The organism is Phenylobacterium sp. (assembly GCF_030693405.1).
Taxonomy (GTDB): domain Bacteria; phylum Pseudomonadota; class Alphaproteobacteria; order Caulobacterales; family Caulobacteraceae; genus Phenylobacterium.
On record NZ_JAUYAW010000012.1, the window covers coordinates 1 to 54981 of the forward strand.

A 54981-nucleotide genomic window follows, 5' to 3' on the forward strand; every position below is an offset into this window, starting at 1 on the left:
GGGTCAGGGCCTGCAGGGCCGCGATGGGGGCGGAGAACCGGGCGGCGGTGACCCGGGCGGCCTGGGCGTCCCCCAGGCTCATGCGGCGACGCCCTTCGATCAGGGCCAGGCCGACCTCGGCCAGGGGCGCGGCCAGCCCGCCGCGGGCGGCCTCGCGGGCTTCACGGAAGGCGATCTCGGCGGCGGCGTTCAGCCCCTCCTCGCCGAACAGTTCGGCCCCGAGCAGGGCGCAGAAGGCCTGTTCACAGCGGGCGCGGGCCCAGCCGTCGGGGCGACGCTCCCGGTCAAAGGCGGTGGCGGCGGCCTCGGCCTGGGCGGCGGCCTTGCGAAGGGTGGCGGCGTCGCCGGAACGGCGGGCGACCTCGCGCCAGACGATGGCGGCTTCCAGGCGGCGCTGGGGTTTGTCCTTGGCGCTGATACGACCGGCGGCGGCATCGGCGGCCTTGCCTTCGTTGCGCAGCAGGGAGAGGTCGAGCAGTTCCAGCAGGGCGGAGTCTCCCCCGGCCAGACCATCACGCGCCGGACGCCAGCCCCCCTGGGCACCAAAGATCCGCTTCAACTCCCGGCCGAACTCAAACATGCCGTGGCGCTCCGTCGTCATCAGAGTCCCGCGGCGGGACGCCCCGCGCGGGTTCAGGTGAGACAGAGCAAAGCCGGAGCCGCGGCGATTAACAAGTGATTAACTTTTGAACATGGTTAACGGAACCTTGTCGTCGTCAAGCAAAACAAGGCTCTCGCACTCGCGCCTTAATGCCTGAACCGATTAAGCCAGGACCGATATTCAGGCGAAAATTGCGCTCAGCTCATCGGGCTTGAGGATGCGCCAGGCGCCAGGCGCCAAGTCCGGCGGCAGGGAAAGCCCGCCGATCTGATCCCGGTGCAGGGCCTCCACATGATTGCCGGCGGCGGCGAACATGCGGCGCACCTGATGATAGCGCCCCTCGGTGATGGTCAGGCGGGCCTCGGTGTCCGACAAAGGCTCCAGCGTCGCGGGCGCGAGGGGCTCGGTCTCGGACTCCAGCATGAGGGTCCCCGCGGCGAACACCGCCGCCTCATCCCCGCGCAAGGGACGGGCGAGCCTCGCCACATAGCGTTTGGTCACATGGCTGCGGGGCGCGATCACCCTGTGCAGAAGCGGGCCGTCGTCGGTGATCAGCAGCAGGCCTGTGGTGTCCAGGTCCAGACGCCCGATGGTGGAGAGGCCAGGCATCCGCGCCCGCCAGCGCCGGGGCAGAAGCTCAAAGACGCTGCGGCCCGGCTCCCGGTGGGAGCAGACAACGCCCAGCGGCTTGTGCATCAGCAGGGTCAGGGGCGCGGGCGGGTCCACCGGCGCGCCCTCGATCGTCATGCGCTCGGGCAGGTCGGGAACCACCGGAATCTTCTGGCCGCCGTCGCTGAGGGCTGCGCCGTCGAACACCACCGCGCCCTTGCGCAGCAGACCCTGGACCTCGCGGCGCGATCCATAGCCCAGATTGGCCAGCAGGCGATCGAGCCTGGCCATCGGGACCTTGCTCACCGCCGGGCCTCATAGAGCTTGTAGCCGCCCTCCTCTACCAGCAGCTTGACCTTGGTCCCGAAGCTGTCGGCGAGCGGCCGCTCATAGGGCAGATGACGGTTGGCGACCATCAGCAGTTTGCCGCCGTGCCGTAGAGCCTTGGCGGCCTGGGCGATGAAGGCCGCGCCCAGGGCCCGGTCCTCGGCGCCGCCATCGTGGAAGGGCGGGTTCATCACCACGAAGTCCAGCTCGCTCAAATCCGGCGCACCCTGGCGGATATCGGCCCAGACCACGTGGGCCCGGGGATCGTTCACATTGCGGGTCGCGCACTCGACGGCCCGGCGGTCGATGTCGATCAGGGTCAGCCTGGTGACCGCCGCAGACGCCAGCACCCCGTGGGCCAGGTAACCCAGGCCACAGCCGAAATCGGCGCCGACGCCAGCCTGGAACGGCAGGCGGCCAAGCAGCAGGGCGGTGCCGGGGTCGATCCGGTCCCAGCTGAATATCCCAGGTTGGGTCCAGAGGCCGAGGTCCGGGGACAGACGCGGGGCGCCGGCGGCCAGGGCCTCGGCGAGGTCGGGCTCAGCCGGTCGAACAACCTCGCAGATGCGATGGTGACGTCGGGCGTCCTCAGCCACCTCCAGCCCGAAGGCCTTGAGCTCCTTGGCGAGGCGCGAACCGCCCTTGGCCTTGGGGGCGAGCGCCGTCATCGTCCCGCCGACCTTCAAGGCCCGAAGCCCCTGGGCCAGGACGTAGCGGCGCTCCACCGTGCCCGGCGGCGCCAGGATGGTCAGGCTTTCGAGGGACTGGTCAGGAACGGCCTCGAGCGACTCCGAACCCGGGATCAGCGGCGAGAGCTGAGCTGCGCCCGCAGGCGGCTCGACCAGCTCCCGCGGCGGCAGGCCATAGACAGCGTGGACCGCCATCGCTCAGGCCCGTTCCTTCGAGCGTTCGAAGCGGACCTTGGGATAGCGCTCTGCCACATAGCCGATCTCCCAGGTCGACTTGGCCAGGAAGACCGGCTGTTCGTCGATGTCGCTGGCCATGGCGCCGCGGTGCTTGCCGGCGAAGTCTTCCACATCGACCTTTTCGCCGCCCAGCCAGCGGGCCTCGGCATAGGGGGCCGGCTCGAAGGAGACCTCCAGCTGGTATTCGTTGGCCAGGCGGTCGGCCATGACCTCGAACTGCAGCTGGCCGACGGCGCCGACGATGAAGTCGGCCCCAATATTGGGGCGGAACAGCTGGGTGACGCCCTCTTCGGCGAGGCCTTCCAGGGCCTTCTTCAGGTGCTTGGCCTTGAGCGGATCCTTGACCCGCACCCGCTGGAGGATTTCCGGGGCAAAGTTGGGCAGGCCGGCGAAGCGCAGCGTTCCGGTCTCCGACAGGCTGTCGCCCACCCGCAGGACCCCGTGGTTGGGAATGCCGATGACGTCGCCGGCGAAGGCTTCCTCGGCCAGCTCCCGGTCCGAAGCGAAGAACATGATCGGCGAGTTGACCGACAGCTGGCGGCCGGTGTTCTGCACCTTCAGCTTCATGCCCCGGGTGAACCGCCCCGAGGTCAGGCGCAGGAAGGCCACCCGGTCACGGTGGTTGGGGTCCATGTTCGCCTGGATCTTGAAGACGAAGCCCGAGACCTCCCGGTCGCCCGGCGCCACATGGGTCGCCTCCCCGCCCTTGTGCGCCGCCACGGCCTTGGGTGGCGGAGCGTAGGCGCCCAGGCCCTCCAGCAGTTCGGCGACTCCGAACTTGCGCAGGGCCGAGCCGAAGAAGACCGGCGTCATGTGCCCTTCCAGGAAGGACTGCGGGTCGAAGGGCTTGGAGGCCTCCTGAACCAGCATTGAACCCTCCTCCACCTCGGCCTGCTCCTCGGGGTCGAGATAGGAGACCACCGCATTGGACTTGAACGCGATGGGATCGGGGTGGCCGTCGTCGTCAGCCGTCTTCTTCGCGAAGGGCAGGAAGCGGCCCCGGCGCAAATCCACCATGCCCTTGAACCGGCCGCCGGAGCCGGCCGGCCAGTAGAGCGGCGCCGGATCCAGCGCCAGCTTGGTGGAGATCTCGTCCAGCAGCTCGAAGGGGTCCTGCGCCTCCCGGTCCATCTTGTTGATGAAGGTGACGATGGGGATGTCGCGCAGGCGACAGACCTCGAACAGTTTCAGCGTCTGCGGCTCAATGCCCTTGGCGGCGTCCAGCACCATGACCGCGGCGTCGGCGGCCGTCAGGGTGCGATAGGTGTCCTCGGAGAAGTCCTCGTGACCGGGGGTGTCGAGCAGGTTGAACATCAACCCCTCGTGGTCGAAGGTCATGACGCTGGCCGAGACCGAGATGCCCCGCTCGCGCTCGATCTTCATCCAGTCCGACCGGGTGCGGCGGTTCTCGCCCCGGGCGCGGACCTGGCCCGCCGCGCGGATCGCCCCGCCGGCCAGCAGCAGGTTTTCCGTCAGCGTCGTCTTGCCGGCGTCCGGGTGGGAAATGATCGCGAAGGTTCGGCGGCGCGCGGCCTGGGCGGCGGGAGATTGAGTCATGGGCTCGCGTTAGCGCGCGCGGCCCTCAGACGCAAACGGCGCGCGCGTCAGAGGCGCCTCAGGCCGCCAGTCGACGCCACACCTGGCGATCGCAGGCCAGCATGTCGAGGTCGCCCTCGTCCTGGCGAACCTTCAGGTCCTCGAGAGCTGCCTGGCCAAGCTCGGCGAAGCGGATGGTCACGTCCTGCGGATCAGCCTCGAAGCTCGGGACCACGAACAGGGCGCCGGTGATGGTCGGCGCCTTGGCCTGGATCAAAGCCGCCAGCCGCCGGGCGCGGTTGGGGCGCTCCAGATGCAGCAACGGCGTCTCGGCATAGAGCTCCTGGCCCATGCGCATGATCGATGGGAAGGACAGCGCCCGAAACCGGTCGGCCGTCAGGCGCGGCGTCAGCTTCATCTCGGCGAGATCGAGGACCACGTCGTTCATGAGGAAAAGCATCACCGTACGCCTGCACTGTTCGGGGGAAGACGCACCCTGCCCCATCCTGGCTTTCGGTTCGGTGGACGAAAGGGGTTAACGGGGCGTACGGCTCAGCTCAGCTCAGCTCAGCTCAGCGCGCGACCTCAAAGGTGTCCGAAGCCAGGCCAAGCTCGGCCATGGCCCGCAGATCACGCAGAATGCCCCCTGGCCCCTCAGGCGCGTCGGGATCGTCGCCCAGGCGGGTCAGCCAGCCCCACATGCTCAGCCGATGGTGCAGCATATAGACCCACAGGGCGCGTTGCGGGTCGGGATGGTCGACGGCGCCGTAGCCCTCAAGGATCGGGCCGGGGCTGCGCGGGTCCTCGTGGGCGCAGCAGAACAACGTCTTGGCGAGGTCGAAGAGGCGGTCAGCCGAGCGGGCGTTGCCGAAGTCCACCAATCCGGTGAGCCGCAGCCGCCCATCTGCGGCCCGTTCGGCGAGGATGTTCCCCTGGTGGAAATCGTCGTGGCACAGGACTGGCCCGCCGCTCTCCAGCAGCACATCGGCGTTCTGGGCGAACAGGTCCTCCAGCCGGCGGGCGAGGTCGGCGTCGCCGCCGCGGTCGCCGAACCGGCCCAGGGCGCGCCCAAAGGTTCCGGCCATGTAGGCGGCGTTGGTCGGTTCAGGATCGATGAGACCCTGATCGTGAAGATAGCCATAGGCCGGCATCGACGTGGTGTGGAACGCCCGCACCAGGGCGCCCACCTGCCGATAAACATCGTCGAGATCGGGTTCTGCGAACCACTGGCGAAGCGGCGACCCTGGGACCCAGGTGGTGAGCGCATAACGCAGGGGCAGTATGGCGCGTGACTCGTCGAACACCAGCCAATGCGGGATGGTGATCGCCGTGTCCGCCTTCAGCATCTCCGCCACCCGCCGCTCCTTTCCGGGACGCCAGGCGGGCTCGTCGGCATAGAGCTTGAGGACCAACGGATCGCCGCCGCCCACAAGGTCGATACGATAGACCTCGGTGCTGCCGCCCTGCAAAGGCGTGATGCGATCTGGCGAGAGCTTGGGATCGAACCCGGCCAGAATGGCGGCGGCCTGGTCCAGGCTCACATCGAAGGCCAGTCGTTTGATCGGCGGCACGGCCTTCGCTCCATCGTCGGATTCGCGGCGTAACCCGTAGATGGCCACCGCGACAGCGGCATGTCGGGACCGGAGGCTAACCGCGCACAAATCCCACAGACCTGCTGGCGAGCGCCAGCCTGCGGAAGCGGGCTGTCGCGAGGGTCCCTACCCTTCTTCCACCGGCTCCGTAAGAAAGTGGCGGCCCTGCTTGTCCTCGACCTCCACGACCCAGATGTCGGGATCGATGCGGGCGGCGCGGGCGACATAGGCGTCCACCTCGGGCTCCTCGGTGGCCATGGTCGGGCGCATCCAGATCCGTTCGCCGTCGCCCCGGGTGGCCTCGGCATAGAGCCGCACGGTTTTGTCCGACAGGTTCACGGCCTTGACCAGGACCGCGCCGGCCCGCGCATCACCCTTGCGCGCCACCACGCCAAAGCCGCCGGAAAGCTCGGCCCGTCGGATCAGGGCCGCGGCCCAGACGTCCGTCGACAGGATCATGTCGGTCCCTCCGTTGCGCGGCCTGCTTAGGGCACGGCTCGCAGGTCGCCGCAAGTCGGTGACGGCGCGGATGGAAAACGCCCGCCGCTAACCGAACGACAACCGCTCGCGGGCGACAGTGGGGGAAAGGCCGCAGAGCCGCAAAACATGAAACGAGTTGGACGCATGACGATCAGGCGCGACACCGCGCGGCGTCGGGCGGTTCGGTGGATGGGATCGATGGTCGCCGCGGGGCTGCTCGCAGCGCCCATGGGCGCGCTTGCCGGACCGCTGGACCTCTATGTCGAGCGCACCGCCATGGCCGCGGCTGACCTGCGGTGCGGGTTCTTTGACCCGGGCCTGCGCGCCGCCCTGGAGGCGGGCCGCATTCAGACCCGTAACGCCGCCCTGCGCAGCGGCGCCAGCGCCGACGACCTCTCCCGGGCCGACGCCCGGGCGCGGGCCTCGGCCAAGACCGTCATCTGCGATTCCGAGGCGGTGATGGCGGCGGCCGCCCATGTGCGCAACGCCTTTGACGGCTTCGCCAAGCTGCGGCAGATCACCTATCCCGGCGAGACCGCCGACTGGCGGGCCGACCGCACCGCCAGCGCCGAGGTCCATCGCTGGCGCCTGGCCCAGCAGACTGAATTCGCCGGCGGTCAGATGGTGTTTGGCCTGGCCGGCCGCGACACCCGTCCGGTGCTGCTGGCGCTGGCCAGCTTCGCCGATGGACAGGCCCCCTTTGGCGCCCGGCTGGTGCTGCGCGACAGCGGCCGGGCGAGCCAGCCCTATCTCGATCTGCGGGGGGACCTCGACCTCTCGCGGCGCATGCCCCCGGCCGGCGCCCGGCGCAGCTATGCCGCCGAGGCCCGCAGCAAGGCCGGCCTTGATCTTCGGCCCGAGACTATGGGCGCAGGTTGGGCGTTCCGGTTCCCCGCCGAGGCCGCCGAACGCCTGGCGACCCTGCATCCGCGGGAGGCCGTGGCGGTGGAGTTCCTGTTCAGCGAGGGCGTTCCGGTGCGCCGGGTCTATGTGGAGGTGGGCGACTTCGCCGTGGGCCACGCCTTCCTGCGGATGGCCGCGCGCTAGGGCGCTCTCAGGAGACCGGCGTCTCGAACGGCTCGGCCTGCGGGACCGGCGCCTCGGCTGGCCTTTCAGAAGGCGGCAGCAGCACCGGCATCCGAACGGTCACGGTGGTGCCTTCGCCCACAGCGCTTTCCAGGATCATCTCGCCGCCGTGCAGCTCGGCGAAGCTGCGGACCAGGGACAGGCCAAGGCCTGTGCCGGCCGCCCGCCGCTCGGCGTCGCCGGCCTGTTCATAGGGCCGGCCGACCCGGGCGAGGTCCTCCGGACTCATGCCCATGCCGGTATCGGCGACCACCAGCTCCATCATCCCGCCGACCGCCTGCAGGCCCACGGTCACGGCGCCATTTCGCGGGGTGAATTTCAGGGCGTTGGAGACCAGGTTCAGAGCGATCTGCTTCAGCGCCCGGCGGTCGGCGTCAATCTCCAGCGGCTCCCGGGGCAGGACGCCGCGCAGCTGTACGCCGGCTCGGTCGGCCTGGCCGCGCATGAGCCGGAGGACGGCGTTGACCGCCTCGCGGCCGTCGAATTCCTCGCGGCTCAGCTCGAACCGCTCGGCCTCGATCTTCGACATGTCGAGGACGTCGTTGATCAGGTCCAGCAGGTGGCGGCCGGACTCGTGGATCAGCTCGGCATACTCGCCGTAGCGGTCTGGCAGGGGACCGAACAGCCGCGAGCGCATGATGTCGGAAAAGCCCATGATGGCGTTCAGCGGCGTGCGCAGTTCGTGGCTCATATTGGCCAGGAAGCGGGACTTGCCGGTGTTCTGGGCCTCGGCCTCGCCGCGGGCGGCCTCAAGCTCAGCCTCCTGGTCGCGGCGAGCCCGGCCATCGGCGAGGACGGCCACCAGGCGCATGGAGCGCCCACGGCGCAGGCGCGCCTCAAGCCAGCCGTCGGGATCGGCGAGCGGCGCAAAGGCGAACGCCGCATGGCCGTCACGAAGCGCCACCTGAAACCCCCGGGCCAGGTCGTGACGTCCCTGGGGCAGGCCCAGATCAAAGAAGGCGCGGCCCGCGATATCGGCGCCGGCGAGGGGACGGCCATAGGCGCCGGCCACCCGTCCGTCAGGCAACAGGTCGAGAATTTGCGTCGGCTGCTCGGCCAGGAGCCTTTGCAGCCGCGAAAGGGCGCTAGCCTGGGCCCGCTCGCGGCGATCCACGCGACGCAACAGGCTGACCACGCCGAGGGCCAGGCCGCCAACGGCGCTCACCAGAGCCACCGCCTGCAGGACGAGAGACACCGGCGGCCCCGTTGGCGGTGGTCCGCCAAGCAGGCTGACCAGCAGACCCAGGCCCATCAGACCGAGCGCGGCGGCGCCGGCCGCGGCCGCCCGACGGGGCTGACCTTCGACGAGGGTTGCGGCCAGGGGGGCCAGACACCAGGCCCCAAGGGGGCCAAGAGCGCCGCCGCTGAGCAACATGGCCAGGCCGGGTCCCAGGCTCCAGGCGACCAGCCGAAGCCGTTCGTTGGGGTTGCGCCGGGCCAGGCCCAGGCCAAGATCAAGAAGCGCCGGAACGCCGCCGAGCGCCAGGGCGATCGCGGCCCGCGCCCCCTCGCCGCCGCTGGCCAGGACGAAGGCCCCGCCACCGGCGACGAGCGCCAGCCAGCCCGCGCTCCACCAGAAGGCCGCCGCCGATGGGGTGGCCAAACCTGCAGGGCGGCGGTCGGGCGGAGCGTCCATGGTCGGGGCGGGTCGCAGTCTGGCTCTCACAGGGGCGGAATCGATAGAGATCAACGCATGACTCTAGACCCCGCTCCCACCTCAAGCGAGCCTGCTCGCCCCCTGGGCGACGGCCATGGGGTCGCAGTCCGCCCATATCGGGCGCAGAGCGCCGCGAAACCAATTCGTAAGCCCCCCGCCCGCAGTCTGGGGGACTGTCCCAGAGGTTACCCAGCGAGCCCATCCGATGACCGATGCGGCCCCCCGTCACCCGCCGCCGCAGTCCGAGCCCAGGCTTTCCGGGGATGCGGCCGCCCGGCGCGAGGCCCGGCGCGCCGTCCACAAGCGTCTGGAGGCCAGGGCCGAAGAGCAGCGGCGCTCCTTCCTGCGCATGGTCAGCCACGAACTGCGCACGCCCCTGAACTCCATTCTCGGCTTCTCGGAACTGATCGGCGCCGAGATCTACGGCCCCCTCGGCGCCCCCGAATACAAGGAATATGCCGGGCTGATCCGCGACAGCGGTCAGAAGCTGCTCGCCCTGGCCAATCAGGTGCTGGAGATCGCCCGGCTCGACAGCGGCACGGCTGATCTGGCGGCGCGCCGGGAGCCGCTCGACCATGTCCTGGACGATGTGCTCGACGGCCTGGCCGAGGAAACCCGCGCGCGTCGGGCCAGGGTGATCGTCGACGATCAGGGACGGCTTCCCGACATCATCGCCGACCCCAAGGGCGTGCGCACCGCTCTGACGGCCCTGGTGTCCAACGCCCTGGCCTATGGTCCTGAGGAGGGGCTCGTCACGATCGTCGTCGAGACGACGGCTGAAGGCGTCGCCTTGACCCTGACCGACCAGGGTCCAGGCGTGGCGGCCCAGGACATCCCCCGCCTGCTGCGCCCCTTCGAGCAGGGGGAGAACGCCCTGATCCGCCGGGGAGAAGGCGCCGGCCTCGGCCTGCCGCTGGCCTATATGCTGTGCCGTGGGATGGGCGGCGGCCTGGCGCTTGGGCCGGGCCCGGAAGGGGGGCTGAAGGTCGTCGTCCGCCTACCAGCAGCCCAGACCTTGCCTGACCACGGCATCTGACGCGTTGCGCCCCGACCTTTGGGGGCTTAAGTGCGGGACCAGATGGACGGCATCCAGAAAACCCTCGACGAACTCGCCGACGAATTCGACCTCCTGGGCGACTGGGAGGAGCGCTATCGCTATGTGATCGAGCTGGGCGGCGATCTTGCGCCCCTGAGCGAGGCCGAGCGATCGGAGGCCAACAAGGTGCGCGGCTGCGCCAGCCAGGTCTGGCTGGTCACAGAACCGAAGGGCGACGGGCGGGTGGAGTTTCGCGGGGACTCCGACGCCCACATCGTGCGCGGCCTGATCGCCATTCTGCTGCGTCTGTTCTCAGGGCGCCGGCCGGCCGACATCCTGGCCTTCGACGTGCGGGGCGCGTTCGCGAGACTGGGGCTGTCGGGCGCCCTCTCCACCCAGCGTTCCAACGGTCTGGCCGCCATGGCCGAACGCATCGCCCGGGACGCCGCGGCCCTGAACGCCGCCAACGGCTGACGCCGAACTGAAACTCAGGCGGCGCGGATGCCCGAGAAGCCGGACTCGCTCTGCAGGCCCACGACCGTGTCGTAGCCGAGGATCATGTCCACATCGCGCCCATTGGACGCCAGCGGCAGCCTCAGCCACAGGATCGAGACATGGCCGGCTCCGCGCCAGGCCAGGCTGTGGACACCGACCCCTGGCCGGCGCTCCTGGACCACCGCCGACAACTCTTCGCGCCAGTAGTCGGCGGCTGCGGCGTTGTACACCTCGCCCAGGGTGCGGCCGGTGATCTCCCGGCCATAGATGCTGTAGAGCCCCGTGCCGGCCAGACGGACGCGGAAGTCCATGGGGTCGCGACGGATATCGATCAGGCTGACCGTCGGCAGCAGGCGCTTCAGGGCCGCCGGATCGACATCCCGGCGCGCAGGCAGCCGCGCGCCACGGCGCAGGCCGGCCCAATAGCCGTAGATTTCTTCATGAGCACGAGCGGCAGCCGCCGAAGCCCCTATCTGAGCGGCCATATTCAGATTCCTTAACAACCCATTGGAATCGCGACGAATCACTTATCGCCCGTATGGCGAATCTTGGGCAAGTCGAAATCGCCGCCTGCGACGACGAGGGGGCATAAATCGCAAAAAAGCGCCCGCCTCCTGGAGAGGCGGGCGCTCTTTATCGTCAGCGAGGCTGCGGAGGGATCAGCGCTTCTTGCGCGCCGCCTGCCGGCCGCCTTGGCCCAGGCCCATCTGCTTGGCCAGGTCCGAACGCGCCTTGGCGTAGTTCGGGGCGACCATGGGGTAGTCCTTGGGCAGGCCCCACTTGGCCCGGTATTCTTCGGGGCTCATATTGTACTTGGTGCGCAGGTGCCGCTTCAGCGACTTGAACTTGCGACCGTCTTCCAGGCAGATCAGGAAGTCCGGCGTAATGGAACGACGAACAGGAACCGCCGGTTCCTTGGGCGGCGCCTCGACAGCTTCGGGCGCGGTGGTGACGCCAGCCAGCGCGCGATGCACAGCCTGGATCAGGTTTGGCAGGTCGGCCGCAGCGACCGAATTGTTGCCGACATAGGCCGACACGATATCGGCCGTCATCTCGATGACTTCTGCTTTTTCGTCCATTTGATTTACCCAGAACGGCGCAATGTGAGCGCCACAACATCTGATTCCCAGATCAGTTGTCAGCTACTTATCGCCCATAATGCCTCTGCACAAGACAATAGGGCTCAAAGCTGTCCTTACAGCAGGACAAGCCTGAAAAATTACGTGCCAGAGTTGAGTAGGTGCGACCGGGCGTCACAGCTCCGAGATTTGAGCCGCGCCTTACGCTTGCTAGGCGCCTAGTTTCGACCCAGCTCTTTTGCAAAGGCGAGCATCGCTGCGCGCTGCGGCAAGGAGTATTCATCAATGACGCTATCGTCGCCGTCGCGGATCGCCTGCAACAGTTCCGGCGTCATGGCCGAAGACAGCGACCAGTTCCAGTAGCGCAACACAGTCTGAGCCCGGTCGACCGCCAGGGTGTCGTAGATGATCATGGTCCGCTCAAAGGCCGGGTTGGGCGATCCGTCGGCCTCGGTCTCCGGGCGCCGCAGCCCGCGCCACAGGGCGCGCAGGGCCGCCCGCGGCAGGCCCGTCGCCTTGCAAAGAATGGCCAGGGGCTCGCCTCCCGCATCGGTGAACAGCTTGGCGCCGGTCATGGGCTTCAAGCCCGCCAGATAGGAGATCTCCTCGGCCACCTCGCGGGTCATGCCATGCTGGGCGGCGGAGACGGCGGCCTCCAGGCTGGTGAATGGGCTCTTTTCGATCGCGGCGCGATTGCGCTGACGGCGCTCGATGAACTGCAGCGCCTTGCGCGACATGGGGTCCTGCCAACCTTCGGCGGCCGCCATGGGGAAGATGTCGCCTGCCGCATCCTGCAGGATTTCACGGGACACTGCGAAGCGCTGCAGGATCGTGCGGCGGGCCTCCGGATCCGCCCACCAGAACAGCACATAGGCCTGGGCCGGCCGCAGCTCCGGCCGGCGCAGCAAAGCCGGCGCGATCTGGGGCGCGTCGCGGCTGATGGCGACCAGAGCCTCCAGGCCGGCATGGCCGATCCTGGCCTCCCGATTGGCCAGGACAGCCTCGATGACCTGAAGCTCGCCCGCCGCCACCAGGGCTTCGACCACCACCTCGCTGAGCCCCTTGCGGGCGGCGATCATCAACCGGTGCTCAGACCCGGCCGTGCGGGCGCAGTCCAGCAACTCGGCGTCCGACAGGCTCTCGCAGTCCTCCAGCAGGGGCCGGGCGACCTGCGGCTCATCGTGCAGCAGCAGACGGGCCAGCTGAGCGGGCGGCTCTGTCAGGCTGGCCAGGCGGCGGGAGACCTTCAGGCGCTCGTCGGGGGACGCGTCCCTGAGCATCTCGATCAGCAGATCAGCGGTCACAGCCCGCTCGAAGGCGTTGATCCGGCTGGACGGGAGGCACACCACATCGGCCAGCCGCCGCAGCAAGGCGCCTCTGGCGCGGAACTGCGGGGGCGGCGAGTCGTCCGGGTGGGGGGCGCTCTGGCTCATCTGGACACCCACTCCAACACAGGGGCGTTAACCATGGGTTCCCGTGCGCCCGCGCCTCCTTAGGAGAATTCGGGGGGCGTGCGCCCTGGCCAGATGTCGGGAAGCCCATCGGAGACCCTGTCCGGGAAGGCGGGCGGGCGCTTCTGCAGGAAGGATTCGACCCCCTCCTTGGAGTCGGCCGACGCGCCCCTGGCCTGAATCCCGCGGCTGTCGGCCCGGTGGGCGGCCATCGGATGGTCGGCGCCGGCCATTCGCCACATGAGCTGACGGGTCAGGGCCACCGAGACGGGGGCGGCGTTATCGACGATCTCGCGGGCCAGGGCGCGTGCGGCCGGCAGCAGGTCTTCGGGCGCATGCAGCGAGCGGACCAGGCCCCGATCCAGAGCCTCCTGGGCGTTGAACACCCGGCCGGAGTAGCACCACTCCAGAGCCGTCTGCATGCCCACCAGCCGGGGCAGGAACCAGGAGGAGCAGGCCTCCGGCGTGATGCCCCGGCGGGCGAAGACGAAACCGAACCGCGCCTCGGTCGAGGCCAGGCGGATGTCCATGGGCAGTTGCATGGTGACGCCCACCCCGACGGCGGCGCCGTTCACCGCCGCGATCACCGGCTTGAGGCTGTCATAGATGCGCAAGGAGACCAGGCCGCCCCCATCCCTGTAGACGCCCGACTCTGTCCGCTGGCCCAGAGGATCAACATCCCGGCGGTCGTAATCGAAGGTCGAGCCGCCGCCCGCCAGATCTGCTCCAGCGCAGAAGCCGCGGCCGGCGCCCGTCACGATGACGGCGCGCACATCGTCATCGGCGTCGGTCAGGTCGAAGGCCGCGATCAGTTCGCGGTTCATCAGAGGGTTGAAGGCGTTGAGCTTTTCCGGCCGATTCAGGGTCAGCAGGGCGATCCCGTCCTCAAGTTCGAGCTTCAAGGTCTCGAATTCGGCGAGGCTCTTGATGGCCATGACGTCTCCCTTTCGCTTTCCTGTCTTTGCCCCATCGGAGCCGCTTGACGGACGGGAGGTCAAGCACGCCATGATCCCTGAACAGTGATCATTTGAAGCTGGTCGACGGCCCCGACGAAGAGGGCTGCGACCTGGAGGAAACAGGCCCATGCATCCGTCGCATCATGCGAAGTCCCACCCTGAGCGCGCCGCCTACATCATGGCCAGCTCCGGCGAGACGGTCACCTATGGCGAGCTTGAGGCCCGCTCGAACCAGGGCGCCCATCTGTTCCGCCAGCTTGGCCTGAAGGCCGGCGACGTGATCGCCATCCTGATGGAGAACCATCCGCGGTTCTTCGAGGTGGCCTGGGCCGCGCAACGGGCTGGCCTCTATTACGCCTGTATCTCCTCCAAGCTGACGGCCGGCGAGATCGAATACATCATGGGCGATTGCGCCGCCCAGGTGCTGATCACCTCGGCCGGCGTCGGGCCGGTGGTCGACGAGCTTCCGGCTCTGTCGCCAGGGGTAAAGCTCTACATGGTGGGCGAGGCTCGCGCGCCCTATGAGAGCTTTGAGGCGGCCCGGGCGGCCATGCCCGAAACGCCGATCGCCGACGAGACCGCCGGCGCCGACATGCTTTATTCGTCGGGCACCACCGGCCGGCCCAAGGGGATCAAGCCGCCCCTGACCGGCGGGCCGATCGATGCGCCCAATGCGCTGTCCATGATGGCCGAGCACATGTTCGGCTTCCCGCCCAACGGGACCTATCTGTCGCCCGCGCCCCTCTATCACGCCGCGCCGCTGCGCTGGTGCATGGGCTATCAGCGGATCGGCGGCACCGTGGTGGTGATGGAGAAGTTCGATCCCGAACACGCCCTGCAGCTGATCGAAACCTACGAGATCGACTGCGGCCAGTTCGTGCCCACCCACTTCGTGCGGATGCTGAAACTGCCGCCGGAGGTGCGCACCCGCTACGACCTGTCGTCGATGAAGTCGGCCGTCCACGCCGCCGCCCCCTGCCCCATCCCGGTCAAGGAGCAGATGATGGAGTGGTGGGGGCCGATCATCCACGAGTACTATGCCGGCAGCGAGGGCAACGGCTTCTGCCATATCGGTCCGCACGACTGGCTGACCCACAAGGGCTCCGTGGGCAAGGGCACCACCGCCGAGGTCAAGATCTGCGGCGACGACGGGGAGCCCCTGCCGCCGCGCACCGAAGGGGTCGTCTATTTCGCCGGTGGGACGCCGCTCACCTATCACAATGCGCCGGACAAGGTGGCCGAGAACACCAACCGCCATGGCTGGACGACGCTGGGCGATGTGGGCTGGGTGGATGAGGAGGGCTTCCTCTACCTGACCGACCGCAAGAGCTTCATGATCATTTCTGGCGGGGTGAACATCTATCCCCAGGAGCTGGAGAACCTGCTGATCACCCACCCCAAGGTGGCTGACGCCGCGGTGGTGGGCGCCCCGGACGAGGAGATGGGCGAGAAGGTCGTCGCGGTCATCCAGCCCATGAACTGGGCCGACGCCGGGGACGACCTGCGGGCCGAGTTGATGGCCTTCTGCCGGGCAAATCTCAGCCATGTGAAGTCGCCGCGCATGCTCGATTTCATGGCCGAACTGCCCCGCCACCCGACGGGTAAGCTCTATAAGCGCCTGATCCGCGACGCCTATTGGGGCAAGGAAGGCTCCAAGATCGTCTGATCCCAAGGCGAGTGGCGCGCGCAGCGCCCTTGCCCACGCCGCCCCAGGTGATAGACCCGAACACCTGTTTCAAACCTTTAGGGAGCAAGCGATGAACCCGGTGGAATTCAAGGATCTGCCCGGCCTGGTCGGCCAGGAAGTCGGCGTGTCGGACTGGGTCGAGATCACCCAGGAGCGGGTGAACCAGTTCGCCGAGGCGACCGGCGACCACCAGTGGATCCACGTGGACGTGGAGCGCGCCAACAAGGAAATGGGCGGCCCCATCGCCCACGGCTATCTGACCCTGTCGCTGATCCCCTTCCTCGGCGCCGGCATGCTGCCGATCAAGGGCGTGACCCGGGGCATCAATTATGGCTCGGACAAGGTGCGCTTCATCAACATGGTCCGCGTCGGCAAGCGCGTGCGCATGCGCCAGAAGCTGATCGGCGCCGAGCCCAAGTCGGGCGGCATCCAGCTGAAGAATGAATGCACCATCGAGATCGAAGGCGAGTCCAAGCCCGCCTGCGTGGCCGAGACCATTTCGGTCGTCTACGGCGCCTAAATCAGCCGTTTATGCTGCGAAAGGCCCGCGTTTCGGCGCGGGCCTTTTTCGTGGCCGGAAGACAGGTCCGGCCCTCAATAATCCGGGGAAACCGCCTCGAGCGCCGAGGCCGCCTTGGCGCCGCCGACCCCCATGTCGCCCTGCGCCACGGTGATCTCAGCCAGCGGATTGTCCAGCAGGGCCAGGGTCTCGTGAATGTAGCGGGCGTGGGTGACGATGCCGATCTCCAGTCGCTCGCTGTTCAGCTCCACCTGCTGGGTGAGCAGGCCGGCGATGAACTGGACCTCCTGGGAATCGCCGCCGCCGGGCCTGCGGCGCACGCCCTCGGCCATGAACACCGGTCCGCCGGAATTGCCGGGGAAGACGGTGAAGTCGAGCAGGAAGGTCGGAAAGGCCGCCGCCGGCGCCAGCGGGAAGGAGGCCACCCGCCCGGAGCGGAGGATCGGGAAGCCGGCCGGGTTGGCTGACAGGCCGCGGGGGAAGCCGAGCGCCATCATCTGGTCGCCCGCGCCCACTGCATAGGTGGAAAAGGTCTCGTCCCCGGCCAGCCAGTCCTTGGGGATCGCCGCCTTGGCGAATTCCGGCGGGGCGGTGACGGTGATGGCGGCCACGTCGCGCTTGGGGTGCTGGGTCCAGCGGGGATTGCCGTCGGCGTCGCGGATGTCGACCTTCTGGGGGGCGTAGCTCCAGCTGCCATCCGCATTGGCGATCCGGTAGCCGATGCGGGCCTGAACCCCGGGCATCCGCTGCAGCACGTGGTTGGCGGTGACCAGGACCGTGCGCGGCTGGCCATCAAGGGTCGGTGCGTTGATCAGGAACCCGGTGCCGACCGTGCGCGTTCCATCCCCCAGCGGCTGCTCGATCTGAACCGTGGCGTGGATCAGCTCGACAGCAAGATCTGCGATCATGAACGCCCCTCGACTGGTGTGTATTGGACGGGGCCAAGTGAATCAGACCTGCCGCACTGCGGCAAGACGCGAGGATGTTACCGTCCGCGCCCTATTGCCGCGCGCCATATCCAGATCATGAAGAGCGCCACACGCAAACAGGCGCAAAAGCGCGCACGCCACGTCTTGAGGCGGGCGCGGGTTCGTCGCATCTAGCAGACATGACCCAGCGCCCGACGCCGCCCATCGCCCCCAAGCAGCCTAAACTTATCGAACAGCTCGGCCGCAGCCGCACCGACGACTACGCCTGGATGAAGGATGAAGCCTGGCAGAAGGTGCTGCGGGACCCCGCGGCCCTGCGCGCCGACATAACCGATCATCTGAAGGCCGAGAACGCCTATACCGAGGCCATGCTGGCCGGCACCAAGGATCTGCAGGCGGCCCTGTTCGCCGAGATGAAGGGGCGGATCAAGGAAGACGATTCCAGCGTGCCGGCCCCCGATGGCCCCTGGGATTACTATGTCCGCTACCAGGAAGGCGCCCAGCATCCGATCCGCGCCCGTCGCCCGCGGGGCGCTGAGATCGGCGAGGAAATCCTGCTGGACGAAGAGGCCCTGGCCAAGGGCAAGGCCTATTTCCAGGTGGGCGGCGCCGGCCACAGCCCCGACCACCGGCTCTATGCCTGGGCCGCCGATGAGCAGGGCTCGGAATACTACACGATCCGCATCCGCGATCTGGTGACCGGCGAGGACCTGCCCCACGCCATCGAGAGCGCCTATGGCGACTTCACCTTCTCGCCCGACTCCGAATGGCTGTTCTGGATCTGGCGGGATGAGAACGCCCGGCCGGCCAAGGTCTTCCGCCGGCCCGTCCGGGGCGGCGAGGACGTGCTGGTCTATGAGGAAAAAGACGAGGGCATGTTCCTGGGCGTCGGGACGACGTCCGACGACGCCTATGTGGCCATCCATGTGGGCGACCAGGAGACCACCGAGATCTGGATCATCCCGGCTGGCGAGCCGACCGCCGAGCCGGCCTGCGTCCAGCCCCGCGAGACCGGCGTCCGCTATGAGCTCGACCACTGGAGCGACCGCTGGGTGATCCGCACCAACGCCGATGGCGCGGTGGATTTCAAGCTGTGCGTCTCCACCGAGACCCTGCCCGCTCGGGCGACCTGGCGCGACTTCGTCCCCCACCTGGCCGGCCGCTACATCACCGGCTTCGCCGCCTATGCCGGCCACCTGGTGCGGATGGAGCGGGTCAATGCCCTCGACCAGATGGCGGTGATGACCCGGGACGGCGACGAGCACGTGGTCGCCTTCGACGAGGAAGCCTACGCCCTGCACCTGGAGGGCGGGCTGGAATACGACACGACCCTGACCCGCTTCGTCTACCAGTCGCCCACCACGCCCCGGCAATGGTTCGACTACGACATGGCCACCCGCCAGCGGACCCTGCGCAAGACCCAGGAAATCCCATCGGGTCATGACCCCGACGCCTATGTGGCCCGCAGGCTCTATGCCCGCGCCGCCGACGGGGAAGAGGTGCCGATCACGCTCTTGATGCGCCGCGACACGCCGCTGGATGGGACGGCGCCGCTGATGCTCTACGGCTACGGCTCCTATGGCCACGCCATGGAACCCAGCTTCTCGATCCGCAATTTCTCCCTGGTAGACCGGGGCTGGATCTGGGCCACGGCCCATATCCGCGGCGGCTCGGATAAGGGCTGGGGCTGGTTCATGGACGGCCGCAAGTCCAAGAAGACCAACACCTTCACCGACTTCATCGCCTGCGCCGAACACCTGATCGCGCAGAACTACGCCACCAGGGGAAGGGTCGCGGCCTATGGCGGCTCGGCCGGCGGCATGCTGATGGGGGCTGTGGCCAATATGCGCCCCGACCTCTGGGGGGCGATCATCGCGGCCGTGCCGTTTGTTGATGTGCTCAACACCATGAGCGATGCGAGCCTGCCGCTGACACCGCCGGAATGGCCCGAATGGGGCAATCCCCTGACCGACGCCGAGGCCTATGACGCCATCGCCGCCTACAGCCCCTATGACCAGGTCGGCGCAAAGGCCTATCCGCCGATTCTGGCCACCGGCGGCCTGTCGGACCCGCGGGTGACCTATTGGGAGCCGGCCAAGTGGGTGGCGCGGTTGCGCGAGCACACTACGGCGGAGGCGCCCATCCTGCTGAAGATCAATATGGAGGCCGGCCATGGCGGCGCATCTGGCCGGTTCGATTTCCTGAAGGAGATCGCGCTCGACTACGCCTTCGCCGTCTGGGCCATCGACAAGGACTGGACCCGATGATCGTCCGCCCGGCCGAGGCCGCCGACATGACCGCCCTGGCCGAGATCTATGGCCACCACGTCCTGCATGGCTTCGGCACCTTCGAAGAGGTCCCGCCCTCGGCCGACGAGCTGAACCAGCGCCGCGAGGCCATTGTCGCCCGGGGCCTGCCCTATCTGCTGGCCGAAGATCAGGGGAAGGTTCTCGGTTTCGCCTATGCCGGGCCTTTCCGCCTGCGCGCGGCCTATCGCTACACGGTGGAGGACAGCGTCTATGTGGCGCCGGACGCCCAGGGGCGCGGGGTCGGCCGCGCGGTGCTGTCGGCCGTCATCGAGTCCTGCGAGGCCATCGGCATCCGCCAGATGGTCGCGGTGATTGGGGATTCCGCCAACGCCGGCTCCATCGGCCTGCATACCGCGCTCGGATTCACCCACCAGGGATCAGGCCTGGGCCTCGGCTACAAGCACGGCCGCTGGGTGGACATCGTCTGGATGCAGAGGGCGCTCAACGGCGGAACGAGCCGCGACCCGAACGCGCCTGGCCTGGCGCTCAGCGGGGTCTAATCGGCCGCGCCGTCGAAGGCGATGTCCAGAAACCGCGCCAGCGTCGGGGTCAGGTCGTCCTGGCGCCAGACCAGGCCGGTTTCGAGCAAGGGCGCCTCGCCGGCCAGCTCCACATAGCGCACGCCGGTGCGCGCCAGGTTGCGCAGGGAGGCCGGCGCCAGGGCCACCCCCATCTCGGCCGAAACAAGGCTGATGATGGTTTGCATCTGAATGGCCTCCTGGGCGATCCTGGCCGCCCCGCCATGGGCGGTGAAGTAGTCGGTGACCAGGTCGTGGAAGGCCGGCGCGGCGCGACGCGGAAAGAGGATCAGCGGCGACTGGACGATCACCGCGGGGTCGAGCCTGCCCGCCTGGAGCGGCAAGCGGCCCTCGCTCAGCCACGCCTCCGGCACGGCGGCCACCAGGGGTTCGACCAGCAGCCGGTGGTAGGCGAGGCCCGGCGGCAGGGCGCCGCTGGGGGCGATCACCACACCCGCATGGCCCGCCCCGTCCAGCAAAGCCTCGATCTGCACCTCGCTGGTCGCCTCGCGAAGCTCGATCTCCACGGCGGGAAAGAGGGCGGCATAGCGCCGGACCAGGGCCGGCAGGACGCTGTAGTCGGCAGTGCTGACGAAGGAGAGCTCCAGGCGCCCCGCCTCCCCGTCCCTCAGCCGGCGGGCGATGTCCGGCAGCGCGGCCAGCTCGGCCAGGGCCGCGCGTACAGGGATCAGAAACTGCGCCCCAAAGGGGGTGAGGGCGACGCTGCGCTTGGTGCGGGCGAACAGGGCCGCCCCGAGCTCCCGCTCAAGCGCCTGGATCGACTGGCTGAGCGGCGGCTGGGTCATGTTCAGCCGCGCGGCGGCCCGGCCGAAATGCAGGGTCTCGGCCACGGCCTCGAAATGTCGGAGCTGACGGACATCCATCGCTCATATCTACAGCGACCTAAAACGGCTTCAAAAGTATATTTCCCTCACGGACCCACGACGGCTATGCGGGAGGTGACGCAAGAAGGACGCCGCCATGCCCGCCTATCGCTCCCGCACCTCGACCCACGGCCGCAACATGGCCGGCGCCCGCGGCCTGTGGCGCGCCACCGGCATGAAGGACGGCGACTTCGGTAAGCCGATCATCGCGGTGGTCAACTCCTTCACCCAGTTCGTCCCGGGCCACGTCCACCTGAAGGATCTGGGCCAGCTGGTCGCCCGAGAGATTGAGCGGGCCGGCGGGGTGGCCAAGGAGTTCAACACCATCGCGGTGGATGACGGCATCGCCATGGGCCACGACGGCATGCTCTACAGCCTGCCCTCCCGGGAGCTGATCGCCGACAGCGTCGAGTACATGGCCAACGCCCACTGCGTGGACGCCCTGGTCTGCATCTCCAACTGCGACAAGATCACGCCGGGCATGCTGATGGCGTCGCTCCGCCTGAACATCCCCACCGTCTTCGTCTCTGGCGGGCCGATGGAGGCCGGCAAGGTGGTGATTGACGGCAAGGAGGTGGCGCTCGACCTGGTGGACGCCATGGTGGCGGCCGCTGATGAGTCCGTCAGCGACGCCGACGTGGCCGCCATTGAGCGCGCCGCCTGCCCCACCTGCGGCTCCTGCTCGGGCATGTTCACCGCCAATTCCATGAACTGCCTGACCGAGGCGCTGGGGCTCTCACTGCCGGGCAATGGCTCCACCCTCGCCACCCACGCCGACCGGGAGCGCCTGTTCCTGGAGGCCGGCCACCTGATCGTCGACATCACCAAGCGCTATTACGAGCAGGAGGACGACAGCGTCCTGCCCCGCAATGTGGCCAGTTTCCGGGCCTTCGAGAACGCCATGAGCCTGGACATCGCCATGGGCGGTTCCACCAACACGGTCCTGCACCTGCTGGCCGCCGCGCACGAAGCGGAGATCGACTTCACCATGAAGGACATCGACCGGCTGTCACGCCAGGTGCCCTGCCTGTCCAAGGTCGCCCCGGCCAAGGCCGATGTGCACATGGAGGACGTCCACCGGGCCGGCGGGGTCATGGCCATCCTTGGCCAGTTGGAGCGCGGCGGCCTGCTGCACACCGACCTGCCCACCATCCATTCCAAGAGCATGGGCGAGGCCCTGGAGCGCTGGGACATCAGCCGCACTGAGAGCGAAGCCGTCCAGACCTTCTTCAAGGCCGCACCGGGCGGGGTGCCCACCCAGGTGGCCTTCAGCCAGAGCCGCCGCTGGAAGGAACTGGACCTGGACCGCAAGGACGGGGTCATCCGCAGCGTCGAGCACGCCTTCTCGCAGGACGGCGGCCTGGCCGTGCTGAGCGGCAACCTTGCCGAGGACGGCTGCATCGTGAAGACCGCCGGGGTCGACGACAGCATCCTGGTCTTTTCAGGTCCTGCCCGGGTGTTCGAGAGCCAGGACGACGCGGTCAGCGCCATCCTGACCGGCAAGATCGTGGCCGGCGACGTGGTGGTCATCCGCTATGAGGGCCCCCGCGGCGGGCCGGGCATGCAGGAGATGCTCTATCCCACCAGCTATCTGAAATCGAAGGGCCTGGGGAAGGCCTGCGCCCTGATCACCGACGGCCGCTTCTCCGGCGGCACCTCCGGTCTCTCCATCGGCCACGTCTCACCCGAAGCCGCCGAGGGCGGGCTGATCGGCCTGGTGGAGAATGGCGACCTGATCGAGATCGACATTCCCAAGCGCACCATCCGCCTGGCGGTGGACGACGCTGTGCTGGCAAGCCGCCGCGCGGCCATGGACGCCCGCGGCCCTGAGGCCTGGCATCCCGGCGCCCGCAAGCGCAAGGTCACCCCGGCGCTGCGCGCCTACGCGGCCTTCACCACCAGCGCCGCCCGGGGCGCGGTGCGGGACGTGGACCAGAAGCGCTAAGCCGCCCTGATCTGGCCATGTCCGGGGGCGAGGATGTCGGCATGAACGCCATCGCCCTCGCCGCCGCCCTGTCGGTCGCCGCCTTCGCCGGCGCAGCCCTCGCCGAGGACCGCCCCATCGCCACGGGCCGCGCGGGCGATCCGCCGACCGCCCAGGCCCAGGCCCAGGCGGCGCCTATCAGCCCAGGGCTTGAGCCCACCCTGCGGACCGAAGCCCCGGGTGACTGGGCCAGGCGCGTCATGGCCGGCGAACCCGCCCCTGAGGAGATCGCCGAGGCGCAGCAAGGGCGATGTCCCACCCGGGTCGACAACAAGCCCCATGGCCAGGTCTGGGGCAGCGTCGGCACCGGCGGCTATCGCGAGATCGGCGGCGTCGTCACCCAGCCCCTCGGCGACTGCGCCACCGTGACCATCGGCATGAGCCGGACGGAGGGCCGGTTCGCCGGACCCCGCTACCGCTAATCTGTGAGGCTTGGCGAAGGCGGCCCTGACGATGGCTCATACAATGGGCGGTCAGACCCCGCTTGATCGGCCGGGCGCAACGGAGGTGGTATGACCAGGGCTGGTTTGTCGGCCTCCACGTCTTCAACACGTACGTCAGGCTCGCCTCCTTCCGCGGCGCCGACCTGGATCCGCCGCCGCCGGTCGCCTCGAAGGCCGGGGTCACGCGCTATTTTCATATCCATGAAGACGACGCGTTGGACGGGCGGCGACTTGCCAATTGGATCGACCAAGCCACCGGCTGCCCGGCGAGCGCATGTAGCACGCCGCCGATTCCGTTGTCCGGCCAGAGGCGCTAGGCTGGCCCTGCGCAATCCCAGGAGCCCCCATGCCGTCCAGTACGCTTCCCCGTCGCAGCCTCGTCCTCGGCGCCGGCCTGGTCATGGCCGCGCCCCAGCTGGTCCTGGCCCAGAACGCCAAGCCCCGGGTGACGTTGAAGTCGAGCCTGGGGACCATCGTCATCGAGCTGGAGGACAAGAAGGCGCCCCTGACCAGCGCTAACTTCCTGCGCTATGTGGACGCCAAGGCCTATGACGGCGGCAGCTTCTTCCGCGCCGCCCGCAGCGAGTGGGCGCCCACTGAGGGCACCATCGTCGCCCAACCACCGGCCAAGTCACGTCCCTTCGCCCCGATTCGCCATGAGAGCACGACCATGACCGGCCTGAGCCACGTCCATGGGGCGGTCTCGCTCGGCCGGTTCGCTCCGGGGACGGCCACCAGCACCTTCTTCATCTGCCTGGGCGATCAGACCTTCCTGGACGCCCAGCCTGGCCAGCCCGGTGACAATCTGGGCTATGCGGTGTTCGGCAAGGTGGTCTCAGGCCTGTCCAACGCCCAGAAGATCCTGGCCCAGCCCACCGGCGGCGAAACCAAGTTCGCCGACCAGAAGGACGAATGGCTGAAGAAGCCGGTGATCATCGAAACCGCGCGTCGGGTCTGACGCCGAGACCTGCAGGCGCCGACATGTGCAACGAATATCAGAAGCGGATCGCCCGCGGTCCGCTCACCGAGCGCTTTTCCGAGATCAATATTCCCATCCGCTGGGCCGACGCCGAGCCGAACCGGGACCTGGACGAGCCGATCCGGCCCACCGACCGGGCCACCATCCTGCGCGCCGCTGACCCGGGCGATCCCACAGCGGGGCTGGAGGGGCTGGAGATGCGCTGGTGGCTGACGCCGGCCTTTCATCGTGGCCCGCTGAACGCTTGGCGCAGCATGTGCACCAATGCCCGCATCGAGACCGTGGACACCGCGCCGACCTTTCGTGAGGCCTATCGGCGCCGGCGCTGCCTCGTGCCCCTCACCAGCTTCATCGAGTATTCGGAACCCCCCGGCTGGAAGAAGGGCAGGCCCAAGACCCGTCATGAGATCAGCTGGGCCGACGAGGACGTCCGGGTCTTCGCCGGCCTGTGGGAGCGCTCGACGCCGGAGGACCACCCTGGGGGTCTGGAGAGCTTCGCCTTCGTCACGGCGCCCGCCCCCGCCGATATCGCGCCGTTCCATGACCGCGCCCCGCCGACGCTGAGCCTGGCCCAGGGACTGGCCTGGCTGGACCTGGAAGGCCCAGGCAAGGGGATGCTGGAGGACCTGCCGGGTCCTGGCGCCTATCAGGTCGTCGAGGCCCCGAGGGACCAGCTGATGACGCCGGAGATGCGCCGCCTGCTCTGAGGCGGTCAGCTCTCCGGGATAGACGGCTTGGCCGCCCGGCAGCGGTCGGAGCAGTATTTCACCTGTGGCCAGTCCCGCGCCCACTTCCTGCGCCAGGCGAAGGGCCGACCGCAGGCGGCGCAGACCTTGGTCGGCAGGTCAGCCTTCTGGCGCATCCGGGCCATGGCGGACCCTCAGTCCTGGACAGGGGCGGCGGGCGCAGCCTCAAGCCTCTGGATCACCATGTCGCGCAGGGGCAGACGCGCCCTCAAGCGGATGGCCAGCAGGGCCATGCCGCTCACCTTGCGCTGGACGAACAGGGTCTCGGCCGGGGGCGCATGCCAGGCCGCCCGGTCGGCGGCGATGGCTTCGGCCTGGCCTCGCACCTGCTCCACAAAGGCGCGGTCGGCGAAATCGAACAGGCCCGGCCGGCCCAGGTGACGCAGCAGGACCCCGATCATCTCGTCGATGGCGGGGCCATGGCGTTGCAGCAGGACGGGCGAGAGAAAGCCCGCCTCCACCAGCGCCAGGCGCAGGGCCGGCAGGTCCTCTGACAGTCCCGCCTGCGCCACACGGCGATAGGCGCCCGCCGTGTGGTCGCTCACCGCCATGGCCGCGCCGAAGTCGAGCAGCACGATCTTCTGGCTTCTCGCCTGCCAGCGGTAGTTCGCGAAGTTGGGGTCGGTCTGCATGTAGCCGAACGCGAACAGCTCGCGCAGGGCCAGGCTAATGAGGGCCGCCATGGCGCCGTCGCGGACCGCCTGGGGGGCGGCCTGGAGTGTCTCGATGGGATCGCCGGGGATGTAATCCATGACCAGCACCCGCTCGCGGCACAGATCCTCAACCGGCTCGGGCACGATGAAGGCCGGGTCGTCGGCCAGCAGGGCCCGGTAGCGGCGCATCTGGTCGGCCTCGCGGAGGTAGTCCGCCTCCTCGCGCAGCTGGCGTTTGGCGTGGGCCAGCAGGGGACCGATGTCGAGACCGCCGGGCAGCAGGCCCGACATGCGAAGCAGGCTGGCCACATTGTCCACATCGGCGTCGATGCTGGCCGCCACGCCGGGGTACTGCACCTTGATGGCCAGCTGGCGGCCGTCGCGCAGGGTGGCGCGATGCACCTGGCCGATCGAGGCCGCGGCGATGGGTGTGGTCTCGAACTGGGCGAATCGCCGCCGCCAGTCGGGACCCCAGGCGGCTTCCAACACCCGATGGAGCTGGGCCGGGGGCATGAAGTGGGCCGCGTCGCGCAGGCGGGCGAGAATCGCCGTGAGCTCCGGCGGCAGGACGTCGCCGCCGTCCATGGAAATCATCTGGCCGAGCTTCATGGCCGCCCCGCGCAGCCGCGACAGCTGCTCGGTGACCCGCAGGGCGTTGGCCGGGGTCAGCATCAGGTCCGACAGTTGCGGGCGCTGGCCATCGGCCAAGCGGCGGGCGCCCTCGGCGATCATGCCGCCAGCGACGCCGCCTGCGAGCTGGCCAAAGGAGGCCAGCCGGGCCATCCGCCCCGAGGGCACCTTGCGATATCGCGATTGCGTCATTCCCGGCGATCCTTGGGCCCGGCCCCGGACGAGCTCGGCGCCGCCATCGACGCGCCCCCTCGTCCCGCCGGCGCAGGCGACCTTCACCGGCGATGTGGTGACGCGGCTGCGCCTTGACCAGGGCGCGCAGATGTCGCGGCGGCGAAAGGTGTTGAGGGTATTGAGGCTGGGCCGGCGCGAGGCCGCGACGGGCTTGAAACCTTGGCTGGGGAACTAGGACTCGAACCTAGAATGACGGTACCAAAAACCGCTGTGTTACCATTACACCATTCCCCAGCAGGAACGGCAGCGGAGGATGTCCCCCCGCGGCGAGGGCGTGGGAATAGCAAAAGCCGATTCCAGATGCAACGGCCGTGCAGTCGCTTGCGGGCCTGAAATCGCTCCTCTATAAGGCCGCCTCCAAGTCGGAGTGTGGCTCAGTCTGGTAGAGCACCGCGTTCGGGACGCGGGGGTCGCAGGTTCGAATCCTGCCACTCCGACCATTCATTCCCCTGCTAACGCGGGGTGATTTTCCCAAGCCCAATTGGCCCCGAGAAGTCCGCCGGTTAGGCGGATAAGGGCCCACGCGCCTGGCTCTCCGAGAGCCACCAACCCGCCCTCCTATGCCCATTTCGCCTTCCGCGCGCCGGCACAATAGCGAGTGAAAGAAAGCAGCCTCCACTAGCGCCTGATCTTCCACGACTTCGAGCACCAACCGTGGGGCCTTGAGGCCAGCGACCTGGGAACCTTCGTGGTCCGCCATGAGGTCGGCGAGGCGCCGCTGGCCCAGGCGCCGGGGGACCTTCATGAGCATGCGCAGTTTCCGGCCTACCCGGTGACCTATGTTCAGGCGCGCTCCTATGCGGGATGGGAGCGGCTGAGCGTGGACTGGAACAGCCTGAGCAAACAGGAAGACCGTGAGCTCGAACGCATCCTTGATGAGCAGGCGCCTGCGGAGCCGGCCCATCAGATCGGCGGCTATCCGGCGCCCATCCAGGCCGACGGGATGGAGGCGGACTGCCAGAGGATCGTCTCAGGCCTGTTCGACACCGCCAAGGGCGCACCTCAGAGCCGGAGCGGGGACTGGCGTCTGCTGCTGCAGGTCGACAGCGATGATGAGGTCGGCTTCATGTGGGGCGATACCGGTCGGATCTATATCTGGGTCCGCGAACAGGACGCCCGGTCCGGGGACTTCTCCAAGGCCTGGTTGAGGCTGCAGTGTTACTGAGCCGACATGGCCTCAGGCGACCCCGTTGAGATTCCAGTCATAGGCGTAGCCGGCGATGGCCGGGCGGCGCCCCAGGACTGCGCGCAAGGGCGGAGCGGCGTAGCGGTTGAGATGGTTCAGGACAGCGGCGTCATCGGCGCCGAAGTCCTCCGCGTACCACTTGTAGATCGATGAGAGGATCAGACCCTTGGCCGTCACCTGCGCGGCGCGGGGATGGTTCACATAGGTCCGGGCGGCCTGGTCCAGATCCGCAGCCAGGGTCGCGCCGCGCCAGGCCCGCGGAGGCAGGTTCGGGCAGCTGATCGAGGCGCAGTTCAGGGCGTAGTGGATCATGGGGTCGCCCATGGGGCGCAGGATTTCGTGCTCCACCTCGTGCAGCGACAGCCTGCGGCTATCCACCCGCAGGGTCTTGGCCTTCCAGGGGCCGAAGGAGACCAGGGTCGGGCGGATCGCCAGGATCGACTTGACCGGATAGGCCTCCAGCACCACCCGCAGGGTCTCGGCGTTATAGAGATTGCTCCAGTAGGCGATCTGATCGGCCGGCGAGCGCGCCGCGGGACTTGCCCCCTGCAAGGCCTCCACATAGGCCGCCAGGGCGGCGCGGTCGGCGGGGCTGGCGCGCCAGGCCCGGTAGTCGACCCGCTTGATCCCATCACGTCCGGCCCGGACATGACGGGCGAGCAGGCGGTCGAAGACCTGAGGGTCAGCCGAAGACGCCTGAGCGGCTACCCCGGCCGGCAAGAGCGACGCCACGCCGGCGCTGACGCCCAGCCCAATCATCCGCCGCCGATCCATAGGCGCTCCCCTGTCGAGACACTGCTGGGAGATCATACGCGCCTGGGCTAGCGGCGGTTACGTTGCGCGGGGCGGGCATGGATGGCGGCTGCAAAATCCTGGCCGCTGAACACCATATCCAGGTCAAATTCTAGCGCAGCCATGGCGAGGTTTCGGCCCGATTTTGCGGCTGCTGGCAGGATTTTCGGGAGTCGCCCTCGCCTGCCGAGCGAGATTCTTTCGCACAAAATGCAGGGATTTGTTTGCCAGCGAGCATTCTATCGGTACAGGGTAGGGCGCAAGCTACAGGAAATGAGCAAACTATGACGACCGGAACAGTGAAGTGGTTCAACGCCACGAAGGGCTATGGCTTCATTCAGCCCGATGATGGCGGAGCCGACGTGTTTCTTCACATCAGCGCCGTTGAACAAGCGGGCATGAGCTCGGTGAACGAAGGCGACAAGCTCTCCTTCGAGCTCGAAAAGGACCGTAAGTCGGGCAAGATGTCCGCCGGCCAGCTCCAGAAGGCCTAAAGGCTAAAGGATTTGGGCCCCGGTCGGCGACGGCCGGGGCTTCTACCTTTCTGATATTGAGGCGCGACGGGACCTTCCCGCCCCTCTAGTCTGGCGGCCATGCCCGCTGGCCCTCCTCCCCTCGCCCCACCGCTAAAGATCGCTGACCTGGCCAAGAGCGTGCCGGGCGGTCGCCTGCTGTTCTCGAACCTGGCGCTCGACATGGCGCCTGGCGAGATTGTCGCCATCATGGGCGAGTCCGGCGTGGGCAAGTCGACCCTGCTGAACCTCATTGCCGGGCTGGACCGCGCCGACGCCGGGCGGATCGAGATCGACGGCGTCGACCTCTCCACCCTGGACGATGACGCCCGGACTGGTCTGCGCCGGGACCGGATCGGCTTTGTCTTCCAGGCCTTCCACATCCTGCCGCACCTGACCCTGGCCCAGAATGTCGCCCTGCCATTGATCCTGGCCCGACGTCCGGAGGCCGAGGCGCTGAAGGCGGCCGCCGCCATGCTCGACCAGGTCGGGCTGGGCGGCCGCGGTCAGGACTTTCCCGCCCAGGTTTCCGGCGGCGAAATGCAGCGCATCGCCCTGGCCCGGGCGCTTGTCCACCGCCCAGCCCTGGTCCTGGCCGACGAGCCCACCGGCAATCTCGATCCCCAGACCGCCGACGTCATCCTGGCCCTGCTGTGCGACCAGCTGCGCGGCTCAGGCGCCGCGGCGGTCATCGTCACCCATTCGGAACGGGCGGCGGCCGCCGCCGACCGGGTGCTGACCCTAACCGCTCACGGCCTGGTCGCCCATGGCCGCTAGGCCAGGCCCTGCTCCGCCACCCGGGCTCAGCCCCCGCCTGCTGGTCTGGATGGTCCTGGGCGAGTGGCGCGCCCAGCCGGGCCGCACCCTGGCGGCGATCCTGGCCATCGCCGTGGGCGTCGGCCTTGGCCTCGCCATCCATCTGGTCAATCGCTCGGCCCTGGACGAGTTCGCCGGCGCCATCCGCAGCGTCAGCGGGGCCGCCGATCTGCAGGTGCAGGCCGCGAGCTCCGCCGGATTTGACGAAGACCTCTATCCCATCCTCGCGCGGCTGGATGGGGTGGCCACCGCCAGCCCCGTTGTCGAGCTACGCGCCCGCACGGACGGGGGCGAACCCCTCACCGTGCTCGGCCTCGATCCCCTGCGGGCCGCCGCCGTCACGCCCAATCTGTTGGGCGGCGGCGCCGTCGGCGGCGGCGGCGAGGGCGGCGTGACCACGGCCGAAGCGGTATTTGATCTGGACGCCATCACCCTGTCGCCCGCCGCCCTGCAGCAGAGCGGGCTGCGGGTGGGGGATCAGGTGCGGTTGAGCGCGGCGGGTCAGAGCGCCAGCTTCCGCATCGTCGGCATCCTTGAGGGCGTCAGCGGCGACCGAGCCCTGGGCGTGATCGACATCGCCGCAGCCCAGTGGCGGTTCGACCAGCTGGGTCGGCTCCATCGGCTGGACCTGCGGCTCAGCCCCGGCGTCGATCGCAGCGCCGTTGAGCGGACGGTTCAGGCGAACTTGCCGGCCGAGGCCGCCCTGGTCACGCCGCAGAGCGAGATGCGGCGCACCGAAAGCCTGTCCCGGGCCTATCGGGTCAACCTGCAGATGCTGGCCCTGGTGGCCCTGCTCACCGGCGGCTTCCTGGTCTATTCGGCCCAGTCCCTGTCGGTCACCCGACGTCGGCCGCAGTTCGCCCTGTTGCGCGTCCTCGGCCTGCCGGCCCGGGGCATGCTGGGCCAGGTGCTGATCGAGGGCGTCGTTCTTGGCCTGGCGGGCGCCGCCCTTGGCGTGGTTCTGGGCGTCGCCCTGGCGGAGCTCGCCCTGCGACTGCTCGGCGGAGACCTGGGGGGCGGCTATTTCAGCGGCGGCCGGCCACCATTGGTCTTCACCCCCGTGGCCGCGGCGATCATCTTCGGCCTGGGCGTGGCCATCGCCGTCCTCGGGAGCCTGTTTCCGGCCCTGCAGGCCGAGCGCATCCCAGCCGCCGTCGCCCTCAAGACGGGTTCCGGGGAGAGCGCCGAGACCGCCGGCCAGCCGCTTCCCTGGCTCAGCCTTGGCCTGCTGGCCGCAGGCGGACTGGCCGCCCTGGGTCCTCCGGTCGGCGGCGTTCCGCTGTTTGGCTATGGCGCCATCGCCCTGATCCTGGCCGGCGGGGTCGGCACCATGCCCTGGTTGGCGCGGGGGCTGCTGGGACCCTTGCGGCGACTCAGATCGCCGGCGCCGCCGATCGCCCTGGCCATCGCCCGGCTGTGGGGCGCCCCGCGTCAAGCGGCCGTGGCGCTTTGCGGCATCGTCGCCAGCACCAGCCTGATGGTGGCCATGGCGGTGATGGTCACCAGTTTCCGCGGCTCGGTGGAGGACTGGCTGGTCCAGATTCTGCCGGCCGACATCTATATGCGGCTCGATCCCGGCCTCACCCTCGATCCCGAAGCCCAGGCCAGGCTCGCCGCGGCGCCAGAAGCCGCCGCCATCGAATTCCGCCAGAGCTTCAATCTGCGCCTCAGTCCCGACCGCCCCCCGGTCCAGGTCAGCGCCCGAGGCCAGGCCGGCGCGGGCGCCGGCGAGGGCCTGCCGCTGGTGGGCCGCCAGGTCACGGCCGAAGGCCTGCCGGCCTGGATTTCCGAGCCCATGGCCAGGCTCTACGACCTGAGCCCCGGGGACAGACTGACCCTGCCCATCGGGCCAGGCGCGCAGGCGCAGGTGACCGTGGCCGGCGTCTGGCGGGACTATTCCAATCAGTTCGGCGCGCTGATCCTCGATCAGGCCGCCTATACCGCCCTGACCGGCGACGCCGGCCGCGCTGAGGCCGCCATGACCCTGGCCCCCGGCGTCGAGCCCGCCACGGCGATCGAGGCCTTCCGGGCGCGACTGCCGCCTTCGATCGCGGGGGGCGCGGACTTCGCCGAACCGCGGGAGATCCGCGCTGTGGCGCTGCGGATCTTCGACCGCTCCTTCGCCGTGACCTATGCCCTGGAGGCCATCGCCATCCTGGTGGGCCTGGCCGGGGTGGCGACCACCTTCTCGGCCCAGACGCTGGCGCGGCGCAAGGAGTTCGGCATGCTGCGCCATGTGGGCGTGCGGCGGGGTCAGATCATGCAGATGCTGGCCACCGAAGGCGCCCTGCTCGGCGCCGTCGGCGCCTTGGCGGGCCTGACGCTCGGGGTGATTATGAGCCAGGTGCTGATCCACGTGGTCAATCCGCAGTCCTTCAACTGGACGATGGAGACCCGCCTGCCCTGGCCTCTGCTGGCCAGCCTGGCCGCAGCCCTGGTGGCCACCTCGGCTGGCGCCGCCGTGCTGGCTGGCCGCGGCGCTGTGGCCGACAGCGCCGTGCGCGCCGTGCGGGAGGACTGGTGATGATCCCCCGACGCGCCTTCGCCGGCCTGCTCGGCGCCGGACTGATCGCGCCGGCCACACCGGGCCTCGCCCAGGACCGGACGGGCGCGCCGGTCTTCGCCCCGGTCCGGCCGGGCCGCTCCCTGACCTTCCCCGCCGATCACGGCGCCCATCCGGACTTCAGGACCGAGTGGTGGTACGTCACCGGCTGGCTGCAGGCGCAGGGCCAGCCCATCGGGTTCCAGATCACCTTCTTTCGGATCCGCACCGGGGCCGACACCCGCAATCCCAGCGCATTCGCCCCCACCCAGGTGATCTTCGCCCATGCGGCCATCTCCGATCCCGCCGTGGGCCGGCTGATCCACACCCAGCGCATCGCCCGGGCGGGCTTTGGCCTGGCGGAGGCCAAGGTGGGCGACATGGACATCGTCCTCGATGACTGGCGGCTGCGTCGGGTGCCTGACGGGACCCTGAAAGCCTATGCCGGGGACCAGGCCTTCGGCCTAGATCTCTCCCTCGCCCCCACCCAGCCGCCCTTGCTGCAGGGTGAGCGGGGGTTCAGCCGCAAGGGACCGCGGGCCGACCAGGCGAGCTACTATTACAGCCTGCCACACCTGAAGGTCAGCGGCGCCCTGACCCGGGAGGGGCGGCGCATCGCCGTCACCGGGGAGGCCTGGATGGACCAGGAATGGTCCTCCACCCTGCTGGACGCCCGGGCGGTAGGCTGGGACTGGGCGGGGATCAATCTGGACGGGGGCGGCGCGCTGACCGCCTTCCAGGTGCGCGATCAGCAGGGCCAGGCGGTCTGGGCCGGGGGCTCCCTGCGTGGGCCCGATGGGCGGACGACCATCTTCGCCCCCGGCGATGTCCGGTTCGTGACCCGGCGGCAGTGGCGCTCCCCGCGCACCGGCGCCCGCTATCCGATCGCGCGGGACATCCAGGCGCGGACGCCGGCCGGTCCCCGGGTCTGGCGGCTGGAGCCCCTGTTCGATGATCAGGAACTCGACAGCCGGCCGGTCGGCCCCGTCTATTGGGAAGGGGCGGTGCGCACCGAAGGCGGGCGAGGCTATCTCGAACTCACCGGCTATGACGCGCCGCTGGCCCTCTAGGTCCCGCCCGGGCCGCTGAGCTAGACTGTTGAGACCCGTGATAAGGAGTCCGCCATGGCCTATTGGCTGCTGAAGTCCGAGCCGGACGCGTTCTCCTGGGACGATCTGGTCGCGCGCGGCGCGGAGGGAGAGCCCTGGAACGGGGTCCGCAACCACACGGCCAAGCTCAACATGATGGCCATGAAGCGCGGCGATCAGGCGTTCTTCTATCATTCACAGGCCGGCAAGGAGATCGTCGGCGTCTGCGAGGTGATCGCCGAGGCCTATCCCGACCCCACCGATCCCAAGGGCGTCTTTGTCTGTGTCGATGTGCGGGCCGTCGACCCCCTGCCCCGCCCCTTCACCCTGGCCGAGGCCAAGGCCGACCCCGCCTTGAAAGGGATGTCGCTGGTCACATCCTTCCGCCTGTCGGTGCAGCCCGTCACTGAAGAAGAATGGGCGCACATACTGGCCTCTGTCGCCGCCGACCAGACGGCTTCGCAATGAGCCGAAACGGAAAGCGGCTGCGGCTTGGCGCCGTCATCCTCCTGCTGGCCGCCGTCGCCGTCGTCGCCCTTGTGCTGAGCCGGCGGCCGCCGGAGGTTCAGGTCCTGACGGTGCGTCCGGAGACGACCGAACTGGTGCTGGCCGTGGTCGGCCGGGTGCGCCCCCTGAACCTGGTGGAGGTGCGGTCGCCCAATCCCGGGCAGGTCATCGAACTGCTGGCCGATGACGGGGATCAGGTGGTCGAGGGCCAACCGCTCGCCCTTATCCGCGCTGCGGTAGAGGAGGCCCAGACCGAGGCTGACGCGGCCCGGGTCCGCGCCACCCAGGCTGAGGCCGCCGAGGCCAGGCTCGCCTATCAGCGCACCGAGACCCTGGCCCGTCAGGGGTTCGCCGCCCAGGCCGCCCTGGACCAGGCCCGGGCGAGACTGCGTTCAGCCGAGGCTGCGGTCGCCGCCGCCCAGGCGACAGCCCGGGCGTCAGCCGCCCGCAGCCGCGAGTACGTCGTCCGCGCCCCCATGGCAGGCGTGATTTTGGTGCGGCCAATCGACAGCGGCCAGGTGGTCACCCCCACCACCACCCTGTTCGAACTGGGCTCCCTTGAGGGCGTTGAAATCCTGGCCGAGGTGGACGAGGCCTATGCCGACGCCCTGCGGCCAGGGATGGAGGCCCGGGCCGCCGCCTCGGGGGCGGAGGCCCGGTTCGCCGCCGTGGTCAGCGAGGTGTCGCCCAAGGTCGATTCCTCCACCGGCGGCCGTCAGGTCAAGGTCAGGCCACAGTCAGGCGCCGACCTGGCGCCAGGCCGTTCGGTGGACGTGACCATCGTGGTCGAGGTTCGCCAAGGCGCCCTGGTCATCCCCCGCCAGGCAGTGGTCGACGCCACCACTTCGCCCAAGGCCTATATCCTTGATGCTGAGGATGTGGTCGTGGCCCGCGACGTCGTCATCGCCCGCTGGCCATCCCAGGGCGCGATCATCGAGCAGGGCCTGTCCGTTGGCGACCGGTTGGTGCTGAACCCCGCCGCCCTGCGCCCGGGCGACACGGTCCGTCCGGTTTCGCCTCCGGATGTGGGCTAAGCCATGTTCGCCCTCAAGGTGGCCCGGCGCTACCTGACCTCCAACCCCGCCCAGACCGTCCTGTTGGTCACCGGCGTGGCGCTCGGGGTCACCGTCTTCATCTTCATCACCGCCCTAATCGAGGGGCTCGCCATCCGGCTAACCGACCAGGTCACCGCCAACAGCGCCCATGTGACGCTCGAGCCCCCCACCCGGCTGGCGGAAATCCTGCCGGGAGACGAGGCGGTTCGCACCGAAGGGGTGGCCCTGGTCTCCACCTTCCAGCGCCGCCAGATCCGATCCTGGCGCTCCACCGCCGAGCTGATCACCCGCCAGCCGGGGGTGTCGGCCCTGAGCCCGCAGATCAGCGGCAACGCCTTCCTGGTCAAGGGCGAGGCGGTCCAGCCGGTGTCGGTCACCGGACTTGAACCGGAAGGGCTCGACGCCATCACCCCGATCACCCCGAACCTGGTCTCAGGCCAGGGCGCGCTGGGGGCCGACGGCATGCTGATCGGGACGCAGCTCGCCGAGGACCTGGGCCTGACCGCCGGCCAGCCGGTGCTGCTGCGCACCGACCGGGGCGGCGAGCGACTGCTGACCGTGCGCGGCGTGTTCAAGACCGGCCTGCAGAGCCTGGACTCCCGGGTCGCCTTCCTCTCCCTGCAGACTGCACGGCCCCTGTTCGACCTGCCCGAAGGGGTGACCAATATCGAGATCAAGCTGGATGATCCCGGACGGGCGCGAGAGGTGGCCGACTTCCTGGCCGGCGCCACGGGCCTGCGCGCCACCCCCTGGCAGGAGAAGAACCTGAACCTGGAGGACGCCCTGGAGGCTCAGGGGCGGACCGGGACCCTGATCCAACTCTTCTCGCTGATCTCGATCATCATAGGTGTGGCCAGCGCGCTGGTGCTGTCGGCCTATCGGCGGCGCAGCGAGGTGGGGATCATGCGCGCCTTCGGCATATCCGGCGGCTTCATCGTGGCGGTCTTCATGCTGCAGGGACTGTTGATCGGGCTGGCGGGCGGCCTGCTGGGGTGCGTCAGCGGCTATGGGCTCTGCACCTTCCTGGCCTCCCTGACTGATGCGGAAGGAAATGCGCCCCTGCCGATCGCGCCGGAAAGGGGCGGCTACGTCGCGGTGTTAATCCTGACCACCATTGGCGCGGTGCTGGCCTCGGCCTTTCCGGCGAGGTCAGCCTCGCGGATCGATCCCCTGGAGGCGATCCAGCAATGAGCCGGGTTCTGCAGGCGCGCGGCGTGGTCATGACCTTCCGCAATGGCGATGAGGAAACCGAGGTGCTGCGCGGCATCGACGTTGACCTGGCGTCCGGGGAGCTTGTGGCGCTGGTGGGCGCCTCGGGGTCGGGCAAGTCCACCCTGCTGTCGATCCTGGGGCTTCTGTTGCGGCCCACCGCGGGTGAGATCGAGATCGCCGGTCAGCGCGTCGAAGGGATGGGCGAGAAGGCCCGGGCGGCCTTTCGCAATCAGCGCCTGGGCTTTGTCTTCCAGTTCCATCACCTGCTGCCGGACTTCACGGCCATGGAGAATGTCGCCTTTCCGGCCGCCGCGCCGGCGGGTGGCATCTCGCCGGAAATGCGCAAGCGCGCCCTCTCCCTCCTCGACCGGGTCGGCCTGGCCGATCGCGCCGATTTCCCAGCCACCCGGCTGTCGGGGGGGCAGAAGCAGCGGGTGGCCATCGCCCGGGCGCTGATGAACAGGCCAGACCTGGTGATCGCCGACGAGCCCACGGGCAATCTCGACCTCCGATCGGCCAGCCAGGTCCTCGACCTCATGGGCGAGGTCAATCGCGAGGACGGCGCGACCTTCCTGATCTGCACCCATGACGAACATGTCGCCGCCCGCTGTCACCGCCGGATCCAGCTGGTGGACGGCCGAGTCCAGGCCGAGGGCGAGGGATCGATCAGTCTCACCGATCGTTAGCGGGCCTTGTGAAACGGGCGAGACTGATCAGATGCCGTGGTTGAACAGATGGCGGCAGGACGCGCTTTCGCCGGTGGCCGCCCGCGCCGCCTTTGACAGCCTGCCCTCGGTGTCCTTGCCCGAGGTGCTCGGAGACTGGCTGGGGGAAGAGCTGCCGACCGGCCATCCCCTGGATGGTCTGCTGGCCGGCTACGGCTGGAAGGGCAAGCGGTTCATGTCAGCCGACGCCGTCGATCCCCTGGTATTCCACCGGGGATCAGGAGATGTGGCGGTGAACCCGGCGCTGATTCCCTTGGGCGTTCCGCTCGCCTGGCCCAGGCTGGCGCGATCGGCGCCGGCGCGACGGGCCTTCAAGACCCTCCTGCCCGCCCTGGCGACCGGTCGCCCGAAGGCCAGACTGCGGGCTGTGGCGCACCGCGGTCAGGTCTCGACCGCGATGATCTATGACGACCTGCCGATCATCGATCACTTCCGCAAGGTCGACGCAGGACGCCTCCTAGGCCTGATGGACATCCGCCACACCGAACAGCCCTACTTCTTCCTGCTGAGCCGCGCGTCCGGCGGGCTCTGATCACACCACCCGGATACTTGGCGCGCCGGCGACCATCCGCCCCACCACCGCGGCGGCTTCAAAGCCCAGCTCGCCCAGTCGCGCCCTGAGCGCCGGCAGCGCGGCCTCATCCAGGGCGATCAGCAGTCCGCCGCTGGTCTGGGGATCACACAGGATATCGCGACGCCACTCGGGAAAGGCCTCGGGCAAGACGACCGCCTCGCCATAGCTCGCCCAGTTGCGTCCAGACGCGCCGGTGCGAACGCCGGCCTGGGAAAGGGCTTCCACACCGCTCAGCAGGACCGGCGCCTCGGCGCGGATTTCGGCGGCGAGACCCGCCCCTCGGCACATTTCCAGGGTGTGACCCAAAAGGCCGAAGCCCGTGACATCGGTCACCGCATGCACGCCGGCAAAGCCCCCCAACTCGGCCCCGATCCGGTTGAGCTGTGTGGTGGAGGCGATCAGGGCGCCATAGCCCGCGGCGTCCAGTCGCTGCTGCTTGAAGGCTGCGCTCAGCACGCCGACGCCGAGCCCCTTGGTGAGCAGCAGGATGTCGCCGGCCTTGGCCGTACGGTTGGTCATCACCTGGTCGGGGTGGACAAGGCCCAGGGCCACCAGCCCATAGATCGGCTCGACGCTGTCGATGGAGTGGCCGCCCGCCACCGGGATGCCGGCGTCGGCGCACACCGCCGCCCCGCCCGCCAGGATTCCTGAAATCTGCTCGGTGGACAGCTGGCCGATGGGCATGCCGACGATGGCCAGGGCGAAGATCGGGGTCGCCCCCATGGCGTACACGTCGGAGATGGCGTTGGTCGCCGCGATACGGCCGAAGTCGTAGGGATCATCCACTACCGGCATGAAGAAGTCGGTGGTCGCCACCAGGGCCTGCTGGTCATTCAGTCGCCAGACCGCCGCATCGTCAGAGGTCTCGGTTCCCACCATCAGATTGGGGAACATGGCCGCCTGGGGCACGCCAGCGAGGATGTCCCGCAGGACGGCGGGCGACAGCTTGCACCCGCAGCCGCCGCCGTGGGCCAGATCGGTCAACCGCACCTGCTGCGCCATCGGGTCTCGTCCTTGTGTCGAAGGGTCTTCGGTTCGTTGTATAGCACCGGGGCGGAGGCAAGAGCGCGTATGCCAGGATTTGACGTGACCGAGGCGGTGAGCGCCGCCGACCTCGCCCGCTATGACGCGGTGATCGATGTGCGCAGCCCCGCCGAGTTCGCCCTCGACCATGTGCCCGGCGCCGAGAACCTGCCGGTGCTGGACGACCAGCAACGGGCGCAGGTGGGGACCATCTATGTCCAGGAGTCCCGCTTCCTCGCCCGTCGGATCGGGGCGGCCCATGTGGCCCGCAACATCGCGCTGCATCTGGAGACCGCCCTGGCCGACCGGCCAGCCAGCTTTCGTCCGCTGATCTATTGCTGGCGCGGCGGGCAACGGTCTGAAGCCATGGCGACGATCCTCTCCCAGGTGGGATGGCCTGTGACCTTGCTGCGCGGCGGCTACCGCACCTATCGCCGCCTGGTGACCGCCAGGCTCTATGACACCGCGCTGGACCTGAAACTCCTGCTGATCGACGGCCATACGGGGTCGGCCAAGACTGATGTCCTGCATGAGCTGGCCGGGATGGGCGTCCAGACCATCGACCTTGAGGGGCTGGCCGAGCATCGCGGCTCCCTGTTCGGCGCCCTGGCCGGTCGGCTCCAGCCGAGCCAGAAGCTGTTTGAGTCCCGCCTGCTTCAGGTCCTGGACGGCCTGGACCTCACCCGCCCGATCGTGGTGGAGGCCGAGGCCAGCAAGATCGGCGACCGCATGACTCCGCCGGTGCTCTGGCGCGCCATGCAGACGGCGCCGCGGATCGTGCTGGAGGCGCCTCAGGCCAGCCGGGCGCAGTATCTGGCTGCCGCCTATGGCGACATCTCCGCCGACATTGACGCCCTGGAGGCGGCCTTCGACCGGCTGCCGGTGGCGCCCAGCCGGGAGCGGCGGGAGGCCTGGCGGGCCATGATCGCAGCCGGCGCCTTCGCCGACCTCGCCCAGGCCCTGATCGACCTGCATTATGATCCGGCCTATGACCGGGCCGCGCGCAAGGCCGAGGCTCCCGTGCTCGCCCGCATGGCCGTGACGCCGACAGATCCCTCAAGTCGCCGTGATGTGGCCGGCGCCATCGCCGGCCTCGTCCGAGACCACTTCGGGGCCCTTTAGGTAGAGACGGACCCCTGGGTCTCGCCGCCGGGAACCAGGGCTTGACCAGAACGCTAAGGCCAGAGGCGGCGGGCCAGACAGGCGAGCAAGGGGTTTGACCCTGAAACTGAACCTCATCGACGGCCGCCTTTGGCGGACGCCCCAGCTTTTCGGCGCGGCGATGGCGCTCGCGCTCACCGCGTGTTCCGGCGAACCTGATGAGGCGAGTCTGCGGCCGCCGGCCGAGTGGCGCGCCAGTGTCGCGCAGACGGCGCGCAACACCACCGATCAGGCGCGCGCCGCCTCCGAAGCCGCGCTTCGGCGTTCGCCGGCCGTCACGGGACCTGCGCTTGTCCAGGCGATCCGGTTCTCCCGCATCCAGGCCATGGCGGCGCAGACGCCTCAGCCCATGCCGGACAAGATCCGCACAGCGCTCTCCGCCTATTTCGACGACGAGATTCTCGACAGCGCCCGCTGGACCACGGCGGGCCAGGACCTGGGTCTCGGCTCCCTGCTGGCGCGCTGGTACTATGAAGAAGGCGCGGTCACCCTGAAGGACCTGATCGTCTTCTCCGACGCCGACGTGGCGGAGAATGTGTGGCTGTGGGCCCATGAGCTTGCGCATATGGAGCAGTATCGCCGCCTGGGGACCGAGGCGTTCGCCGCGAGCTATGTGAGTGACTGGCGAGCCCTGGAGTCTGAGGCCAACCGCCGGGCCTTCGCCATCACTGCCGACATTCGGGCGCGTCGCGCGGCCCGCGCCTCTCCCGTCTCGGCCGTGGTCGACACCCTCAGCGAGATGCTCGACATGGGCGCGCCAGATACCCCCCCGGACGAATCGGTCCCATCTGAAGAGGGGGAGCGGCTGCTGGAGCCCCCCGGCGTCGAGGCGAACACGCCCTCTGACGCGGTTTCGCCGCCCCCGCGGGCAACATCCGACCGCTGATCAGAAGGCAAGACTTGCCAGGGCGCTCCGCATCGCGAAGCTAGGCGCAAATTCGCGGAGGGGTTAGCCGGATGGCCATGCAATCGGGTGTCTTGGGGATGATCGAGAAGGTGGGCAATCGCCTGCCCGATCCGGTGGTCATCTTTGTCTGGATGATCGCGGCCCTGTTCCTAGGCAGCATGCTGGCCGCCGGCCTCGGCGTTTCAGCGCTGAACCCGGTCACTGGCGAGACCCTCGCAGCCGTCAGCCTGGGGACGTCGGATAACCTTCGGCGGCTGTTTGTGGACATGCCCCGGACGCTGACCAGCTTTGCGCCCCTGGGCTTTGTCCTGACCGTCATGCTGGGGGCCGGCGTCGCCGAGCGGACCGGCCTGTTCTCCGCGGCCATGCGCGCCAGCGTCTCCAAGGCGCCCAAGGCCCTGCTGACCCCGATCATCATCTTCACCGCCATCATCGCCAATCATGCGGCCGATGCGGCCTATGTGGTTCTGATTCCCCTGGCCGGGGTGGTGTTCGCCGCCGCCGGCCGCCATCCGGTAGCCGGCATCGCCGCAGCCTTCGCCGGGGTGTCCGGCGGGTTTTCGGCCAACATCTTCCCCGGCCATCTGGACGCTCTGCTGCTCGGCATCACCGAGCCTGCGGCCCGCCTGCTTGATCCGACCTGGACGGCCAACATCGCCGGCAACTGGTGGTTCATCCTGGCCATGACGGTCGTTTTCACCCCCCTGGGCTGGTGGGTCACCGACAAGATCGTCGAACCTCGCCTGGGTCCCTGGGTTTCGGCTGCGCCGGTGGTCGAGGCGGCGGAGACTGAGGCCGAAATCGAGGCGGCCAGCGCCCGCGAGCGCAAGGGCCTGGTCTGGGCGGGCCTGGGCGCGGTGGTGGTGATTGGTCTGTGGGCGGCCATGACCATCGGGCCAGCCGCCCCCTTCATCAACGCCGAGGGGGGTCCCGGCGAGCGGATGACGCCCTTCTATTCCTCCCTGGTGGCAGGCTTCTTCCTGCTCTTCCTGGTGTGCGGCGTCGCCTATGGGGCGGCGGTCGGGACGGTGAAGACCCAGGGCGATGTGGTGCGCCTGACCGGCCAGTCCATGGCCGAGATGGGGCCGTACATCGTGCTGGCCTTCGTCGCCGCCCACTTCGTCGCCATGTTCAACTGGTCGAATCTCGGGGCCATCATCGCCATCCACGGGGCTGAGGGCCTGCGCGCCTCGGGCCTGCCGCTGCCGCTCCTGCTGACCGCCATTGTTCTGCTCACCGCCACCATCAACATCTTCATCGGGTCGGCTTCGGCCAAGTGGGCGGCGCTGGCGCCGATCCTGGTGCCCATGCTGATGCTGCTTGGGGTGAGCCCGGAAATGACCACGGCGGCCTTCCGGATGGGCGACTCCACCACCAACATCATCACCCCGTTGATGGTCTATTTCCCGCTGATTCTGGGCTTCGCCCAGCGTTACCAGCCCGATTTCCGGGTCGGATCGCTGATGGCGGTCATGGTCCCCTACTCCCTGACCTTCCTCGTGGCCGGACTGGTCATGGTCCTGGGCTGGACCGCCCTCGACCTGCCCCTGGGGCCGGGCGCCAGCGTCGACTACCTGCTGCCGACGCAGGTTCAGGTCCAGCCCTGAGCCCGCAACCCCTTCCCTGACGGGCTGTCCTGAGCGGACGGCCCGTCAGGCCTTCATTTCCCTGCAACGGGCGCCGATATAGGGTGGGATAGAAGCCTCCTCCCCGCACGGACCCTCGATGAAGCAGTTCCTGACCACCATGGGCGGCGTATTCGCCGGCCTGACCCTCTTCCTGGTGGGCGTTCCCTTTCTGCTGATCGTCATTGCGGCCGGCGCAACAAGGCCAGCCCCGGTGCCGGGCGAAGTGGTTCTGCAACTCGACCTGCGCACCGCCATGAGCGACCAGGACGTCCAGAACCCCTTCTCCGCCTTCACCGGCGGCTCCACCTCAGTCATGTCGGTCATCGAAACCCTGCACCGGGCCGAGACCGACCGCCGGGTCAAGGGCCTGCTCATCCGCCTGCCTGAGGTGGGCATGGAGCCGGGGGCGGCCGATGAGATCCGACTGGCCCTGCGTCGCTTCGAGGCGGCGGGCAAGCCCGTGATCGCCCACAGCCAGGGCCTCTATCAATCCGGCGTCGTGACCTCGACCTATATGGTGGGCGCTGCGGCCGGCGACCTCTGGATGCAGCCGGGCGCGGCTCTGCAGGCGACCGGCCTTGCGGTGGAGGATGTCTTCTTCAAGCGCTTCTTCGATGAGCACCAGATCCAGCCGGACTTCGAACAGCGCAAGGAGTTCAAGAACGCGGTCAACGGCTACCTGCACAGCGACTACACCGCAGCCCACCGCACGGCGCAGCTATCCTGGATGAACTCCGTCTATTCCAGCGCCCTCAATCTCGCCGCCAGCGACCGGGCGATGGAGCCCGCCGTCCTGCGAGCCCGGCTGGAGGCCGGCCCCTATTCCGCCGCCCAGGCCCTGGAGCTTGGCCTGATCGACAAGCTGGGTCACCTGCATGAGGCTGAGCAGACCTTGCTGGACGCCGCCGGCGACAATGCCCGGCTTCTGGACCTGTCGGCCTATGCCCGCAGTATCGGCCCCCTTGAGCGCTCGGGTCCGACCATCGCGCTGATCGAGGCCGAGGGTCCCATCACCACGGGGCAGAACGGCCTGTCCAACCCGCTGGCCCCCAGCGCCATGATCTTCTCCGACGATGTGGCCGACGCCCTCTATGAGGCGGCCGAGGACGACGACATCAAGGCCGTGGTCCTGCGGGTCAATTCTCCTGGGGGTTCGGACACGGCCTCGGAGCAGATTCTCGCCGCCGTCCGCGCGGCCAAGGCCGCCGACAAGCCGGTGGTGGTGAGTATGGGGACCTATGGCGCTTCCGGCGGCTACTGGATCGCCTCGGAGGCCTCGGCCATCGTCGCCCAGCCCACGACCCTGACGGGCTCCATTGGGGTCTATGGGGGCAAGCTCGCCCTGGGTCCGGCCCTGGCCGAGTTCGGCGTCGACATGCGCGAGCTTGGCGTGGGCGGCGAGTTCGCCGGCGCCTATGGGACCGGCGGCGGTTTCACGCCGGCCCAGGAGGCCGCCTTTGCGGCCATGATGGACAATGTCTATGACGAGTTCATCGTCCGCGTCGCCCGTGGCCGCAACCTGACTCCACGGCGGGTCGACGAGATCGCCCGCGGCCGGGTCTGGACCGGCGCCCAGGCCAAGTCCCTGGGTCTGGTGGACGAACTCGGCGGCTTCTACCAGGCCGTCGACAAGGCCAAGTCCCTGGCAGGCCTTGAGGGCGAGGTTCGCCTGCGACGCATGACGCCCCAGGCCACGCCCCTTCAGGCCCTTGAGCGGGCCTTGGGCCTGGGATCGGTGTCTGTGAAGACCCTGGCCGCCGCCGCCTGGGTGCTGGGTGATCCCCGCGCCCAGGGGGTGCTGGACACCCTGGCCGCCGAGCGGCTGCGCGCCCAGCACAGCGCCGCCGTCCTGGCGCCCACGCCCATCCGCTGACCTGTGACGCCTGGGTCGAGGCGGCTTGGCCGCCTCGCTCTGGGCCACGGCGACGCCGGACCCGGCCGTGACGCTGCTCGACGCGGCGCCCGCGACCAGAGGCTGACCGGCCGCCTCTGTTGGGCAGCCTTACGCCTTGTCTGGGTGTGTATTCCCGAAGCCCGCCACGTAGCCAACCCGCCGCCTTCCGAGCGTGGGTCCGTTCGACGGGGTCGTATCCAACCGCTCGCAGATACGCAGCTCCAGGCCGGTTGAGGGAGAGCGCCCGGCCGACCATCAGCGTCGCCCCGCACAGGTCGCCTGCGGATCTGGGCCTTCAGACAAAAAGAAAGGGCGGCGGACCGAAGTCCGCCGCCCCCTCTCCAGGTCTGGCTGAGGTCTTTTAGAACCGCAGGTTCAGGCCGACCGCGAAGATGCGGCCAAGGGTGTCGTAGGCGCTGGGCAGGGTGTTGCCCGAGTTGGCCGAAGTAGTGGCCGCTTCGTTGCCGAGGACCGGGGGGTCCTTCTCGAGGACGTTCTGCACCGAGAAGGTGATCTTGGCCACGTCATTGAAGGCGTAGCTCGCGGCCAGGTCGATGTAGTTGTAGGCCTCGATTTCGCGGAAGGCCGCGAAGGTGTTGGCCTGCTGAACCGGCTCGATCTCCACCTTGTTCAGGTGACGCCACAGGTAGGACACCTGCAGGTCGCCCATGGTCCAGGTGGTGCGCTGGACGAAGCGGAACTTGTGGGTCGGGTTGCCGCACTGGGTGCCGAAGTAACCAACGCACTCGACCACCGGGGTGACGTTGCTCGAGAGGAACTCGTTGGTCAGGTAGTAGTTGCCGGTCCAGGCGAAGGCCAGGCTGCCCCAACGCTCGCTCAGGCCGACGGTGTCGAGGTCGATGCCGAAGTTGACCGAGGCTTCGATACCTTCAGCGCGACGGTAGTCGAGGTTGGTGGTGAAGCGACGGACGCCCGAACCCGGCGAGGCGATGTCGCCGTTGACGCGGACGATGCGCTGGCAGAACTCGTTGATGCCAGCCACGTAGCAGCCGTTCAGGGTTTCCTGAGCGGAGAAGGCGTCGATGTAGTCCTTCACCTCGATGTCGTAGTAGTCGATCGAGACGACCGGGCTGCGCAGGGCAGTCAGGAAGGTCGGGCTCCAGACCAGGCCGACGGTGGTGGTGTCAGCCAGTTCCGCCTGGGGCAGGTTCTGAAGATCGGTGCCTTCGAAGGTGTTGATCTGGCCAGACACGATGTCCTGGACCGTACCCACCTGGGCGGCCGTCATGCCGGTGGCGATACAACGGGCGCGCAGTTCAGCCGAGATGGCGTTCGGGTTGCCCAGCGAGCAGTAGTCGTAGTCGGCGTTCCGCAGAGCGGTGATCACCGGCGCGGCGAGTTCGCCAACGTTCGGAGCCCGGGCGGCGCGCTGGCGCATGACGCGAACCAGCAGACCGTCGAAGGGCTCGTAGTTCAGACCCACCTTCCAGGTGCTGTAGCTGCCGGTCGGGTTGTAGTCCGAGAAGCGATAGCCGAGTTCCAGACCCAGGGAGTGGGCCAGGGGCTGCTCCATGGCGATCGGCACGATCATTTCGCCGAAGATCTCGTGAGCGTCGAAGCCACCCGAGATCGGGAGCTGGTTGCCGCCGGCGCCGCCGAGGCAGCTGACGGGGGCGAGCTTCCAGCACTCGTCGGGGGTGAAGCGACCGAACTCTTCACGATATTCGACACCGACCGAAGCCACGACGGGCTGCGAGGCCCAGGGGCTCTGCAGGGCGCCGAGTTCACCGTTCACAGACGCGTTGAAGATGGTCTGTTCGTAGGTTTCGGAGATGATCGCCGTGGCGCTGGAATAGGCCGCCATGGCCGGGGTGATGGTGCCATAGGCGCCAAAGACGTTGATCGGCACGCAAGAGGCGGTGTCAACGCGGCAGGTGGTGGTGGAGACCGCGTTCAGCGCGTTGCCGAAGTTGGTGGAGTTGGTGTAGCCGGCCGAGATGCTGGTCCGGTCAACCTGACCCTTCTGGAGGTAGACGTTCCAGTTCCAGTTATCCAGGAGCTGGCCACGCAGGCCGAGGGTGAACTGGAAGAGGTTGTTGTCGTACTGGGTCGAACGGGCGCCCAGCTCACCGGTGCGGCGACGGATGACCAGGCTCAGGTCATCGGCGGTGTCGACCACGCCGTTGCTGTTCAGGTCGCGCCAGCTGGTCGTCGGCAGGGTGCCGGCGGTGCGGGCGGTGTTGGCCGCATTGATCAGGGTCGTGCGAGCCTGAGCGGTCAGGTAGGGGTTGGCCAGCGGCACGAAGAAGGAGTTGCCGAAGATACCCGACGGGGCGACCTGCTGGGTGACATTGGTCGAGGAGTAGATGACGCGGCCATAGGCCTCGACGTTGTCGGCCAGCTCGTAATAGCCGATCGCGGTGGCGCCGTAACGCTCCTGCGGGGTCTGGTAGTAGTTGAACGGGTTGAAGTTGAACACGCCGCAGTTGGCGCCCAGGCTGCCGTCTTCGCGGAACTGGAACGCAGCCGAACCGACGCCGGTGATCTGGGTGCGGGTGGGGACCGTGGTGGTCGAACCACCGGCGGCCACCGAGCCCGGGCCGCCGCAGCCGGCCGGGGCCGGGGTCGGCGCAATGCCGTCGAGGAAGTTCTGATAGTTGCCGCCGGTGGCGGTGACGATGCCGAGGTTGCCGAGCGGACGGGAGCCGAGCAGGACGCCTTCACGCTTGGAGTAGTTCATGCTCATGGCGACGTTGCCGCGGCCATCGGCGATGTTGGAGCCGAAGGTCAGCGAGGTGGTGACCACTTCGCCGTCGCCTTCGCCGGAGACCGAGTACTTGGTGTCCAGTTCGACGCCTTCAAAATCCTTCTTCAGGATGAAGTTGATGGCGCCCGAGATGGCGTCCGAACCGTACACGGCAGACGCGCCGCCGGTGATGATGTCGATCCGCTCCAGGAAGGCGGTGGGGATGACCGAGACGTCGACTTCACCGTCGACGTTGTACGGGGTGACCCGCTGACCGTCGATCAGGATCAGGTTCCGGTTGGCGCCAAGGCCGCGCAGGTTGATGGTCGACACGCCGGCGGTGCCGTTGTTCACCGCGTCGCCGTCCGAGGGGACGGAGATGGGCAGGAAGCGGATGATCTTCTCCACTTCCGGCTGCTGCTGCAGACCGATTTCCGCCGCGCCGACCGTCATGATCGGGCTGGCCGACTCAAGGCCGGGCACCTGAATGCGCGAACCGGTCACGACCAGTTCCTGGACTTCGGCGACCTGGGCGGTGGCCGGCGAAACGGCCATGGCGGCGAAAGCCGCGCCACAGATCATCGATGACGCCAACAGGCGCTCTCGCTTGGATTTGATGTTCAAGGTCAGATCCTCCAGCGGGCCGATCACAGGTCCGATACGGACAGGCACCGAGCCGCTCCCCACAAAAAAAGTGTCCCGCGGATCGAGAACGACCCGGGTTACGGGGGAGTTACGGGGGTTACGGAACGGGGGTCAACGGCCATTAACAAGCCGCAATGTTTTCGCGGGCAACCTGTCACATTCCAGACACAGACTGGTCATGGCTAAGGCGCTCGGCGATCAATTTATGCCCCGATCCGCACGCTGAGCATCTTGGACGCATAGATATCTCGTCCGGTGGTGGTCGATTATGTTGTCCACCCACCCCGTGATCCTGGGGTTCACCAGGGCCTTGGTGTTCAGGAAATAGACCGGAACAATGGGCGCATCCTCGAGCATGATACGCTCGGCTTCGGCCAGGTAGCCGGCCCGCGTCGCCGAGTCCGGTTCATTGTCGGCCAGACGCAGCAACTCGTCATAGCGGGGATTGCTGTAGTCGCCGTAGTTCTGCGATCCGGCTGTCGAACCGTTGAGATAGAGGAAGCTCATGGCATCGTTATAGTCGGCGACCCAGCCGGCGTCGGCGATCTGGAAGTCCCGCACCCGATAGGCCGCATAGGCGATCTGGACCTCGTTCTGCGCCAGGGCGAGATCAATGCCCACCTGCTTCAGGTCGGCCTGGATGGCGGGCATGAACAGGGTAGGGTCCGACGAGTTTCGGTGCTTGATCTCGAGCTTCAGGGGGTTGGACGGGCCATAGCCGGCCTGCGCCAGCAGACGCCTCGCCTCATCCTGGCGGCGTTCCAGCGGCCATTTCGACCATTCCGGCTCCGGCGGCGACACATAGTTGGCCACGCCCGGCGGCACATAATTGTAAGCCGGGACCTGACCGCCCCGCAGCAGCTTGTCGGTGATGAACTCCCGATCGAGCGCCATGCTGATGGCCCGGCGCACCCGGACGTCCTTCAGCGCCTCCACATTGGAGTTGAAGGCCATATAGGCCACGCCGAGATAGGTGTGGGTCCGCACATAGTCGGGGATTTCCTCCCGCAGGAAGGCGATCCGGTTTGACTGGACCTCATAGCTGATATCCAGCTCGCCCCGCCGCACCCGGCGCTCGGAACTCGCCGCGTCGGTGGTCGGGTAATAGTAGACCTGATCGACGCAGACCTTGTCGGCCTCATAGAAGAGCGGGTTCTTGGTCATCCGCACATGGTCGCCCAGCCGCCAGGTCGCGATGCGATAGGGGCCGTTGGTGACGATGTTCTGCGGCTGCACCCAGGCGTCGCCCAGCCGCTCCACCAGATGCTTGGGCACCGGCGACATGGTCTGGTGCTTGGCCACCTCGGTCAGATAGGGGGCCGGGTGAACCAGGCGGATTTCAAGGGTGCGGGGATTGATCGCCCTGACCCCCAGGGTCTCAACGCCGGTCTTGCCTTCGTTCAGCGCCTGAGCGCCCTCGATGAAATAGAGCAGCGAGGAATATTCCGAGGCCGTCTCCGGCAGCAGGATGCGCCTCAGGGAAAAGACGAAATCGTCGGCGCTGACCGGCACGCCGTCCGACCAGACCGCCTCGCGCAGATAGAAGGTCCAGACCAGGCCGTCATCACTGACCTCCCAGCGCTCGGCCATGCCGGGAATCGCCTCGCCGCTGGCGTCATCCTGGGTGAGGCCCATGAAGGCGTCGGCTAGGATGCGGCTTTCCCAGGTGCCCGTGGCCTTGTGGGGATCCAGTGTGGCGGGCTCAGATCCATTGCCGATCAGCAGGCAGACCTCGCCCTCAGGGCATGGGGGACGGACCGGAGCCTGGGGCGCACAGGCCACGGCGGCGGTGAGCAGCGCAGGGACGAGAACCGCCAGGGCGGCCTTGGGCGAAGAGAAGAGATTGCGCCGACCGCGGCGGACCTCTTCAATGAGGCTTGGAAAGATCATGAGGCAACCGATGACAGGTTTTTGGCCCGGGGCAAGACTCAGCCTGGCGCTCGCCGGCGCATGCGCGCTGGCGCCCCTAGGCGCTCAGGCGCAGTCCCCCGGCGTCCCGGGACGCGCGGCGATTCTGCAGTCCCTGCTCGATTGCCGGGGCCTTGGCGACGATGCGGCGAGGCTCGCCTGCTATGATCAGGCCGCCGGGGCCATGGATCAGGCCGAAGCCAAGGGCGACATCGTCGTGGTCGATCGCGAACAGGCTCGCACCGTTCGCCGCCAGACCTTCGGCTTCTCGATGCCCTCGATGGCGCTCTTTGAGCGTGGCGTCGCGCCGGAGGAGATGGACAACATCACCGGGGTGGCCAAGAACGCCTATCAGGCCGGCGGCAAGTGGGTGATCGAGCTGGAAGACGGCGCGGTCTGGCAGCAGACCGACACCGAAGTGGTCGGCCGCCGCCCCCGGGCCGGGACCAAGGTGGAGATCCGCAAGGCTTCCCTGAGCAGCTACTTCATGAACCTGGACGGCCAGCGCGCCGTGCGCGCCAAGCGGGTGCAATAGCGTCGGGCGCTCAGGCGAAGGGGAGCCCGTCCAGCAGGCGGGCCACCTCGCCTGGGTGGGTGAAGATTGCAAGATGGGTAAGATCGGCGCGCCGGACGGGCCAGCCCATGGCCTCGGCCCTCAGGGCATTGGCTTCATAGCCTCGGCTTAGCCGAACGAAAGCGCAGGGGACCCCGGCCCACAGGTCTGAAGCGGGGGCGGGCGTGTCCAGGCATGCGAGCGGCGCCTCCGGAAGCGCCGCCAGAAAGCTAACGCGCATTCCTGCGTCCGGAATCCACCTCTCGGTCGGGTCCTGGGGGAACCACATGTTCCAAGGGGCCATCCGACCCTCCGTCGACAGCTCGCGCAGATGATCGATCTGTTCGGGTGGGGAGATATCGATGACACTCCGCCCAGGGTGCGGCAGGACAGCATCGACAAAAATCAGGCCGCGCAGGCCAGCCACCCGGGGAACGAGCGCCGGGGCGAAGCTCCCGGCGCTGCTGTGAAGGACCGCAACGCAGGCGTCCTGCCCGGCGGCCTCCGCCACCCGCTCGGCGACCTCGCTGTAAACATCCCGACCGGCCAGACGCCCGAAGTCGACGACCACGGAGTCTGGCCTAGCCTGATGAAAAGGCTCCCAGGTGACCGCTCCCACGAACGGGCTGGGGACCAGGAGGAGGCGCACCCTGCCCTATCGGTCCTTGGGATCGATGGCGTCGCGCAGGCCGTCGCCGATGAAATTGAAGCTCATCAGGGTGACGACCATGGTCAGCGACGGGAAGACCAGCAGCCACCAGGCCAGCTCCATGTCCTGGGCGCCATTGGCGATCAGGGTGCCCAGCGAGGCCATGGGCGGCTGAACCCCAAGCCCCAGGAACGACAGGAAGCTCTCGGCCAGGATCACGGCGGGGATGGTCAGGGTCACATAGACGACCACGGGGCCGAGCAGGTTGGGGATGATGTGCTTGGCGATGATGCCGCCGTCGCCCAGGCCGGCGGCGCGGGCGGCCTCGACAAACTCCTTGTGCTTCAGCGACAGGGTCTGGCCCCGCACGATCCGCGACATGGTCAGCCACTCCACCGCCCCGATGGCCACGAAGATCAGGATGATGTTCGAGCCGAAGGTGACCATCAGCAGGATGACGAAGAAGATGAAGGGCAGCGAATAGAGCACGTCGACGACGCGCATCATGATCTCGTCGATCCGCCCGCCCAGATAGCCGGCGATCGCCCCCCAGGCGACGCCGATGATCAGCGACACGGTGGTGGCCACCAGACCGATGGCGAGCGAGACCCGAAGACCCGTCAGCAGCCGCGCCAGCAGATCCCGGCCGAGCGAGTCGGCGCCCAGCAGATGGCCCTGGGTGAGCGGCGGCGCCCAGACATGATCCTTGTTGATCTGGTCATAGGCATAGGGCGTGAAATAGGGGCCGATGATCGCCGCCAGCACCAGCAGGCCCAGCACGATCATCCCACCCACGGCCGCCTTGTTGCGCAGCAGGCGGCGGCGTGCGTCATCCCACAGGCTGCGGCCCCGGGCGGCCTTTTCCATGGTTTCAGCGCCGACGCGGGAGCCGGGCGTCAGAATGGTTCCGGTCATGACAGGCGCACCCGCGGATCGAGAACCGCGTGCAGCAGGTCGGCGATCAGATTGAGGATCAGGATCAGGGCGGCGTAGAAGATCACCATGCCCATGACCACGGTGTAGTCGCGCTGAAGCGCGCTGATGACGAAGAACTTGCCCAGGCCCGGCAGGTTGAAGATCTTCTCAACCACCAGGGAGCCGGTGATCAGGCCCGCCGCGGCCGGCCCCAGATAGCTAACCAGGGGCAGGATGGCCGCGCGCAGGGCGTGGCGTCGCACGATGCGGTTCTCCGGCAGGCCCTTGGCCCGGGCGGTGCGGATGTAGTTGGAGCGCAGCACCTCGACCATGCCGGCCCGGGTCAGGCGTGAAATGATCGCCACCTGCGGAAGGGTCAGCACGACAATGGGCAGGATCAGGTTTGGCAGCGCCCCGCCGTTCCAGCCGGCGCTGGGCAGCCAGCCGAGCTTGGAGGCGATCACCAGCACCAGGACCGGGGCGGTGACGAAGGTGGGTATGCAGACCCCCAATATAGCGATGGTCATAACCACATAGTCGGTGGTCTGGTTCTGTCTTAAGGCCGCCAGCACGCCGAGGCTGACGCCGATCACCGTGGCCAGGATGATGGAGGACAGGCCAAGCGTCAGGCTGACGCGATAATTCTCCTGCAGGATCTGCAGGACGGTCTTGTCCTTGTATTTCAGGGACGGCCCCAGGTCCCCCTGGACCACGCCGGCCAGATAGGCGCCGTACTGCTCGTGCAGGGGCCGGTCCATGCCGTACTTGGCCATGACATTGGCCTCGATCTCCGGCGACAGCTTGCGGTCCCCGTCAAACGGGCTGCCTGGCGCGGCGCGCATCATGAAGAAGGCCACCGTGATCACGAGGAACAGGGTGGGAATGGCGATGAGAAGGCGTCGGCCTATGAAACGCAGCATGAGGGGTGGCTTGGTCTTCCGCTGAAGGCCTGCGGCCTGGGGGCCGGGCGTTGCGAAACTTTCATCGCGCCCCGATGATGTCAAACAATGCCGTAACCTTCGTCACATCCCAAGGCCTCCATGACCCAGTTCCGCCGCGTCACCGACCAGTTCTCCGTCAGCCCGCAGATCGCCGTGGGCGATGTGGCGCAGGCCGCCGCGCAAGGATTTCTCCTGATTATCAACAACCGTCCGGACGGCGAAGACCCCGCCCAGCCCGATGGGGCGGAGATCGAGGCGGCGGCGCGGGCGGCGGGCCTGGACTATGTGGCGATCCCGGTGCGCGGCGGCCCGGACGCCGCCCAGGTCCTGGCGCAGCGGCAGGCGCTGGAGGCTGCTGATGGGCCGGTGCTGGCCTATTGCCGGTCGGGCACGCGCTCCATCGTCACCTGGGCCATCGGTCAGGCGCAGGCCGGAACCGTGGACCGGCAGACGCTCATCGGCCTGGGCGCCGAGGCCGGCTATGATCTGTCTGGCGTGGTCGGCTGACGTTGGGCGAACCCTAGCGCAGTTCCGCCAGGCTCACCCGCGCGGCCATGGCGGCGGGCTCGGCCTCGCAGCTGGCCAGGGCCAGGGTCAGCTGGGCCGCCATGAGACACAGCACGGCGAAGGCCGCCCGCTGGAGCCGTTTTGAGACAAAAATGGCGGCATCTGCGATCATGTCTGACTTCCCTGCCCTATCACCGCCTCTGTTCCGCAACTTCGGCGCCGCCAGGATCGCCGCCCTCGGGAGCCCCTGCTGATGATTCCCTATGTCCGCGAGATCCAGTTCGAGTACGGGGTCTGCGATCAGGTCTCCCCCCTGATCCGCCGGGTGGTGGCCCGCAATCCCGGGCCCTTCACCTTCATGGGGACCGGCACCTACATCGTCGGCCGCGGCGAGGTGGCGGTGATCGACCCAGGACCTGACCTGCCCGAGCACCTGGAGGCGATCCTGGCGGCCCTGGAGCCCGGCGAGCGCGTCACCCACATCCTGGTCACCCACCACCACAGCGACCACTCTCCCCTGGCCAGGCCGCTGAAGGCCAAGACCGGGGCGGCCATCTATGGCTGCGCGGTGGGGGCTGCGGCCGAGGAGTCCACCATCCGCACCGAAGCCGGGGCCGATTTCGACTTCGCCCCCGATGTCAGCCTGTGCGGCGGCGGTCAGGTGCTTGAGGGACCCGGCTGGACGCTGGAGGCGGTGGCCACGCCTGGCCACACCTCGAACCACATCTGCTTCGCCCTGAAGGAGGAGAACGCCCTGTTCTCCGGCGACCACATCATGGGCTGGTCGACCACGGTGATCACGCCCCCCGACGGCGACATGACCGACTATATGGACAGCCTGGAGCGGGTGAAGGTCCGTGACTTCGACGTGCTGTGGCCGACCCACGGGCCGCCAATCCGGGAGGTCACGCCCTTCATCGAGGCCTACGCCGCCCACCGCCGCGCCCGAGAGGCCCAGGTGTTGGCCGCTGTCGGCGAGGGCTATGAGCGGATCGTCGAGATGGTGCCGAAGCTCTATGCCGACGTGGATCCCCGGCTGCACCCCGCCGCGGCGAGGTCGGTCCTCGGGCACATGATCGACCTGGTCCGCCGGGGCAAGGTGGCCACCGACGGACCGGCGTCGATCGACAGTCGCTATCGCCTGGCTGACTAGCTCTAGACGCCCAGGCCGCCGCTGGCGGCCAGCACCGCCAGGGTGACGACGCTGATCAGGATGGCGATGAAGGCCGGCGCCCAGAGGCGGCGGAAGTCCGAAACCGCCGCCACCACGATGGCCATGACGCCGGTGAAGGCGCTGGCCATGGCCACCTGCGGGAACCAGGCCAGGAGGGAGCGCGCGACATCGCCGCTGACCCAGCCATAGCTCCACCCATAGGTCCCGGCCGTCCACATGGCGGCAGGCGCCAGGGCGATCAGGATGGCGATCCCCATGAACAGGCCTGGCACAGGCGAGGACTTGCGCCGCCGCGACGACGCGGCGGGCATGAAGATCGGCGAGTCCGCCGAACTCGGCTGCGCCGGCGCAGGGGCAGGTTCGGCCTCGGGGACAAAGGCCGGCCAGGGGGCCGCCGGCGTCTCGGGGGTCGCCTTGGCCTCTACGGCCTCATCGGGAAAAGGGCCGAGGGCCTCCGCCACGGCCTCCCCGGTCGAGGTCGCCGCCGGTTGGGTGGGCGGCGCCTCTGTCCCAAGCACGGTCAGCCCTTCAGGCGTCGGAAGGGATTCCCCAGGTCCCGGGGCCGGCGTCCAGACCGAGGCATGGGTTTCGGACGCGGTCTCAGTCGCTTCGGGTTCCGGGGCGTAGAGCTTGGGCGAGGCGGCCAGCAGCGGCGCGGCCGGGGCCGGCTCGGCCGTGGGCAGGCGGTAGTCGGCCATCTGGTCGCGGATCAGCTTCTTGTCGATCTTGCCGGTGGCGCCGAGCGGGATGTCATCCACGAAGACCACGTCGTCGGGCATCCACCACTTGGCGATCTTGCCCTCCAGGAAGTCGAGGAATTCCTGCTTGGTGGCGCTCTGTCCCTCCTTCAGCTTGACCAGCAGAAGGGGCCGCTCATCCCATTTGGGATGGGCCACGCCGATCACGGCGGCGAGCACGGCCTTGGGATGGCCGGCGGCCAGGTTCTCGATCTCGATGGAGCTGATCCACTCGCCGCCGGACTTTATGACGTCCTTGGCGCGGTCGGTGATCTG

General features: G+C 68.4%; 51 protein-coding genes, 2 tRNA genes and 2 pseudogenes. 29 read left to right on the plus strand and 26 right to left on the minus strand.

The window, feature by feature from the left end; all coding sequences use genetic code 11:
- The 7 genes and pseudogenes from Q8N19_RS02890 to Q8N19_RS02920 all read right to left on the minus strand — a co-directional run.
- Positions 1-580: pseudogene (locus Q8N19_RS02890) on the minus strand (hypothetical protein); the annotation flags it as partial.
- 201 nt (positions 581-781) lie between these two features.
- Complete coding sequence (locus Q8N19_RS02895) at positions 782-1516, minus strand: 16S rRNA pseudouridine(516) synthase (protein WP_305588138.1); 735 nt, start codon at positions 1514-1516, stop codon at positions 782-784.
- Positions 1513-2421 carry a class I SAM-dependent methyltransferase gene (locus Q8N19_RS02900; protein ID WP_305588139.1) on the minus strand — a complete coding sequence of 303 codons (909 nt, stop codon included), beginning with the start codon at positions 2419-2421 and terminating at the stop codon, positions 1513-1515. Before Q8N19_RS02900 ends, Q8N19_RS02895 begins: the two co-directional genes overlap by 4 nt.
- 3 nt (positions 2422-2424) lie before the next feature.
- On the minus strand, positions 2425-4020 hold the full coding sequence (locus Q8N19_RS02905; protein WP_305588140.1) for a peptide chain release factor 3: 1596 nt from the start codon (positions 4018-4020) through the stop codon (positions 2425-2427).
- 58 nt (positions 4021-4078) lie between these two features.
- Positions 4079-4459: a hypothetical protein gene (locus Q8N19_RS02910; protein ID WP_305588141.1), complete on the minus strand. Its 381-nt coding sequence runs from the start codon at positions 4457-4459 to the stop codon at positions 4079-4081.
- Positions 4460-4571: 112 nt separating this feature from the next.
- On the minus strand, positions 4572-5570 hold the full coding sequence (locus tag Q8N19_RS02915) for a phosphotransferase family protein (RefSeq protein ID WP_305588142.1): 999 nt from the start codon (positions 5568-5570) through the stop codon (positions 4572-4574).
- Between the two features lie 147 nt (positions 5571-5717).
- The gene (locus Q8N19_RS02920; protein ID WP_305588143.1) at positions 5718-6050 is read right to left on the minus strand and encodes a DUF1491 family protein; all 333 of its coding nucleotides are present in this window, start codon (positions 6048-6050) and stop codon (positions 5718-5720) included.
- A 219-nt stretch (positions 6051-6269) separates the two neighbouring features.
- On the opposite strand from Q8N19_RS02920, the gene Q8N19_RS02925 reads away from it, so the two are divergent.
- On the plus strand, positions 6270-7118 hold the full coding sequence (locus tag Q8N19_RS02925) for a hypothetical protein (protein ID WP_305588144.1): 849 nt from the start codon (positions 6270-6272) through the stop codon (positions 7116-7118).
- 7 nt (positions 7119-7125) lie between these two features.
- On the opposite strand, the gene Q8N19_RS02930 is transcribed toward Q8N19_RS02925, so the two are convergent.
- Positions 7126-8793 (minus strand): HAMP domain-containing sensor histidine kinase, encoded by a 1668-nt coding sequence (locus Q8N19_RS02930; RefSeq protein ID WP_305588145.1) that lies wholly within the window; start codon positions 8791-8793, stop codon positions 7126-7128.
- A 226-nt stretch (positions 8794-9019) separates the two neighbouring features.
- Here Q8N19_RS02930 and Q8N19_RS02935 point away from each other — a divergent pair, with 226 nt between their 5' ends.
- Complete coding sequence (locus Q8N19_RS02935; protein WP_305588146.1) at positions 9020-9850, plus strand: sensor histidine kinase KdpD; 831 nt, start codon at positions 9020-9022, stop codon at positions 9848-9850.
- 42 nt (positions 9851-9892) lie between these two features.
- Complete coding sequence (locus tag Q8N19_RS02940; RefSeq protein WP_305588184.1) at positions 9893-10324, plus strand: SufE family protein; 432 nt, start codon at positions 9893-9895, stop codon at positions 10322-10324.
- A 14-nt stretch (positions 10325-10338) separates the two neighbouring features.
- Here the strand turns inward: Q8N19_RS02940 and Q8N19_RS02945 are convergent, their stop codons facing one another.
- The 4 genes from Q8N19_RS02945 to Q8N19_RS02960 all read right to left on the minus strand — a co-directional run bounded on the left by Q8N19_RS02945 (position 10339) and on the right by Q8N19_RS02960 (position 13810).
- Positions 10339-10836 carry a PAS domain-containing protein gene (locus tag Q8N19_RS02945; RefSeq protein WP_305588185.1) on the minus strand — a complete coding sequence of 166 codons (498 nt, stop codon included), beginning with the start codon at positions 10834-10836 and terminating at the stop codon, positions 10339-10341.
- A 168-nt stretch (positions 10837-11004) separates the two neighbouring features.
- Positions 11005-11424 (minus strand): MucR family transcriptional regulator, encoded by a 420-nt coding sequence (locus tag Q8N19_RS02950; RefSeq protein ID WP_293322638.1) that lies wholly within the window; start codon positions 11422-11424, stop codon positions 11005-11007.
- Positions 11425-11642: 218 nt separating this feature from the next.
- Entirely contained in the window at positions 11643-12857 is a 1215-nt protein-coding gene (locus Q8N19_RS02955; RefSeq protein WP_305588147.1) for a DUF2336 domain-containing protein, read from the minus strand.
- 59 nt (positions 12858-12916) lie between these two features.
- Entirely contained in the window at positions 12917-13810 is an 894-nt protein-coding gene (locus tag Q8N19_RS02960) for a crotonase/enoyl-CoA hydratase family protein (RefSeq protein WP_305588148.1), read from the minus strand.
- Between the two features lie 148 nt (positions 13811-13958).
- On the opposite strand from Q8N19_RS02960, the gene Q8N19_RS02965 reads away from it, so the two are divergent.
- Entirely contained in the window at positions 13959-15497 is a 1539-nt protein-coding gene (locus Q8N19_RS02965; protein WP_305588149.1) for an acyl-CoA synthetase, read from the plus strand.
- A 91-nt stretch (positions 15498-15588) separates the two neighbouring features.
- On the plus strand, positions 15589-16038 hold the full coding sequence (locus tag Q8N19_RS02970) for a MaoC family dehydratase (RefSeq protein WP_305588150.1): 450 nt from the start codon (positions 15589-15591) through the stop codon (positions 16036-16038).
- A 74-nt stretch (positions 16039-16112) separates the two neighbouring features.
- Here Q8N19_RS02970 and Q8N19_RS02975 read toward each other — a convergent pair whose 3' ends face one another.
- Positions 16113-16946, minus strand: coding sequence for a serine protease (locus tag Q8N19_RS02975; protein ID WP_305588151.1), 834 nt, complete (start codon positions 16944-16946; stop codon positions 16113-16115).
- 200 nt (positions 16947-17146) lie between these two features.
- Here Q8N19_RS02975 and Q8N19_RS02980 point away from each other — a divergent pair, with 200 nt between their 5' ends.
- Positions 17147-19234, plus strand: coding sequence for a S9 family peptidase (locus Q8N19_RS02980; RefSeq protein ID WP_305588152.1), 2088 nt, complete (start codon positions 17147-17149; stop codon positions 19232-19234).
- Positions 19231-19776: a GNAT family N-acetyltransferase gene (locus Q8N19_RS02985; protein WP_305588153.1), complete on the plus strand. Its 546-nt coding sequence runs from the start codon at positions 19231-19233 to the stop codon at positions 19774-19776. The genes Q8N19_RS02980 and Q8N19_RS02985 overlap by 4 nt, the downstream gene beginning before the upstream one ends.
- On the opposite strand, the gene Q8N19_RS02990 is transcribed toward Q8N19_RS02985, so the two are convergent.
- A complete protein-coding gene (locus tag Q8N19_RS02990; protein ID WP_305588154.1) occupies positions 19773-20678 on the minus strand; it encodes a LysR family transcriptional regulator in 906 nt (301 codons plus the stop codon). The two genes, Q8N19_RS02985 and Q8N19_RS02990, sit on opposite strands and share 4 nt — an antisense overlap.
- A 97-nt stretch (positions 20679-20775) precedes the next feature.
- On the opposite strand from Q8N19_RS02990, the gene ilvD reads away from it, so the two are divergent.
- The 4 genes from ilvD (at position 20776) to Q8N19_RS03010 (ending at position 24791) form a co-directional block, all read left to right on the plus strand.
- Entirely contained in the window at positions 20776-22623 is a 1848-nt protein-coding gene (ilvD, locus tag Q8N19_RS02995; protein ID WP_305588155.1) for a dihydroxy-acid dehydratase, read from the plus strand.
- A 41-nt stretch (positions 22624-22664) separates the two neighbouring features.
- Positions 22665-23084 (plus strand): hypothetical protein, encoded by a 420-nt coding sequence (locus Q8N19_RS03000; RefSeq protein ID WP_305588156.1) that lies wholly within the window; start codon positions 22665-22667, stop codon positions 23082-23084.
- A gap of 367 nt (positions 23085-23451) precedes the next feature.
- On the plus strand, positions 23452-24063 hold the full coding sequence (locus Q8N19_RS03005; protein ID WP_305588157.1) for a peptidylprolyl isomerase: 612 nt from the start codon (positions 23452-23454) through the stop codon (positions 24061-24063).
- Positions 24064-24086: 23 nt separating this feature from the next.
- Positions 24087-24791 (plus strand): SOS response-associated peptidase, encoded by a 705-nt coding sequence (locus Q8N19_RS03010; protein ID WP_305588158.1) that lies wholly within the window; start codon positions 24087-24089, stop codon positions 24789-24791.
- 5 nt (positions 24792-24796) lie between these two features.
- Here the strand turns inward: Q8N19_RS03010 and Q8N19_RS03015 are convergent, their stop codons facing one another.
- From Q8N19_RS03015 to Q8N19_RS03025, 3 genes are all read right to left on the minus strand, one after another.
- Positions 24797-24955, minus strand: coding sequence for a DUF2256 domain-containing protein (locus Q8N19_RS03015; RefSeq protein WP_305588159.1), 159 nt, complete (start codon positions 24953-24955; stop codon positions 24797-24799).
- 9 nt (positions 24956-24964) lie between these two features.
- Positions 24965-26305, minus strand: a complete 1341-nt coding sequence (locus Q8N19_RS03020; RefSeq protein ID WP_305588160.1) for an AarF/ABC1/UbiB kinase family protein — start codon at positions 26303-26305, stop codon at positions 24965-24967.
- A 202-nt stretch (positions 26306-26507) separates the two neighbouring features.
- Positions 26508-26581, minus strand: a tRNA-Gln gene (locus Q8N19_RS03025).
- A gap of 129 nt (positions 26582-26710) precedes the next feature.
- Here Q8N19_RS03025 and Q8N19_RS03030 point away from each other — a divergent pair.
- A tRNA-Pro gene (locus Q8N19_RS03030) sits at positions 26711-26787 on the plus strand.
- Positions 26788-26975: 188 nt separating this feature from the next.
- Positions 26976-27512 (plus strand): YwqG family protein, encoded by a 537-nt coding sequence (locus Q8N19_RS03035; RefSeq protein ID WP_305588186.1) that lies wholly within the window; start codon positions 26976-26978, stop codon positions 27510-27512.
- Positions 27513-27524: 12 nt separating this feature from the next.
- Here the strand turns inward: Q8N19_RS03035 and Q8N19_RS03040 are convergent, their stop codons facing one another.
- Complete coding sequence (locus Q8N19_RS03040) at positions 27525-28292, minus strand: DUF547 domain-containing protein (protein ID WP_305588161.1); 768 nt, start codon at positions 28290-28292, stop codon at positions 27525-27527.
- A 317-nt stretch (positions 28293-28609) separates the two neighbouring features.
- On the opposite strand from Q8N19_RS03040, the gene Q8N19_RS03045 reads away from it, so the two are divergent.
- The 9 genes from Q8N19_RS03045 (at position 28610) to Q8N19_RS03085 (ending at position 37314) form a co-directional block, all read left to right on the plus strand.
- Positions 28610-28819 carry a cold-shock protein gene (locus tag Q8N19_RS03045; RefSeq protein ID WP_293316660.1) on the plus strand — a complete coding sequence of 70 codons (210 nt, stop codon included), beginning with the start codon at positions 28610-28612 and terminating at the stop codon, positions 28817-28819.
- Between the two features lie 99 nt (positions 28820-28918).
- The gene (locus Q8N19_RS03050) at positions 28919-29614 is read left to right on the plus strand and encodes an ABC transporter ATP-binding protein (protein WP_305588162.1); all 696 of its coding nucleotides are present in this window, start codon (positions 28919-28921) and stop codon (positions 29612-29614) included.
- Positions 29604-32177: an FtsX-like permease family protein gene (locus Q8N19_RS03055; RefSeq protein ID WP_305588163.1), complete on the plus strand. Its 2574-nt coding sequence runs from the start codon at positions 29604-29606 to the stop codon at positions 32175-32177. Before Q8N19_RS03050 ends, Q8N19_RS03055 begins: the two co-directional genes overlap by 11 nt.
- On the plus strand, positions 32177-33265 hold the full coding sequence (locus Q8N19_RS03060; RefSeq protein ID WP_305588164.1) for a carotenoid 1,2-hydratase: 1089 nt from the start codon (positions 32177-32179) through the stop codon (positions 33263-33265). Before Q8N19_RS03055 ends, Q8N19_RS03060 begins: the two co-directional genes overlap by 1 nt.
- Before the next feature lie 54 nt (positions 33266-33319).
- Complete coding sequence (locus tag Q8N19_RS03065; protein WP_305588165.1) at positions 33320-33751, plus strand: EVE domain-containing protein; 432 nt, start codon at positions 33320-33322, stop codon at positions 33749-33751.
- Entirely contained in the window at positions 33748-34824 is a 1077-nt protein-coding gene (locus tag Q8N19_RS03070; protein ID WP_305588166.1) for an efflux RND transporter periplasmic adaptor subunit, read from the plus strand. Before Q8N19_RS03065 ends, Q8N19_RS03070 begins: the two co-directional genes overlap by 4 nt.
- Positions 34825-34827: 3 nt before the next feature.
- On the plus strand, positions 34828-36036 hold the full coding sequence (locus Q8N19_RS03075) for an ABC transporter permease (protein ID WP_305588167.1): 1209 nt from the start codon (positions 34828-34830) through the stop codon (positions 36034-36036).
- Entirely contained in the window at positions 36033-36743 is a 711-nt protein-coding gene (locus tag Q8N19_RS03080) for an ABC transporter ATP-binding protein (protein WP_305588168.1), read from the plus strand. Before Q8N19_RS03075 ends, Q8N19_RS03080 begins: the two co-directional genes overlap by 4 nt.
- Before the next feature lie 31 nt (positions 36744-36774).
- A complete protein-coding gene (locus Q8N19_RS03085) occupies positions 36775-37314 on the plus strand; it encodes a DUF4334 domain-containing protein (protein ID WP_305588169.1) in 540 nt (179 codons plus the stop codon).
- On the opposite strand, the gene selD is transcribed toward Q8N19_RS03085, so the two are convergent.
- The gene (gene selD, locus Q8N19_RS03090; protein WP_305588170.1) at positions 37315-38358 is read right to left on the minus strand and encodes a selenide, water dikinase SelD; all 1044 of its coding nucleotides are present in this window, start codon (positions 38356-38358) and stop codon (positions 37315-37317) included.
- 69 nt (positions 38359-38427) lie between these two features.
- Here selD and mnmH point away from each other — a divergent pair, with 69 nt between their 5' ends.
- The 4 genes from mnmH to sppA all read left to right on the plus strand — a co-directional run bounded on the left by mnmH (position 38428) and on the right by sppA (position 43948).
- Entirely contained in the window at positions 38428-39501 is a 1074-nt protein-coding gene (mnmH, locus tag Q8N19_RS03095; RefSeq protein ID WP_305588171.1) for a tRNA 2-selenouridine(34) synthase MnmH, read from the plus strand.
- A gap of 94 nt (positions 39502-39595) precedes the next feature.
- The gene (locus Q8N19_RS03100; protein WP_305588172.1) at positions 39596-40426 is read left to right on the plus strand and encodes a DUF4157 domain-containing protein; all 831 of its coding nucleotides are present in this window, start codon (positions 39596-39598) and stop codon (positions 40424-40426) included.
- Between the two features lie 71 nt (positions 40427-40497).
- A complete protein-coding gene (locus Q8N19_RS03105) occupies positions 40498-42054 on the plus strand; it encodes an AbgT family transporter (RefSeq protein ID WP_305588173.1) in 1557 nt (518 codons plus the stop codon).
- 118 nt (positions 42055-42172) lie between these two features.
- Complete coding sequence (gene sppA / locus Q8N19_RS03110) at positions 42173-43948, plus strand: signal peptide peptidase SppA (protein ID WP_305588174.1); 1776 nt, start codon at positions 42173-42175, stop codon at positions 43946-43948.
- 382 nt (positions 43949-44330) lie between these two features.
- Here sppA and Q8N19_RS03115 read toward each other — a convergent pair whose 3' ends face one another.
- Together Q8N19_RS03115 and Q8N19_RS03120 are read right to left on the minus strand one after the other, a co-directional pair.
- Positions 44331-47348, minus strand: a complete 3018-nt coding sequence (locus Q8N19_RS03115; protein WP_305588175.1) for a TonB-dependent receptor domain-containing protein — start codon at positions 47346-47348, stop codon at positions 44331-44333.
- Positions 47349-47519: 171 nt separating this feature from the next.
- On the minus strand, positions 47520-49211 hold the full coding sequence (locus tag Q8N19_RS03120) for a peptide ABC transporter substrate-binding protein (protein WP_305588176.1): 1692 nt from the start codon (positions 49209-49211) through the stop codon (positions 47520-47522).
- A 10-nt stretch (positions 49212-49221) separates the two neighbouring features.
- On the opposite strand from Q8N19_RS03120, the gene Q8N19_RS03125 reads away from it, so the two are divergent.
- Complete coding sequence (locus tag Q8N19_RS03125) at positions 49222-49764, plus strand: hypothetical protein (RefSeq protein WP_305588177.1); 543 nt, start codon at positions 49222-49224, stop codon at positions 49762-49764.
- Between the two features lie 10 nt (positions 49765-49774).
- On the opposite strand, the gene Q8N19_RS03130 is transcribed toward Q8N19_RS03125, so the two are convergent.
- The 3 genes from Q8N19_RS03130 to oppB are packed head-to-tail and all read right to left on the minus strand — an operon-like array spanning position 49775 to position 52266.
- The gene (locus Q8N19_RS03130) at positions 49775-50431 is read right to left on the minus strand and encodes a hypothetical protein (protein ID WP_305588178.1); all 657 of its coding nucleotides are present in this window, start codon (positions 50429-50431) and stop codon (positions 49775-49777) included.
- Between the two features lie 6 nt (positions 50432-50437).
- A complete protein-coding gene (locus Q8N19_RS03135) occupies positions 50438-51346 on the minus strand; it encodes an ABC transporter permease (protein WP_305588179.1) in 909 nt (302 codons plus the stop codon).
- Positions 51343-52266 (minus strand): oligopeptide ABC transporter permease OppB, encoded by a 924-nt coding sequence (gene oppB, locus Q8N19_RS03140; protein ID WP_305588180.1) that lies wholly within the window; start codon positions 52264-52266, stop codon positions 51343-51345. The genes Q8N19_RS03135 and oppB overlap by 4 nt, the downstream gene beginning before the upstream one ends.
- A gap of 120 nt (positions 52267-52386) precedes the next feature.
- Here oppB and Q8N19_RS03145 point away from each other — a divergent pair, with 120 nt between their 5' ends.
- Positions 52387-52794: a TIGR01244 family sulfur transferase gene (locus Q8N19_RS03145; protein WP_305588181.1), complete on the plus strand. Its 408-nt coding sequence runs from the start codon at positions 52387-52389 to the stop codon at positions 52792-52794.
- 13 nt (positions 52795-52807) lie between these two features.
- Here the strand turns inward: Q8N19_RS03145 and Q8N19_RS03150 are convergent, their stop codons facing one another.
- Positions 52808-52966, minus strand: coding sequence for a hypothetical protein (locus tag Q8N19_RS03150; protein WP_305588182.1), 159 nt, complete (start codon positions 52964-52966; stop codon positions 52808-52810).
- An 81-nt stretch (positions 52967-53047) separates the two neighbouring features.
- Here Q8N19_RS03150 and Q8N19_RS03155 point away from each other — a divergent pair, with 81 nt between their 5' ends.
- Positions 53048-53947, plus strand: a complete 900-nt coding sequence (locus Q8N19_RS03155; protein WP_305588183.1) for an MBL fold metallo-hydrolase — start codon at positions 53048-53050, stop codon at positions 53945-53947.
- Between the two features lie 2 nt (positions 53948-53949).
- Here Q8N19_RS03155 and Q8N19_RS03160 read toward each other — a convergent pair.
- A pseudogene (locus Q8N19_RS03160) lies at positions 53950-54981 on the minus strand (fatty-acyl-CoA synthase); the annotation flags it as partial.

Coding starts and splice junctions, on each gene's coding strand:
- Q8N19_RS02900 (WP_305588139.1), bottom strand. CDS start 2,421: ATGGCGGTCCACGCTGTCTATGGCCTGCCGCCGCGGGAGCTGGTCGAG.
- Q8N19_RS02905 (WP_305588140.1), bottom strand. CDS start 4,020: ATGACTCAATCTCCCGCCGCCCAGGCCGCGCGCCGCCGAACCTTCGCG.
- Q8N19_RS02910 (WP_305588141.1), bottom strand. CDS start 4,459: ATGCTTTTCCTCATGAACGACGTGGTCCTCGATCTCGCCGAGATGAAG.
- Q8N19_RS02920 (WP_305588143.1), bottom strand. CDS start 6,050: ATGATCCTGTCGACGGACGTCTGGGCCGCGGCCCTGATCCGACGGGCC.
- Q8N19_RS02925 (WP_305588144.1), top strand. CDS start 6,270: ATGGTCGCCGCGGGGCTGCTCGCAGCGCCCATGGGCGCGCTTGCCGGA.
- Q8N19_RS02930 (WP_305588145.1), bottom strand. CDS start 8,793: ATGGACGCTCCGCCCGACCGCCGCCCTGCAGGTTTGGCCACCCCATCG.
- Q8N19_RS02935 (WP_305588146.1), top strand. CDS start 9,020: ATGACCGATGCGGCCCCCCGTCACCCGCCGCCGCAGTCCGAGCCCAGG.
- Q8N19_RS02940 (WP_305588184.1), top strand. CDS start 9,893: ATGGACGGCATCCAGAAAACCCTCGACGAACTCGCCGACGAATTCGAC.
- Q8N19_RS02950 (WP_293322638.1), bottom strand. CDS start 11,424: ATGGACGAAAAAGCAGAAGTCATCGAGATGACGGCCGATATCGTGTCG.
- Q8N19_RS02955 (WP_305588147.1), bottom strand. CDS start 12,857: ATGAGCCAGAGCGCCCCCCACCCGGACGACTCGCCGCCCCCGCAGTTC.
- Q8N19_RS02960 (WP_305588148.1), bottom strand. CDS start 13,810: ATGGCCATCAAGAGCCTCGCCGAATTCGAGACCTTGAAGCTCGAACTT.
- Q8N19_RS02965 (WP_305588149.1), top strand. CDS start 13,959: ATGCATCCGTCGCATCATGCGAAGTCCCACCCTGAGCGCGCCGCCTAC.
- Q8N19_RS02970 (WP_305588150.1), top strand. CDS start 15,589: ATGAACCCGGTGGAATTCAAGGATCTGCCCGGCCTGGTCGGCCAGGAA.
- Q8N19_RS02975 (WP_305588151.1), bottom strand. CDS start 16,946: ATGATCGCAGATCTTGCTGTCGAGCTGATCCACGCCACGGTTCAGATC.
- Q8N19_RS02980 (WP_305588152.1), top strand. CDS start 17,147: ATGACCCAGCGCCCGACGCCGCCCATCGCCCCCAAGCAGCCTAAACTT.
- Q8N19_RS02985 (WP_305588153.1), top strand. CDS start 19,231: ATGATCGTCCGCCCGGCCGAGGCCGCCGACATGACCGCCCTGGCCGAG.
- Q8N19_RS02990 (WP_305588154.1), bottom strand. CDS start 20,678: ATGGATGTCCGTCAGCTCCGACATTTCGAGGCCGTGGCCGAGACCCTG.
- ilvD (WP_305588155.1), top strand. CDS start 20,776: ATGCCCGCCTATCGCTCCCGCACCTCGACCCACGGCCGCAACATGGCC.
- Q8N19_RS03000 (WP_305588156.1), top strand. CDS start 22,665: ATGAACGCCATCGCCCTCGCCGCCGCCCTGTCGGTCGCCGCCTTCGCC.
- Q8N19_RS03005 (WP_305588157.1), top strand. CDS start 23,452: ATGCCGTCCAGTACGCTTCCCCGTCGCAGCCTCGTCCTCGGCGCCGGC.
- Q8N19_RS03010 (WP_305588158.1), top strand. CDS start 24,087: ATGTGCAACGAATATCAGAAGCGGATCGCCCGCGGTCCGCTCACCGAG.
- Q8N19_RS03015 (WP_305588159.1), bottom strand. CDS start 24,955: ATGGCCCGGATGCGCCAGAAGGCTGACCTGCCGACCAAGGTCTGCGCC.
- Q8N19_RS03020 (WP_305588160.1), bottom strand. CDS start 26,305: ATGACGCAATCGCGATATCGCAAGGTGCCCTCGGGGCGGATGGCCCGG.
- Q8N19_RS03040 (WP_305588161.1), bottom strand. CDS start 28,292: ATGATTGGGCTGGGCGTCAGCGCCGGCGTGGCGTCGCTCTTGCCGGCC.
- Q8N19_RS03045 (WP_293316660.1), top strand. CDS start 28,610: ATGACGACCGGAACAGTGAAGTGGTTCAACGCCACGAAGGGCTATGGC.
- Q8N19_RS03050 (WP_305588162.1), top strand. CDS start 28,919: ATGCCCGCTGGCCCTCCTCCCCTCGCCCCACCGCTAAAGATCGCTGAC.
- Q8N19_RS03055 (WP_305588163.1), top strand. CDS start 29,604: ATGGCCGCTAGGCCAGGCCCTGCTCCGCCACCCGGGCTCAGCCCCCGC.
- Q8N19_RS03060 (WP_305588164.1), top strand. CDS start 32,177: ATGATCCCCCGACGCGCCTTCGCCGGCCTGCTCGGCGCCGGACTGATC.
- Q8N19_RS03065 (WP_305588165.1), top strand. CDS start 33,320: ATGGCCTATTGGCTGCTGAAGTCCGAGCCGGACGCGTTCTCCTGGGAC.
- Q8N19_RS03070 (WP_305588166.1), top strand. CDS start 33,748: ATGAGCCGAAACGGAAAGCGGCTGCGGCTTGGCGCCGTCATCCTCCTG.
- Q8N19_RS03075 (WP_305588167.1), top strand. CDS start 34,828: ATGTTCGCCCTCAAGGTGGCCCGGCGCTACCTGACCTCCAACCCCGCC.
- Q8N19_RS03080 (WP_305588168.1), top strand. CDS start 36,033: ATGAGCCGGGTTCTGCAGGCGCGCGGCGTGGTCATGACCTTCCGCAAT.
- Q8N19_RS03085 (WP_305588169.1), top strand. CDS start 36,775: ATGCCGTGGTTGAACAGATGGCGGCAGGACGCGCTTTCGCCGGTGGCC.
- selD (WP_305588170.1), bottom strand. CDS start 38,358: ATGGCGCAGCAGGTGCGGTTGACCGATCTGGCCCACGGCGGCGGCTGC.
- mnmH (WP_305588171.1), top strand. CDS start 38,428: ATGCCAGGATTTGACGTGACCGAGGCGGTGAGCGCCGCCGACCTCGCC.
- Q8N19_RS03105 (WP_305588173.1), top strand. CDS start 40,498: ATGGCCATGCAATCGGGTGTCTTGGGGATGATCGAGAAGGTGGGCAAT.
- sppA (WP_305588174.1), top strand. CDS start 42,173: ATGAAGCAGTTCCTGACCACCATGGGCGGCGTATTCGCCGGCCTGACC.
- Q8N19_RS03120 (WP_305588176.1), bottom strand. CDS start 49,211: ATGATCTTTCCAAGCCTCATTGAAGAGGTCCGCCGCGGTCGGCGCAAT.
- Q8N19_RS03125 (WP_305588177.1), top strand. CDS start 49,222: ATGACAGGTTTTTGGCCCGGGGCAAGACTCAGCCTGGCGCTCGCCGGC.
- Q8N19_RS03135 (WP_305588179.1), bottom strand. CDS start 51,346: ATGACCGGAACCATTCTGACGCCCGGCTCCCGCGTCGGCGCTGAAACC.
- oppB (WP_305588180.1), bottom strand. CDS start 52,266: ATGCTGCGTTTCATAGGCCGACGCCTTCTCATCGCCATTCCCACCCTG.
- Q8N19_RS03145 (WP_305588181.1), top strand. CDS start 52,387: ATGACCCAGTTCCGCCGCGTCACCGACCAGTTCTCCGTCAGCCCGCAG.
- Q8N19_RS03150 (WP_305588182.1), bottom strand. CDS start 52,966: ATGATCGCAGATGCCGCCATTTTTGTCTCAAAACGGCTCCAGCGGGCG.
- Q8N19_RS03155 (WP_305588183.1), top strand. CDS start 53,048: ATGATTCCCTATGTCCGCGAGATCCAGTTCGAGTACGGGGTCTGCGAT.